We start from the raw sequence: 42,661 nt of genomic DNA, 5'->3' as shown, positions 1-42,661 counted from the left end.
AACCACCGACACGGGGATTTTCAATCCCCTGCTCTACCGACTGAGCTATCGAGGCAACGAGCGCTATTAAATAGGAGAGGCGCGTTCTTGTCAAAATAATTTCGCCTAAAATCGTCTGACTGCTGCTTTTTTGCTTGATTTGTCGCTAATCCGACCACTGTGATTTTTCTTTGACCTGCTTTCATCGTTTTGTGGGTGATAAAATAGTAGTGACATGTCTATTTTTGCTTCCAAAGTAAACTATTAGCTTTTATTTCATTGCGATACAAAATCTTTGGTCGTCAAAATCCTCAATAAATCCCTACTGTTTGTCTTACTTTAAATCCAATTGACTAAAAAACTTCCATTTTTCCCATTATTGCTACACTTACAGAGACATAAATATTTCCGACGTAAGTCAACAGGAATGAGAAGGAATTCTGCGATGGGATTCTCATTGGGAGAACAATTAGACATTACGCAGGTTATGGGTCTTAAAGACCGCCTGCAAGTCGAATTGGAGCAGTCTGAAAACTTGCTAATCGATGGTAGCGAGGTCTCACGCGTTGATGCTCCGGGGCTGCAGCTCCTCTTAACCGCCAAAATCTTGTGCCACAACCAGTCCATTACATGGAAGTGGGAAGGTGCATCGGACGAGTTAATTGGAGCAGCGAAGACATTGGGATTGGTTGAGCCTTTAGGCTTGGTCGATTTTGCTGAATAGTTTTTCACGTAGTTCAATCAGGGTGACAGTATGCGAAAGATACTAGCTGCAGACGATTCTGTTTCAATTCGTCAAATGGTAAGCCACACGCTTAAAGAAGCAGGATACCAAGTGGAAACTGCAAACGATGGCGCTGAAGCACTTTCAAAAGCCAAATCGGGCCAATATGACGTCATTATTTCAGACGTGAATATGCCGAACATGGACGGTCTTGAATTTGTTCGTCAAGTTCGTGCAGTACCGCAATATAAATTCACACCCATTTTGATGCTGACGACTGAAACGTCTGCAGAGAAAAAGAGCATGGGCAAGTCTGCTGGTGCAACAGGTTGGATTGTTAAACCGTTTAATCCCGATACCCTTCTGAAAACGTTGCAACGCGTTATCTAAGTGTTCAAGCAAGGAGATCACTATGGCTTTGGACATGGACCAACTGCGCCGGATTTTCTACGAGGAGTGTCGTGAGAACCTTGAAATCCTTGAGCGAGAATTGCTGTCACTCGATCCTGATGGCGACATCGATCTTGATGTTATTAATACCATTTTTCGGGCAGCTCACTCAATCAAAGGTGGCGGAGCGACCTTTAATCTCAATGAGATTAGCCAGTTTACTCATGTCATGGAGACATTACTCGATGAGGCGAGGGAAGGTAAGCGTCGTCTAGATTCGAGCACTATCGATCTCTTCCTGAAAGGCGGAGACTGTATCAACAGCATGTTGATTGCATACGAAACGAATTCAGATTTCGATCATGTATTGAGAGATGCACTCACCGACGAGCTGAACAAACTACTCGATTCCGGTAGTGCAGATAAGGCATCACCTGTTGTTGCCGATGAGCCAGAGCCTTCTGCAGCCAGCGAATTAGAGGGTGATGGGGACTGGATTGTTCTTTTCACGCCTCACAAAGACATGTTCTTTTCTGGCAACGATCCGGTAAGAATTCTTCGTGAACTATTTGATCTCGGCGTTCATTGTAACGTTGAGTGTTTAACCGACACACTTCCTACGCTCAGTGAGATGGAGCCGGAAATGTGCTACCTCAGTTGGCGTATTACTGTGGAAGGGCACATCGATATCACGCTGGTTGAAGAGATTTTTGAATGGGTCGAAGACGAATGTGATTTAGCCATTTCGCGCACTCAAAAAGAGCCCGATGAAGCGCTGGATGTTATTGCGTCTTCTGCCGAAGCGGGTCCTGTTGCGCCAAAACCTGCAACTGCAGCCAAGCCCGCAGCTAAACAAGCCGCGACTAAATCTGATGCGGTGTCTTCCATTCGGGTTGAGATCGACAAAGTCGATAACTTGATCAACCTCGTGGGTGAATTGGTCATCACGCAATCTATGTTGACGGAACTCAGCCAGAACTTTTCAGAGAGCAAGATTGAGCGTCTGCAAGCGGGGCTTGATCAGCTATTGCAAAACACCAAAGAGTTGCAAGAAAGCGTACTCAATATTCGTATGCTGCCGATCAGCTTTGCATTCAACCGTTTCCCGCGCCTGATCCGCGATTTGTCGGCTCAACTTGGAAAAACGGTGGAACTTGTCATTGAAGGCGAACAAACCGAACTGGATAAAACCGTACTCGAAAGGATCACCGATCCGCTGGTGCATTTGGTCCGTAATGCGGTTGACCACGGTCTTGAACTCCCGGACGTGCGTGCTGATAAAGGGAAATCAGAAACGGGTCGCGTGTCGCTTTATGCCTATCACCAAGGTGGCTCTATTGTCATTGAAGTGCGCGATGACGGTGCTGGACTAAACAAAGAAAGAGTGTGGAAAAAAGCCATCGAAAAAGGGCTTATCCATCAAGATACCTCATTGGACGACTTAACCAATCACCAAGTGTACAACTTGATCTTCGCGCCAGGATTTTCAACGGCAGATGTTGTGTCTGATGTATCAGGCCGAGGCGTCGGGATGGATGTGGTGAAGCGTAACATCGAAGATTTAGGTGGGCATATTGAGGTCGATTCAGAAATTGATGTGGGCAGTGTATTCCGCATTAGTTTGCCGCTGACCTTAGCCATTCTCGATGGGCAACTTGTGAAGCTTGCTGATCAAGTCTTTGTGGTGCCGCTGATCTCAATTATTGAATCAATTCAGATTGAATCTGAACGCGTAAAAGTCGCGACAGGTGGCGTTGAACTCTATCGATTACGAGATGAGAACATTCCGATATTGCGCCTTAAAGAAGAGTTTGGACTCGGAGAATCTGGCGCACTGGACAAGCAACTATTGTGTCTGGTTGAAGCGAGTGGCAACCGCGTTGGTTTGTTGCTCGATGAAATGCTTGGCCAGCAGCAGGTTGTGATTAAGAGCCTTGAGTCTAACTATACCCGTGTGAATGGCGTCTCGGGTGCCACCATTCTTGGTGATGGTTCCGTGTCCCTCATTCTTGATATTCAGGGACTGATGACTGGCTTTTTGAGTCGAGTCGCCGATACAAACAGCCACATAGCGGCGTAGGAGGAGAGCATGACAAATCAAGCTCTGGCGGCCACAGACGTGAATGATGAACCGGTAGATGGTCAAGACCGCCTTAAGGGATCCGATTTCCTCAGTTTCGATTTAGCGCACGAGTTGTATGGGGTCGATATACAGGCAGTGGAAGAGATCCGTGTTTGGGAATCGCCCACCGTGATTCCTCGTTCACCCGAGTTTGTTCTTGGGGTCATTAACTTGCGCGGCATGATCGTGCCCATTATGGATTTACGTGTCCGGTTTAACATCGGTGTTGTTGAGTATTTACCGACAACCGTGGTGCTTATTCTGAAAGCGGGTGAATCCGCAGGCAATCGAATGATGGGTGTTGTGGTGGATGCGGTCTCTGATGTGATTGATCTCGGTGATAAGAGTTTAATTCCGCCCATTGGTGATTCACAAGTGATGCCTTTTGTTAGCGGCTTGCTGAACGTGGATGCCCAAGTGATGAGTCTGCTGGATGTCGATGCCTTACTCAGCATTGAAGGGCTAGTTCACTAAGGAGGCGTTATGTCAGAAGAGGTGATGGAGTACCTGAGTTTCATGATAGATGACGAAGAGTACGGACTTAACATCCTTGATGTGAAAGAGGTCCGTGGCTGGTCTGATATCAGAAAACTGCCCAACAGCGAGAGCTATTTGCTGGGGGTGCTTGAGTTGAGGGGAGAGTACATCCCCATTATCGATCTCAGGCAAAGATTCAATATGCCCCCTTCCGTTTTAAGTAAGACGACGGTGGTGGTGATTGTCCGAAATGCAGAAGGACAGTCTTTGGGAATAATTGTCGATGCAGTCGCTGAGGTATATCAGCTATCGGCGAGTCAAATTAAGGCGGCACCCGGTTTTGTCAAAATTGACGAGCGATTCATTGAAGGAATTGCGTCTGTCAGTGGAAACCACGTGGTGTTAATACAACTTGAACGACTATTTGATTTCGACGTGTTGCATGAAGTAACGCAGCCAGATCTGGTTAGCGAGGATTGACGATTATGTCTTGGTGGAAAAAAGAGGCTGTAACTGAAAACACACAACAAGAGCAGGGATTAAAGGCGCATATTGTATCGGCGCTTGATACCGCTCAGACGGCATTGATGATGGTGGATAGAGACTTTAAGGTCTTCTACGTCAACAAAAAATCAGTGGAATTGCTTAAAAAGCATGAAGATTTATTCCGCTCACAATGGCCCACTTTCCGGGCGGAGAAAGAGTGGATTGAAGGAACATGTATCGACTTGTTCCATAAAAATCCGGCTCATCAAAGGCAGATGCTGTCTAACCCCGCTAACTTGCCACACGAAACGATCATCAAGGTGGGAGATGTGTCACTTCGTCTCGTCGTTGGTGCTGTGATTGATGCGAGTGGCGACTACGTGGGCAACACATTGGAATGGGACGATGTGACAGAAAAGATCCTTGCCGATACCGAGCGAGCCCGCCTTCGCGCAGCGATCGATCAGTCATTGACGGCCATGGTGTTGATCGATCGTGACTTGAGCATCACTTATATCAATGAACAGACCTTGACGTTGTTTAAGAAGCACGAAGGGTCTTTCAAACAAATGTGGCCCGGTTTCACTGCGACCAGCGATTGGTTAATGGGGCGCTGTATTGATGAGTTTCACAAGAACCCAGCGCACCAACGTCAGTTGTTGTCCAGTCCAGGAAATCTGCCGTACAAGACGGATATCAGCGTTGCTGATCTTAAGATTGAGCTTAACGTAGCAGCCATTGTTGATGCCAGCGGCAATTACATCGGGAACAGCCTCGAGTGGCGTGATGTTACTCAACTGCGTGAACGTGAAATCGAAGTAGGGCGTCTCGTGTCTGCTGTTGAAGGTATGACCACCAATATCATGATGGCAGATAAAGAAGGCAACATTACCTATTACAATCCAGCGCTTAAGAAGCTACTGGGTAAGCGCGAAGACGATTTACGCAAGTTTTTCCCTGGGTTTCAGGCCGATAAACTTAACGGGGTGAACATCGATATTTTCCACAAAAACCCCGCGCATCAGCGATCCATTATTAACAATCCAGATCGCTTGCCCCACACCGCTCAGATTCAAGTGGGCGAGTTAGAGTTCACCTTAACGTGTATCGCCATGTATGACTCGGCGGGTAACTACATTGGTCCAGCTCTGCAGTGGGAAGACATCACGGAGCAAATGGCGGGTCAGCGAGATGTTCAGGGGCTGATAAAAGACGCGTCAGAAGGACGTCTTGGTTCTCGTATGGATACCAACAAATACTCTGGCTTTATGGCCAACCTCAGCGAGGGCGTCAATGGCCTGCTCGACAACATGGTCGAGCCGATGAATAACTGTCGCGATGTGATGAGTAAGGTGTCCGAAGGTAATCTTAAGGTCAACATGCCAGAAGATTATAAAGGTGACTTTGCGGCGCTCAGTAATGCGGTGAACACGTCCATTACCAACCTGCGTGACATGGTTGAGAAAATCACGGCATCGTCAGCGCGTGTCGCTTCTGCATCGGGTGAAATCGCAGAAGGTAACAGTGATCTCAGCGAACGAACCGAAGAGCAGGCAGCAAGTCTCGAAGAGACCGCTGCAAGCATGGAAGAAATGACCTCAACGGTGAAACAAAATGCCGAGAGTGCTAATTCAGCCAACCGCTTGTCACAAGATGCGAGCACCAAAGCACAGAAAGGTGGGGAGGTAGTGAAGCAAACCGTCTCAGCCATGGGTGAAATCAACAAAGCCAGTAAGCGTATTTCAGACATCATTAGCGTGATTGATGAAATTGCTTTCCAGACTAATCTTCTTGCACTCAATGCGGCGGTTGAAGCAGCCCGAGCCGGTGAGCAAGGTCGTGGATTTGCCGTGGTTGCAGGTGAGGTTCGTAATCTTGCTCAGCGCAGTGCAGGGGCGGCAAAAGAAATCAAAGATCTTATCAAAGACAGTGTTGAAAAAGTTTCAGAAGGGTCTCGTTTGGTGGATGAGTCGGGCGGGATGTTGAATGAGATTGTTGATGCGGTAGGTGAAGTGTCGACCTTAATTGGCAAGATCAACTCAGCCAGTCAGGAGCAAGCAACTGGCATTGATGAAATATCGAAAGCGATTGTGAAGATGGACGAAATGACGCAGCAAAATGCCGCCTTGGTTGAGGAAGCATCTGCCGCGAGCCAGTCCCTTCGCGATGAGGGGAGTGAACTGCTCAATCTGATTGGTTTCTTCCAAGTCGACAACACGCGTACAGGGCTTAACAACCCCAATGCGGGTCAAATAAAAAGCTTCCAGCAGCCAGCTGCGCAGACACCAGTAATGAGAGCTCCGTCAGCACCGCCACCGATGAAAAAAGTGGCCAACGGGTCAGCGACTTCTGCGGCGTCTTCTGATGATGATTGGGAGGAGTTCTAACGGTGGACGCAATTCAGGCGCTGAGTCAAATTGAAGAGCAGCGTGAGTTTGAGTTCACTGCTGATGACTTCACTTACATTCAGGAATTTATGCTCAGAGAAACGGGGATTTCACTCTCTGAGCGTAAAACCTCAATGGTATATGGAAGGCTTGCGAGGCGGCTTCGTCGTACGGGGATCACTAACTTTCGCGACTATTTCGCCCGTGTTAATAGTGATATGGACGAGAGAATTGCGTTTGTTAATGCGCTAACGACGAACAAAACACAGTTCTTTAGAGAGAAGCATCACTTTGATTTTCTCACTAACACCATGGTGCCAGAATGGCAAAGCCAGAAAAAGCGACGTATTCGTATCTGGTCTGCTGGGTGCTCTACGGGCGAAGAGCCCTACACCATAGCATCAACGCTCGCAGCCAGTGGTCTGCTAACGCCGAGCTATGACTGCAAAATATTGGCGACCGATCTGGATACACAAGTGCTAGAGGTTGGTCGAAATGGCACCTATGGCATCGAAGCGAGCAAGGCGATTCCTGCCGCCATGCTTCATCACGGATTTATCCGTGGTAAAGGCAAAAAGCAGGAATTATTGAAAGTGAAACCGTCAGTTCAGCAAGCGATAACGTTCAAGCAGCTTAACCTAACCGCTGCTTGGCCTCATAAAGGGCCATTGGATGCCATATTTTGTCGTAACGTAATGATCTATTTCGAGAAAGATATGCAGCAACAGCTGATTTATCGCTTCTGGGAAAAACTTGGCAGTGGCGGCATTTTATTCATCGGTCACTCTGAAAGCATCGGGCAAATGGGCAGTCAATTTGAGAACTTGGGTCAAACCATGTTTCGCAAGCCTTAATCGCAGTGACTGCATCTTCGAAATAACAGCGAACTGAGCGTTGTATGCATAAAATCCTGGAGCTTACTGGTTGCCCTATAGGGGCGGGTGCGAGGCGATTTTTCCACCCCGGCAAGCAAATGATGATGGTGAAAATTCAGCCGGGAGAGGTGTATGTTACCTCCGAGCGTGAGCTGATAGCAACGGGGCTCGGTTCCTGTATATCTGCCTGCGTGTGGGACCCATTCATTGAGCTGGGAGGCATGAATCACTTTATGTTGCCATTTGGCGACGCCGACAATATTGAAGGGTGGGACCCCACTCAGTGGCGGTCAAATGCAGCCCGCTATGGTAACTACGCGATGGAGTTGTTGATCAATACCATGATCCAGCAAGGTGCGATTAAAAGTCGTCTGCGCGTGAAGTTATTTGGTGGCGGGATGGTGATGGGTAAGCAAGCAAGTATTGGTGAGAAGAACATTGCGTTCATTCGTAACTATGTACAAAGCGAAGGATTGAATGTGATTGGGGAAGACATGGGAAGTGATTTTCCGCGAAAAGTCGTCTTTGATCCAATGACAGGCAAGGCTTGGGTGAAGAAACTCAGAGGCTACCGCGGTGAAGTCGAAGCGGAAGAAACCAATTATAAACGCCGTCTGGTGTCTGAAGCAAAACGCGACGATGGCGAAAATGCGGAGCTATTTTAATGGGTAAGCGAGTACATAGAGTACTGATCGTTGATGACTCTGCTGTTTTTAGAGCATTGCTTAGTGATGTTATCAATTCAGATCCTCAACTCGAAGTTGTGGGATTGGCAATTGACCCTTTCGAAGCCAGAGAAAAGATTAAAAAACTCAAGCCTGACGTGGTCACATTAGACATTGAAATGCCCAAAATGGATGGGGTTCAGTTCCTACGTAACCTAATGCGTCTCCATCCCATGCCTGTTGTGATGATTTCGACGCTGACACAGCATGGCGCTGAAGCCACGTTAGCGGCACTGGAAATTGGCGCAGTGGATTACTTCCCTAAGCCGACAGAAAATGTCGCGTCAGAAATGAGTAACTACCGACAGCTGGTGGTAGAAAAAGTCAAAATGGCGGCAACGGCAAACATCGCGGGTGCTGTGCACCGAACGCCCTCTGAAATCAGTGTATCTGGTCGTCAGTTGAGTTCTGCATACGACATCATTGCCATCGGTGCATCCACTGGCGGTACGGAAGCTATTCGTAACGTGCTAGAAGCGTTGCCGGACATGATGCCCCCGATTGTGATCACTCAACACATCAAAGCGGTCTTCAGTAAGTCATTCGCTGAGAGGTTGAATCGTGCATCCAAACTTCAGGTAGAAGAATTAGCGTCAGACAGGGCGCCCTTAGTTAATGGCCGTGTTTATGTCGCACCGGGCGATCAGCATTTACAAGTGGTTAAGCGATCTGGGTGTTACTACTGTACACGATGCGACAGCGAGCCTGTTCAACGGCATAAACCTTCGGTTGATGTGATGTTCTCATCTGTTGCTCAAGCCGCAGGGGGACGTTCGCTGTCGGTTCTCTTGACGGGAATGGGACGAGATGGCGCACAAGGTATGTTAGAAATGCGACAAGCAGGCGCGTTAACTGTAGCGCAGGATGAACAAAGCTCGGTGGTGTGGGGTATGCCACGTGCAGCGATTGAAATAGAGGCGGCACAGCAGGTACTTCCGCTGGATAAAATTGCCACGTACTTAGTGGGTAAAGTGTATGGATAGAACAATATCGACATCGTTTATTGCTGTTTTAGCTATTGCGGCCAGTGCTGTACCGCTTTTCCTTCAGCAAACACCGTTGAGCATTACATCGTCAGTCATTGTCATCATTTCTGTCGCTTATTTGTGGCGACAGCAATCTGTAGATAGTCTTTCACAAGAGGATCATGACTCTTCTCAGGACAATAGTTCTGTGTCGTGCGAATCCACCGCTATCTTGCACAAGATACATAGCATTTTGAATATTGAACTGGTGCCGATTCGGGAGCAGTTGGATCGTCAACAGGAAGTTATCGACGACTCGGTTCATAACCTTAACTCGAGTTTCTTTGGTATGGAGAGGGCGGTGAGTGAACAGGCATCCTTGTCTAAGCACATGGTGGGTGAGCTTCTCAATAATACCGATAGTGAATTTAATTTGGCCAAGGTGCTGCCAGAAACAGAACAAGCAATAGATCAGTACATTGCGCTGCTGGTGACGGTGTCAGAGAAAAGTATCACGGCGATTCACTGTATTCACGATATGTCTGCAAAGTTGGATGCAGTGTTTAACCTGCTTGATCAAGTACAGGCGATGTCTGATCAAACTAACTTGTTAGCACTTAATGCAGCAATCGAAGCGGCAAGGGCGGGCGAGCTTGGTAGGGGGTTTGGTGTGGTGGCATCTGAAGTGAGAGATCTCGCCAATCGCACGTCGACACTGAATAGCCAAATTAACAAGGACATCAATCTTGCTCAAGACACAGTGAAGCAAACCAGTAAGATTGTCGGAGAGATTGCGACGCTGGATATGACAACTTCTATTGAGTCTAAAACACGAATTGAAGCGTTATTGAAAGGGGTTCAAGAAGTCAACCGACAGGTCACGATGGAGATTGGCAAGGTAACGGAAAAGGGTGAAACGGTTCGCGGCGAAGTGTCCAAGAGTATTCAAGGGCTTCAGTTTGCTGACATCGTTTCACAGCAAGGGCAGCATGTTCTGAGCAATCTTCATATTTTGGAAGACTTAAATGCACTGATTATTGATAGCTTAGCGGCCAATGAAGTGGATTGGATTGCATTACACAAAGCTGTTGATGAAATCGAAAAAATGGCGGGCTCTGCAGCGAGAGCGCCGGCAAAACAAATGTCTGCTGATGAAGGCGACATAGAACTGTTTTAGGAGACGGTATGGCTATCAGTCGTGAAGAAAGAAATGACGGAAAATCTGTTGTTATCCATGTGAACGGACAGTTTGATTTCAGCGTGGTGCAGGAATTCCGCGATGCGTATCAAGATTGTCAGGGGAAAGAGATCATCGTTGATTTCCGTGGTACGGAATACATAGACAGTGCGGGTCTTGGGATGTTGCTCAATATGCAGACCTTTTTAAACAAAAAAGAAGGGGACATTCGTTTAATCAACACTATGCCTCAAATCAAGCGAGTGCTGGTGATTGCGCGTTTCGAAAAGAAATTCATCATTGAGTAATTTAGATGATTAGCTGTTGTTGAAATCATTAGGGGGATAGCGTGTGAAAGTGCTTATCGTTGAAGATGAAATTTCACTGCAATGTTTCCTAGAGCATGTACTCAAAGACGAATTTGATGAACTGCTCATTGCTGATAACGGTCAGATTGCACTGGATATGCTCGAATCAATGGAAGAGCTGCCCAACATCGTCATCATGGATGTGTTGATGCCAGAGATGGATGGTTTCGAGGCCGCTAAACAGATCCGAATGCGATACAAAAGTGCGTATCTTCCGATTATCTTTTTGACCGGAATTACGGATAACGACGCGTTTAATCGCTGTATGACGCTCGGTGATGACTTCCTAACGAAACCCATCAGCCGCACCACCATTGTGGCGAAAGTCCGCGCTCATTGCCGCAATGTGCGCCTTTATAACGAAGTGGCCATTCAACGCGACAAGCTTAAGCACTTTCAAGCCCACACCCTCTACGAACACACCATGGCAGAAACGATATTCAGTAATCTGATGCAAGGCTGTTATCAGGAAGCTGAAGGGGTGAGTTTTTACACTAGCTCCTACACCAACTTCAATGGTGATGTGGTGTTGGTGACGCCAAGGCCACAAGGCGGAATTTACGCGATGTTGGCGGATGCAACCGGCCATGGTTTGCCTGCTGCCATTTCTTCGATACCCGCAACGAAAGCCTTTTTCGCGATGACTAAGAATGGTTTCGCGTTGGGTGACATTGTCAAAGAAATGAATTCAACCCTGAAAACCTTTCTACCACCAGGCATGCTGGTAGCTGCCAATTTGCTGGAAGTGTCGGCCAATGGTTTAGACATTAACTGGTGGGGAGGCGGTATGCCAGATGGCTACATTATTGATCGTCATGGTGAGATTAAACAGAGGTTGCCTTCAGCGCACATGGCATTGGGCGCGATGGACTCTGATGAGTTTGAAGCCAATCTTGTTGCCCTGACTCTAGAAGAAGGCGATAAGCTGTTCTTCTTCACTGATGGTGTGACTGAAGCGCGAAATGCTGAGGGGCATGAACTGGGTGAAGAAGGGCTAGAAGCCTTGATTTCGACGCCCAGTTCCAATGTGATAGACATGACTCGCGAGCATGTGGCGAAATTCACCAGTGGTGGTGGTGTTGGCGATGATATGTCTATGCTAGAACTGACTGCGCCGATACGCAGCCGTATTGAACAACAGCCGGGCGATCCTGATTATTATGACCGTCGTTCCCCCGCGCAGCTCAATGTGTATTTTGGTGCAAAAGAGCTTCGTAAAGTGAATCTGGTTGGTGAGGTGAGGCGAATGCTCAAGGGAACCCTTGGCAGCAACATTGATTTAGATTTGATGTGCACCGTGTTATCTGAACTGACTAATAACGCGTTGGAGCATGGTTTGCTGAAGTTAGAATCCAGTTTGAAATCCGATGATGATGGTTTTCTGGATTATTACATGGAGCGTCAATCTCGCTTGGAAGCACTGGATGCTTTTGCGTATATGGAAGCGGGTATCTCGTTTAATCCGACCAAGCGTGAACTCAGTTTTTATGTGACCCATAATGGCGAGGGATTTTGGGTCGATGATATCGACAGCACGTTAGAAGAATCACTGGCACGATGTGGACGCGGGATTGCACTGGTCACCGAGCTTTGTGAGTTCTTCACTTATGAAGACGAAGGAAGAACTGCCAGAGGCACGTATAAGCTTGCTTCAGGTATGGAATACAACAGTTAGGGGAGTGGAGTGGCAAAGCCGTTTAATGACACGCTAAAAAGTCCTGCTAATGTGCAGGATTTTTTGTCTGCGCTTTTTGTTAGGCTTGCGACAATCAGTGCAGCGCACTGAAAAAAAGGCGAAAAAAAACCCAGTCCGAAGACTAGGTTTCTTAAAGTGGCTCCCCTTGCAAGACTTAACGGGCCCGCCTAAGGTTGCGACAAATCGCGAAGCGATTAACACATACAAAAAAGGCCTCGTCTTTCGACAAGGCCTTATAATGTGGCTCCCCCTGCAAGACTTGAACTTGCGACATACGGATTAACAGTCCGCCGTTCTACCAACTGAACTAAGGGGGAATTGCTAGTAACCAATTTAGCCGAAGCTGAATCAATAACCATTCTTGCAATATGGTGCCTCGAGGCGGAATCGAACCACCGACACGGGGATTTTCAATCCCCTGCTCTACCGACTGAGCTATCGAGGCTTTGATTAAAGAGTGAATCACTCAATATCAAAATAATGGTGCCGGCTACCGGAGTCGAACTGGTGACCTACTGATTACAAGTCAGTTGCTCTACCAACTGAGCTAAGCCGGCACACAAACCTTGGAAACGTTGCGTACTTAACACCATCTCACTAAATATGGTGCCTCGAGGCGGAATCGAACCACCGACACGGGGATTTTCAATCCCCTGCTCTACCGACTGAGCTATCGAGGCAACGAGGTGCATTAAACGGATTTTGATGGTTTCCGTCAACATCTTTTTGAAAAAAAAACGCCAAATAGGACTGTTTGATGGCTTTTTCATCGTTTTGATTTAAAAGCGCTCTGCTTTTCGGATGTTTACTACGGTTTTACTGCATTGCGCGAAACTCTTTTTGGTAATTAGTCACTTTCTGTAAGTAGCGTCGCGACTCCGAAGATGGGTGTTTATTGGTCAAAGCCCAATAAACTTGGTTCGGTTGCAGTCGATTGAGATCATTCATTGCCCGTTTTCGGTCGGACTTATGGAAGGTTTTGAGCACATTGCCTGCGCCACCATTGTACGCTGAGATCATGCTGTAGTGTTTCGACAGTGGGTCGTTCACGTCTTTCAGGTAACGTGTTTTTAAAATATAGAAATACGCCGCACCGGTATCAATGTTCTTGGCGGGATCAAATAAATATTCAGGAGAAGGCTCACCGCTGCGCTTCTTAACAAGCTTGAATACATCACGCCCGGCTGTTTTCGGCACGACTTGCATCAGACCATAAGCATTGGCCCAGCTGACTGCGTATGGGTTGAAGCTGCTTTCTGTTTTGATGATGGAGTAAATTAACTCTTCAGAGATACCGTAGCGTTTTGCGGCATCACGGATCAGGTCGGCATACTGGTAGCGCCGCTTACTGGAGTGATCAGATACCATAGGGATCTGCACATAAAACACTTTCTGGAAGCGCAGTGATTTGGTTTTAACCTGTTTTTCAATCAGGTAGTCAGCATAGCGGTTAGCGCGCCATTCCCATGCGATCTCTTTGCCGTCCTGATCGAGGATCTGGCCTTGCAAAAATGGACGCCCCTCAAGTTGCACGTCGGCAGCAGAATACAAATCAACTGAAGCTGGATCATTCGGCGTCAGCAAAGTGGTGATGATGGCCTGCTTTAGGTGCTGCGTTGGCTGCGTGGTCGCGACGGTTTCAATGGTGACCAGACCATTGGTGAAATCAACACGGGCACGACTGAGGTAGTTATCCGTGTATTTCACATAATCACTTTTACCGGACACGTAGATTTCGTTTTGTCCCCAACGAACTTCGATATCTCCGGTGAAATTGTTGATCAGCTTGTCTAGGGAGGCGAAGTCTTTCTCAAATTGTCCCGGCAAAGGCGCCAGATTCTTCGCAAAACGGTTAGTCGTACCGTAATCGACCTGGTAAACAGATTCGATCATTTCGCGGCTACAACCAGAAAGAGAAAGAACAATCAGCAATGAAATTAGCAAGCGAAGAGTTTTCATGATGTCCATACATTGAAAAAGCATCCATGATTAGCGTAATCAGGATGCTTTTATTTACAAAGTGTTGAAGCGAAATTGTGAGCTAGCGTCTTACTCGGATGGCGGGGTGTAGCCCTCGATCACAGTATCGTGCCCTTCAAACAGGTATTTCACCATTTCTTCTTCAAGCAGTTTGCGGTGGTCTGCATCCATCATGTTGAGCTTTTTCTCGTTGATCAACATGGTTTGTTTACTTTGCCACTGCGCCCAGGCTTCTTTCGAAATATTGTCAAAAATACGTTTGCCAAGGTCGCCCGGATAAAATTGGAAATCTAATCCCTCTGCGTCTTTTTTCAATCGCTGGCAAAAAACAGTACGGCTCATCATTAAGCTCCAATATTATAATTTTCCGGCATTTGCCGAAGTCTGAAATTCTCTGGTTAGGCTTTCTAGCAACTTCTGCACGGGGGCAGCAAGCCCAACTTTTGCTGGTTGAGATAAGTTATACCAAAGGCCGCCTTTCCCTTCCATGATCCCGTTTTCCCCAATATTTTCGGGTTTACTATGAAGTTTGACGCGAAAAGGGACGATATCAAGGTGAAAATGGCTGAACGTGTGACGAAAAGCGGTGAGTTGCTCAGGCTTGTCAAATTCATTACTCGGTAATTTACCTTGAATGAAATGGGGGGCGTCGCTTTCTTGGGTTTCTGGTAAGCACCATAAGCCTCCCCATAACCCTGTGGGTGGACGCTGCTCGAGCCACACTTGGTCTTCATACTGGAAAAGCACAAAGCAGGTTTCTTTTTCAGGAATGGTCTTTTTCGGCTTTTTACCGGGAAAATCCGCCTGACGGCCAAGGGAATTAGCTTCACAGCTATAATTGACTGGGCAAATTTCACACTTTGGTTTGCTACGGGTACAAATCATCGCGCCCATGTCCATCATGGCTTGATTGTAGCGTTGCACACCCTCTGCAGGAGTATTCTCTTCTGCCAGTATCCAAAGGCGGTTCTCGACAGGCTTTTTACCTGGCCAGCCTTCAACAGCAAAATGGCGCGACAGGGTACGTTTTACATTGCCGTCCAAAATTGGGTGATGTTGACCCAGTGACAGCGAAAGTACTGCGCCGGCGGTTGAGCGGCCAATGCCGGGCAGAGCCAACACTTCGTCAATATGGGTTGGGAATTCGCCCTGGTAGGTCTGAGCAATCTGCTGTGCTGCTTTATGGAGATTGCGCGCCCTTGCGTAGTAGCCAAGGCCTGTCCAAAGGTGAAGTACTTCATCGAGTTCAGCGTCAGCCAGATCGGTGACCGAAGGGAAGCGCGCCATGAAACGCTCGAAATAAGGGATCACGGTGGCGACTTGGGTTTGCTGCAACATGATCTCTGAAAGCCAAACTTTGTAAGGCGTTTTCTCTTGCTGCCATGGCAGGGTTTTACGGCCGTATTTGTCATACCATGTCAAAATGGCATCGGAAAAAGACTGACTCACTATGAATGCTCTTTTGTTATCTTTATGGGTGATAGGTTATCGTCGCGCATTCTATCAATGAATGGCTGGGATTGCTGAAAAAGACAGCGATCTTGACGCGACAGAGAGAAAGATCTCAGTAGGCAGCGCACAAGGCTTGCACCGAGGCGTTATCTTTGGATAATGCGCGATCCGCTTAACTTTTCTTCATTATTGATTGCAGGCAAAAGACCATGACTGAAGTCACCAAAACCGAACTGACCGAAGAAGGTAAAATTCTTCGTAGAATCAGAAGCTTTGTACGTCGAGAAGGACGTCTGACCAAAGGTCAGGAGCAAGCAATGAACGAATGCTGGCCAACCATGGGTATCGACTTCGAAGAAAAGAAGCTGAACTGGGTTGAGGTATTCGGTAATGACAATCCGGTGGTACTTGAAATCGGTTTTGGTATGGGTGCATCGCTGGTTGAAATGGCGAAAAATGCCCCAGAAAAAAACTTCATCGGTATTGAAGTACACAGCCCAGGCGTGGGCGCTTGCCTGATGGCAGCACGTGATGCAGGTATCACTAACTTGCGTGTGATGTGTCATGACGCAGTGGAAGTGTTCGAGCACATGTTGCCTGAACTGAGCCTAGATACCGTTCAACTGTTTTTCCCAGACCCATGGCACAAAACGCGTCACCACAAACGCCGTATCGTGCAGGCTGATTTTGCTCAAATGCTACGTAGCAAGCTGAAAATTGGCGGTATTTTCCATATGGCAACAGATTGGGAAAACTACGCAGAGCATATGGTTGAAGTGATGGACGTAGCGCCAGGGTACAAGAATACCGCAACGGATGGTTCTTACATTCCTCGCCCTGATGAACGTCCACTGACCAAGTTTGAAGCACGTGGCCATCGTCTAGGCCATGGCGTGTGGGATATGAAATACGCACGTAGCGAATAAGACAAAACTCATACCCTTCATGCGACGCTACATTGTAATGTAGCGTCGCATGTTTAAAGCCAACCTTGTGTTGGCTTTTTTTGACCGTTGGAGAACGCCATGAAACCCACCCCACAGCTGTTGAACGACATTCTGGAAGAGGTCCGCCCATTGATTGGGCAAGGACGTGTTGCGGACTATATTCCTGCTTTGAAGGAAGTCTCAGCCAATAAACTCGGGGTGGCGGTGTGCTATAACGACGGCGAAATCATTACGGCAGGTGATGCTGACGAGCCGTTTTCTATTCAGTCTATTTCAAAGGTGTTGAGCCTGACTTTAGCGCTGCAAAATTACAGCCCTGAAGAGATTTGGCAGCGGGTAGGAAAAGAGCCGTCAGGTCAGGCGTTTAATTCGATGATCCAGCTTGAAATGGAACAAGGGATCCCTCGAAATCCCTTCATCAATGCTGGTGCACTGGTGGTCTGTGACATGCTGTATAGCCGCCAATCAGCACCACGTCAGCGGATGCTGGAATTTGTTCGTCAGTTGTCGGGTAACGACCATATTTGTTACGACAAAGTGGTGGCAACATCTGAAATGGATCATAGCGACCGCAATGCGGCTATTGCGTATTTGATGCGTGCTTTTGGCAATTTTGATAACGCGGTGATGCCGGTGTTGGCCAATTATTTTCACTATTGTTCACTGCGCATGAGCTGTGTGGATTTGGCAAAAACGTTTAACTATTTGGCAAACAAAGGACTTCCTTTAGGCGCAGAAAAAACAATTGTCAGCCAGACTCAGAGTAAGCAGGTTAATGCCCTATTGGCGACCTGTGGTCTTTACGATGGTGCGGGTGAGTTTGCTTATCGTGTGGGTATGCCGGGGAAATCGGGTGTTGGCGGCGGGATCGTTGCTATCGTGCCGGGTGAAATGTCCATCACGGTATGGTCGCCAGAGCTTGATCAATCAGGTAACTCGCTGGCAGGAACGGCAGTATTAGAGCTGCTTGCCGAGCGCATCGGACGTTCAATTTTCTAAGACTTGGATGGGTTATTGCGATGGGATGTCGTGGTCGTTTCATCCAGTGACACGGAGAATGATTATGGGTAGTGGAAGTCTGTCTTACGCATTGCGCGTTTCTTGTTTTGTTATGGCATTTTTGCCGTTTTATGTTGCCGCTGAGAACTGTCGTCCTGAACTGCATGGTGACATTGCAATTAAAGCCGACAATGTGTTGATTGAGAGTAATAACAACAAATTTCGCATCGATCCTAAGGGGAATCTTTTTTTTGATGTTCATCGCGTGGCGTTGAGCGAAGCACAACGAGCCTCGTTAACCGAGTACAACAAAACGATACGCAATGATTTGCCATTTATTGGGCGATCGTTGTCTGAGGAGCTACATACGTCCTGGCTGGCTCTCGATGGTGTGCTCTCGGCAGAACTTGGCGAAAGAAGTGCATTACGTGGTGAAGTGGGACAATTTCACCAACACTTGCAAAATCAGGTCAGCACTTCTCTTTATGATCTCGACCGATCTCCTCAGCTCAAGCATCAGGCGTTAACCACGGCTGTGCGTGAACTTGAAGCCAGCGTCCCTCAGTTGATTGCTACGGTTTCCAGCCGAGGTTTGATGGACATAGCGATGTTGAGTGAAGGCAAAAGCAATAAGATGCAGTTCATTTCGCAAAAGATGGCGGCATTACAGAACAAGCTCGCGGACGAAGTGAGGTTGCAACGTGACCGAACCTTAGACGTTCAGCAGGAAGTGTGTCAACGCTTCGCGCAGTGGCAGGTTCAGGAAGCTGAAATCGCCTCGTTGATCCCCGCTCTTTCAAGCTGGAAGACGGTTACTGTACGCAAATAGTCTGTGGGTTGGCGTGAAGCATGTGCTGATCTCTGAGACCTAACATTAAAAAGCGCGGTGAGTTGTCTCACCGCGTTTTTTTGTGTCCGCCGTTCTGTCGGATTAACTATTAACACCAACACCAACACCAGCACCAACACCAACACTAAGGCTGATAGCTAAACTCATAATCCACGCTTTGCCATGCTTCATCGATATGTCGCATGTATTGACGCAGTTCGCTCGCATCAACATGGCGTTTTTTGGCGCGATAATAATAGTCCGCTTCGGCATAGGTTTTATCGAGCAGCACGTCGCCGGGGCCTGAAACTGCTTTTAGCGAGCTATTAAACTCAAAATAGGGGCTGTTGATCGCATGATCTGATGGATCAATGCTCCACGTTTCGGGCAGGCTGAGCGTGATTTTTTGACGAACGGCCCCTTCAGAGCCGAACCGAAATGGCGTTTTACGACGGATAAGATCCGGTTTGGTGAGATAGTCATCGACGATGTCACCCGAGATAACAAACGAGTAGAGATCGTCAGTTTTCGACCAGAGATCTTCAATCACATAGGCTTCATTGACCGTGACTTCGTTGTTGTTCTTGTCGTCCTCGACGCTGAGTGGGCGCAGAAAATCTAACCCACCGAAAAATCCCGCATAGTAATTCGCATACTCTTCGCCTAGCTCTCTTAGCGGCTTGGACTCGAGATAACGACGCCAGCGCTCAGCTTCAAACCCACGATAGATGGTTTTTACCGTGAGGTAACTTGGCTGACTCGCATGGTTCACCACGTAGCGCTGTTCAATGTCTTGTGACACGGGGGCGGCAGGTGGCAACATGGCCACCAAATCGTCCGCACCCGGCTTTAATACCAGTGCGTAACCAAGGCGTGATTGCGCCAGTGTTTCAAGCTGATCACCCTGATGAGTGCGAGTGGCATCAATCCACCAAGATTGGTCTTTGTATTCCATCTGCACAATGACGTGATTAAAGCTGAAAGGCGCAGCAGGCTGCTGTGGCAGTTCATCTCGCCAAAAGGTATCCACTAATGCAGGGTGGGCATTGACGCCCATAGCGCCAAGCAAAGAAATCAGCAGCAAGGCTTTGTCTTTGCAATCACCGTAGCCTTGGGACAGGATTTGGCGCGGTGGGCGTGGTTGGTGAGAGCCGATGCCATTTTCTATGCCTAAGTAGCGAATATTGTTTTGCACAAAGTGAATGGCTGCGACCACTTGCTGATCAAGATCTTCAGGGTGTGTTTGCTTGATCTTGTTCGCTAATGTTTGAACGTCACGATCACTTGGGGATGCTTGATACAAAGGCAGTGCCCAGTTCACCACGTCTTTCCAATTGTTGTAGCTAGAGACATGCAAATACGGGTAGGGGTTGTACCAGCGTGGCTGCTCAGGCTCATCAAAATCATACAAGCCGTTTTGTTCTTGATATCGGTATTCACGCACCGTTTTTTGCGTGGTTTCTGTGAGCGTACCTTTGCCTTTATTGTCCAAATTAGTGACGGTGATAGGGCTGTCTTCCGGGACTAAAATGCGAGCATTGACCAGTGCGACAGTGGATGCCCACCCTGTTTTGACATACCACTCTCGGTTGTCGCCAAACACCGGATTAAAGCCCGTAAGGGTGTAGCTAAAATCAATAATGTCGCCCACCTGTATATCATTGAGCACAATATGCAGCGTTTCATCACCGTTGTAGAGCAAGGAATCTAGGTCGACTTCGCGTTTGAATTGGGCGGTTTTTGCTGTGTTTTTTCGGTCAAAGGTTTGGCCATCACGCACGATTTCCAAGCGGTGAAGTTCCACGCTTTGGTAGCTGGGATCAAAATCGATAGAGATTTGTGAGCCAGATTCCACCCCTTCAATGGAGACGACTTTGCTGGTGTAGCGTTTGTATTCAACAGGGAATTGGGAGACCAGATTAAGCTGTCTATCGACCAGCAGAAACTGCTGATCATAGTGATGGCCAGCGGGATCAAACGCAGGAATGTCGACGATGGGTTTAATCCAACCAGGGAGCGGCGCAAACCGCCCCTTTTGAGCAAGGGCGGTTTGCGGCAATAACATCAACACAAATAGGGCAAACAGATACTTCTTCATCTACAACGCTGTCCTTAGCTTTACCTGAGCCGTTAGCGCCTCAGGGACAAGGCAGCGTTCGTGCTGCCTTTACTCGTTGATGAAGACGGAAAGAAGATCGTTCAGGAACAGGCGGCCTTTGGCAGTCACTTGCCAGTGGGTCTCGGTTTCGCTCAGCAACCCTTGCTCGATGGCTTTTTCAATGGGGGTCGCAACCACATCCAGTGATAAGCCTGTACGTGCAGAGAAGTCTGCTTTTGGACAGGGCTCAACCAAGCGGAATCTGTTCATGAAAAACTCAAACGGCATTTCATCAGCTTCCACTATATGCAATTCGCTGAGGTATTCTTTCTCAGTATCGAGATATCCGCGCGGGTGTTTCACTTTTACTGTGCGCTGTATGGTATTGGTGCCAGAGGTAATTTTGCCATGCGCCCCACAACCAATGCCCAAATAGTCACCAAAACGCCAGTAGTTAAGATTGTGCTGACACTGGTAACCCGGCTTGCTGTAACCCGAGGTCTCGTATTGCACATAACCTGCATCAGTGAGCAGTTGATGGCCTTGCTCGAAGATGTCCCACAGGTCGTCATCGTCAGGCAAAACCGGCGGTTTCGAATAGTACTGAGTATTGGGTTCAATGGTGAGCTGATACCAAGACAGGTGCGGAGGGTCGAGCTCAATCGCTTGCTTGAGATCGCTCAAGGCGCTTTGCAAGGTTTGGTCGGGCAACCCGTGCATCAAATCTAAGTTAAAGCTGTTCAATCCCGCTTCATGAGCCAGTTTGGCCGCACGCTTGGCTTCTTCTGATCCATGAATTCGACCCAAGCGTTCAAGCTTCGCGTTGTCAAAGCTTTGAACGCCCACCGAGATGCGGTTGACGCCAACGCTCTGGTAAGCAATGAACTTGTCAGCTTCCACTGTGCCGGGGTTGGCCTCCATGGTGATCTCAATGCCTTCTTTGAACGGGATCAGTGCGTCGATACCGTTTAAAAGACGTGAGATCTCTTGTGGTGACATCAAGCTCGGTGTACCACCGCCAATGAAGATCGAATGCAGATGACGGCCACTTACGCCATCAAAACGGACTAAGTCTCGTTGCAAATCGTCCAGCAGAGCAGAGATATAATCTTGCTCTGGGATCTCGCCTTTTAGTGTGTGCGAGTTGAAATCGCAGTAGGGGCATTTCTGCACGCACCAAGGGATATGCACGTAAAGACTTAATGGGATTTGAACAGCCATGATGAATTACTTCTTCTCTTGACGCATCGCGGCGAACAGTTTCTTCAGTGCCTGACCGCGGTGCGATATTTGTTTTTTCATTGCAGGCTCAAGGTTCGCCAAGGTGCAATCGTGTTCTTTGACATAGAAAACCGGATCGTAGCCAAAGCCATGTGAACCTGACGCTTCACGTGCGATAGAGCCTTCGAAGACACCATGACACACCAGTGGTGTTGGATCGTTAGCGTGACGCATGTAAACCAGTACGCAATGGAAGCGAGCAGAACGTTGATCATCTGGTGCATCAGCCATGCATTCTAGTAGCTTTTCTAGATTGGCTTGGTCGCCTTTGCCTTCACCCGCATAACGTGCGCTGTATACGCCGGGTGCGCCATTTAAATAATCCACTTCCAAGCCCGAGTCATCAGCAATCGCTGGCAAGCCAGTTTCTTTGGCGGCATGACGTGCTTTGATGATGGCATTTTCGATAAAGGTGGTGCCGGTTTCTTCAGCATCAACCACGGCAAACTCGCTTTGCGCCATGACATCCAGACCAAAATCTTGCAGCAAATCGGCCATTTCTCTTACTTTGCCTGCGTTACCTGTCGCCAGAACCACTTTCATCATTTTCGTCTCCTCTTGGGTGGTCGCCGATAAAAAATGGCGCCACGAATGGGCGCCATAATACCGGATTGCCACGTGGTGTCATCTTTCGATATTAGCAAGACGTACCCACATGTGCTGTTGCTCAGTTTTCGTAAAAGATTTGCTGGAACGTCAGCTTGCCACTGCGATTCCCCTCGGCATTGATATCAATATTGAAGGTGACGTTTTCTTCATTAGCAATGCGAACTTCCGCCAGATAATAAATGGCATTCCCTTCGCGGACTTCACGAAATTCTAAGGGTTTGGTGGTGCCTAGCAAATTACGCGCATTACCGGAAATGTTCGCGGTCAGTGCAGGCTTGCCTGATTGATTCTTATCTAAGATAGCGATGTTGATCAGTGCGTTGGCACTGCTGCGTTTAATGCCATAAGCCTTCGCAACCGCAGGAGGAATAAAGGTGGCGTTGAGCGCAGAGTAGTGCACTTCCAATGACCCCATGTCTTTCGACTGTTCCGCTTGTGATAGCGGCGATATCAGCAGCAACAAGGCGCTGACGATAGAGAGTAACAGAGGTTTCATGACAGAGTTCCTTGTCTGGTGGAGTAAGCGCACGGTGAAGTTAACGGTGCACTTACTGATTTACTGTTTGGAGGAGGGGATCAGATTGCTGATAGCCTCAGGGTAAATGACCGGATTTTTCACCCTTACTTGCTTGTGTCTGCCTAACTCGCCTTTTTCGATCGCGATGTGGCCTTTTGCGACTTTGAATTGTTTGGAGAGAAACTTGGTGAGATGGGCATTGGCTTTGCCATCAACCGGTGGAGCAGTAATGGCGAGTTTGATTTCCTCGCCATGTATCCCCATCCACTGGTCACGGCTTGCTTTAGGCTGGATATACAATCTTAGGATTAAATCCTCGTTATCCAGCCATGCAGTGCGTGTGGTACTCATTAATTATAGTACGAACCACAGGTTGCCAAAGTAAGGGCTGAGCAGGTCACCGATGAAGAAGTTCAAGAACTGCAATACGATAAACAGAACCAGTACACTCAAATCCAAACCGCCCATTGATGGTAGTACGCGACGAATAGGGGCCACTAGAGGCTCAGTCAACTGAACCATAACAAACTCAATCGGGCTTTTACCTTGGCTGACCCAGCTCAGGATTGCTCGCAGGATCAATACCCAAAACAGCAAACCACCCGCGGCTTTCACCAATGCAATCAATCCTATTAGCAGGTAGGAAAAATCAAACGGTGGCATGCCACCTGAAGCGATCATTTGCAGAACAAAAAACTTGGCGACACACAACACGAACGCAAACAGCACCGTGGCAAAATCAAAGTTACCAATTGATGGAACGACTCGGCGTAATGGTGCAACGATAGGTTGCGTCGCTTTAACGACAAACTGACTGAATGGGTTGTAAAAATCTGCGCGTGCCCATTGCAGCCAAACTCGAAGCAACACCACCATAATGTAGAGGTCGAACAGTGTTGAAACGAGGAAGTTCATTGAGTTCATAAATTAGCCCTAAAATAGCGATTCCATTTCTTCAGCACGACGAACAGCGGCTTGCATGGCCTCTGATACAGTCTCTGAAAGTTGGTTGTTATTAAATACACTCAGTGCCTGAGCGGTGGTGCCGCCTTTTGACGTTACCTGTTCTCTTAAGGTTGCCAGTTCAATATTGGGGTTGGCAACCACCATTTTAGCTGCGCCGAGCGCGGATTGCTGTACCAACGCGCGTGCAGTTTGTTTATCAAAGCCTTGGCGCTCAGCTTCTGCCTGCATTGCTTCCATAAACAAGAAGAAATAGGCAGGTGCACTGCCAGCGGCAGCGATAATAGCATTGATGCCAGATTCTTCGCTGACCCAACAAATTTTGCCGACCGCTTGCAGCAGATCTCCAGCAAACTGACGATCAAGTTCTGTTACTGATTCTGGAGCATAAAGCCCACTCATACCTTCTCCAACCAGTGAAGGTGTGTTTGGCATCACACGAACAAGGTTAAGTGGCGCGCTTGCCATGTCTGACAAGCGTGCGACAGAAATCCCTGCGGCAATCGATATAGCCAGTTTCTTGCTCCAATCAATCTCCGTCATGCTCGCCAGCAATTCTTCCATGCCTTGCGGTTTCACACCCAGCACCACGACATCCGCTTGCTTTGCACTGGCAATGGCATCTTCATTGGCGTTGATGCCGAAGCTATCGCGAAAGGCGGCGCTTTTCTCTGGCGTGCGGTTAACCGCTGTCAGCAGTGAGGCGGGGTAGCCCGATTGAATCAAACCCGCAATGATTGAGCGAGCCATGTTGCCCGCGCCGATAAAGGCAATGGTGCGTTGTTCCATCAAATGATTCCTTGTGTCTGGCAAGCGGTGATTGGCTTACCTGATGTATTCATATGGCGAGGATGCTTCACTCGCCACGGTTGCTGTAATCGCGCGCGCCAAAAAGGGCGGTGCCGATACGAACCATGGTGCTGCCCGAGGCAATTGCGGCGTCCATGTCGCCACTCATTCCCATCGAAAGGGTATCAAAGTGTGGGCGCGTCGCTTTCATCTCTTCAAACAATGCCACTAATGGCGCAAAGGCGACCATTTGTGCATCGTGATCACTTTCGGGCTGAGGGATACACATCAGGCCGCGCAGTGTGAGATGAGGAAGTTGGTCGATTTCATCAGCCAGCGCTTTCACTTCTTCAAAACCAGTGCCTGATTTTGACGCTTCGCCGCTGGTATTGATTTGGATAAGTACTTGCATTGGGGGCATGTCATCTGCGCGCTGTTCACTCAATCGCCTTGCAACTTTGCTGCGATCAACGGAATGCACCCAATCGAAATGTTCGGCAATTAGGCGTGTTTTATTGGATTGAATCGGGCCAATAAAATGCCATTCCAAATCAGAATGAAGCGGGCGGAAGTGAAGGATTTTATCCACCCCTTCTTGTACATAGTTTTCGCCAAACTGGCGATGCCCAGCGGCTGTCGCATGTGCGATAGCTTCAATGGGTTTGGTTTTGCTTACCGCCAACAGTTGCACGCCAGCGGCGTCTCTCCCGCATTTTTGTGCGGCATTGTCTATTTGGCGGGTGACCTGCTCTAGGTTTTGTTTGATACTACACATGGCTAATTCTGCGAGGAAACGGATTAATGGATATTACTGAATTATTGGACTTTAGTGTAAAGCATAATGCCTCAGATCTACATCTTTCTGCGGGAGTGCCTCCGATGGTCCGCGTTGATGGTGATGTCCGAAAGCTTAGCCTGCCTGCACTCGAGCACAATGACGTGCACCGCCTCATCTTCGATATTATGAACGACGCCCAGCAACGGGAGTTTGAGCAAAACCTTGAAGTGGATTTCTCGTTTGAACTGGCATCTGTTGGCCGTTTCCGTGTTAATGCATTCCACCAATCACGCGGCTGCGCAGCGGTGTTTCGAAACATCCCATCAAAGATCCCAACGCTAGAGGCCATCAATGCGCCTTCGGTGTTTGAGCAGTTTGTTAACTATCAAAAAGGACTCGTGCTCGTTACTGGGCCAACGGGGTCAGGTAAATCCACGACGTTGGCTGCGATGGTAGATAAGATTAACCGTGAACAACATCGTCATGTGTTGACGATTGAAGACCCGATTGAATTTGTCCATGAGCAAAAAAGTTGCTTGATCAACCAGCGTGAAGTTCACCGAGATACGCATTCATTTAATAACGCGCTTCGTTCCGCATTGCGTGAAGACCCAGATGTCATTTTGGTGGGTGAGTTGCGCGACAGAGAAACCATCAGCCTTGCGTTGACTGCCGCTGAAACGGGTCACTTAGTGTTTGGCACCTTGCACACGTCGAGTGCCGCGAAGACGGTTGACCGGATTATTGATGTGTTTCCTGGTGCGGATAAACCGATGGTGCGATCCATGTTGTCAGAATCGCTACGCGCGGTGGTATCGCAAAAACTGATTAAACAGGTCACTGGCGGGCGAGTGGCTGCCCATGAAGTGATGATTGCGACGCCTGCCATTCGAAATCTGATTCGTGAAGACAAAGTGGCGCAGATGTATTCGATGATCCAGACAGGCTCTGGTATGGGCATGCAAACCATGGAGCAATCACTGCGCAACTTGATGATGCAGGGTGTGATTGATAGCAGCGAAGCCAACAAGGCGTTAGATAGCTCAGGGACAGGTTTTTAACGATGACAGATCAGACGCCCCTTTTTCAATTGCTTGATGCCATGCTCAATCAACGTGCATCAGATTGCTATATCACTGTGGGTGCGCCTTGCATGCTGCGTGTTGATGGCAGCTTAACGCCCAACGGTGAAACGTTAGATCTGAGTGGGGTGAAGGCATTGATATCGCAAGCGATGGATACCGACACACATCGAAAATTCATGGAAGAGCGTGAGGCCAACTTTGCTTTGGTCACCGAATCAGGCCGTTTTCGTGTCAGTGCGTTTTGGCAGCGAGATTTGCCTGGCATGGTGATGCGACGTATTGAAACCAAGATCCCAGAGATCCAAACGCTAGGCTTGCCAGATGTGATTCAGGATTTGTCGATTGCCAAACGTGGGCTGGTATTGATTGTGGGCGCAACGGGGTCGGGGAAATCGACATCTATGGCGGCCATGCTAGGGTTTCGCAATACTCACCGCAGCGGCCATATTCTGACGGTAGAAGATCCGATTGAGTTCATCCATCCGCATAAAAAATGCATTGTGACACAGCGTGAGATAGGTATTGATACCGAGAGTTATGAAGTGGCGCTAAAGAACTCGCTGCGTCAAGCGCCGGACATGATCATGATTGGCGAGATCCGCACGAGAGAGACCATGGAATATGCCATGCAGTTTGCGGAGACGGGTCACTTGTGTATCGCCACCCTTCACGCAAATAACGCCAATCAGGCACTCGAACGTGTATTGCATTTGGTGGCAAAAGAGCGTCGTGAACAATTTTTGTTTGATTTGTCACTTAATCTCAGGGGCATTCTAGCGCAGCAGTTGGTGCCTGATATCAGCGGTATTGGTCGTCATGGCGCGTATGAGTTATTGCTCAATACTTCCCATGTTTCTGATTTGATCCGTCGTGGTGAATTGCACGAGCTTAAAGCGTGTATCAGCAAGGGCGAAACAGCGGGTATGTGCACCTTTGACCAATCACTGTTTACGCTTTATCAGGCAGGAAAAATCTCGAAGGAAGAAGCGTTACATCACGCTGATTCTCGCAATGAACTGAAGCTGATGATGAAAATGGCAGAGCAGTCCTCGAGTTCGCTGTCACTTGCCGATGTCAGTATCGAAGGCTCGTAAGTAAACGAAAAAAAAGCGCCATCAGGCGCTTATTTAACTGTACTGATTTTCAAGCCAGCTTTCGACAATGATAACCGCGGATTGGCAGTCAATGTTTCCCTTGCCCAATGCGCGATACCCGCCGTGTTCAAAAAGTGAAGAACGCGCCTCTGTTGTGGTGAGACGCTCATCATGCAACTCGACATCAACGCCAAAACGCCCCTTTAGGCGATTGGCAAATTTGCGTGCGCGAGGTGTGATGCTTTCTAGTTCACCGCCTTGTAAATCAAGCGGTAAACCCACCACCACTAAATCGGGTTTCCATTCTTTTAAGATCGCTTCAATGGCGTCCCAGCTTGGGATGCCATCTTTTGCTTTCAGCGCCTTAAGCGGTTGAGCGGTGCCAGTAATGGTTTGGCCAATCGCGATGCCAATACTTTTTGTGCCGTAATCAAAGCCCAGCACAGTTTGAATGTTACTCATTGGATGTCTCTTATGCGTGTCCGATATCGGACGAAAGATTGAGCGCACTGATGCCCAATTGCTTGAGTGCTTTTTCCCAACGCTCATTGATTGGGGTATCGAAAATAACGGTAGGGTCAGCTTCAATGGTGAGCCAACTGTTTTCTGCCAGCTCCTGTTCGAGTTGCCCCGCGTCCCAGCCTGAATAACCCAGCGCGACAATAAACTGCTCAGGTTCATCGTTAGTGCCTAAGATGCTCAGAATATCTTTCGATGTGGTCACTGTCAGTGCATCAGACAGTTGAATGCTAGAGCCGAACTCTTGCCTGTTTTTGTGCAGAACAAATCCGCGATCTTCTGATACAGGGCCGCCAAATAAGACAGGCTGATCGAGGCTCACTGGGTGGGTGACATGGATCTCGCGCTCTACCTCGATTTGTTCAAGCATGTTGGCGACCGAGATATCGATGGGCTGGTTAATCACCAGTCCCATTGCACCGTCCTCATTGTGCTCGCACACATAGATAACACTGTGCTTGAAACGGTCATCTAACATACTGGGCATTGCGACAAGGAAATGATTTTTAAAGTTCATGATGCCCTTCCACTGCTGAGATGCGTCGGCGTAAAGCGACTGATATAAAGGTGCTGTGAAATAATGATGCTTAGTTCAGTATGAGCGGTAAGTCAGAGAAAGTCAGCCTCGCGCAGCCGAAACTACGCGAGGTTGTGTGCGGATTATTTTTGTAGACGCGCTTCAATCGCGTCCATCAACTTACCGCTGATATTAATATCAAAGGCCGCTTCAATTTCACGGATACAGGTTGGGCTGGTCACGTTAATTTCAGTCAGCTTGTCACCGATAATATCCAAACCAACAAATACGAGGCCTTTCTCTTTTAGCGTTGGCGCAACGGCGCGTGCGATTGCCCAATCGGTATCGCTCAGAGGACGGGCTTCACCACGACCCCCAGCAGCCAGATTACCGCGGGTTTCGCCTTTGGCGGGAATACGCGCTAGGCAGTATGGCATTGGCTCGCCGTCCACCACCAGAATGCGTTTATCGCCGTTACTGATATCTGGCACAAAGGTTTGCGCCATGCAGTAGGTGTTACCAAGGTTTGTCAGAGTTTCGATGATCACTGACAAGTTTGGATCGCCCTGCTTTACACGGAAAATCGATGAACCACCCATACCATCTAAGGGCTTGAGAATGATGTCGCCGTGTTTTTCATGGAAAGCTTTGATCTGATCAGCACGACGTGTCACCAAAGTGATCGGCGTATGCTCAGGGAACCACGCAGTGAACAGCTTTTCATTGCAGTCACGCAGACTTTGCGGTTTGTTGACGATAAGACAACCTTCCACTTCAGCGCGCTCAAGAATGTAAGTTGCGTAGATGTATTCGGTATCAAAAGGCGGATCTTTGCGCATCAAAACAGCATCAAGATCAGCAAGAGCGATCTCTTGCTCACTTTTCACTTCAAACCAGTTGTCTGGGTTTTCTTCCAGTGTCACGATTTTAGTGCGTGCTAATGCTTTGCCTTGTTCTAGCGACAAGTCGTGCATCTGCATGTAGTGAATTTCCCAGCCACGCTTTTGCGCTTCTAGCATCATGGCAAAGGAAGAATCTTTTTTGATATTGATGGATTCGATTGGATCCATCACTACGCCCAGTTTGATCATGTATTGTCCTTAATTAGCCGAGATCGCCAAAGCGAACCTGTAGGGCGGTGATCGCCGTTAATGCTGCGGTTTCTGTTCGCAACACGCGCGGCCCTAATAAGGTTTCTTCGAAACCAAATTCGCGCGTTTTTTCAATTTCGTCTGCTGACAACCCACCTTCAGGACCTATGAGCAAACGAACGCGCTTGACCGGTTCTGGCAGTGTATTGATTGAGTATTTTGCACGTGGATGCAGGTTGAGTTTCAGCCCGTCAAAGTCTTCAGTCGTCCACTCTTCCAGCGCCATCACGGGCCGAATCTCTGGCACGATGTTACGACCACTTTGTTCACAGGCCGCAATCGCAATTTTTTGCCATTGCTGCAGTTTTTTATCGAAGCGCTCCGCGTTGAGTTTGACACCACAACGTTCTGAGATCAGCGGCGTGATGACATTGACGCCCAGCTCAACAGATTTCTGAATGGTGAATTCCATTTTGTCACCGCGGCTGATCACCTGACCAAGGTGTAAATCCAGAGGCGATTCGATACTGCGTTCAACACGCTCAACCACATCAACAGCGACAGATTTCTTGCTCGTTTCAGCAATGACGGCGGGGAATTCAGCACCACTGCCATCAAACAGCAGGATTTCCTGACCAATTTGCATTCGCAATACGCGTCCAACATGGTTTGCAGCGTCTTCACTAAGAGAGACGCGGCCATTGTCGGGCAGACGTTCAGGATGGAAAATTCTAGGGATACGCATGATGGTCGTTTCGTTGTTAATAATGAGCAGCAGTGTATCACGCTGCTGCCTCACGATTGTAGTGTTGCTCGCCTTCAGCTAGATCAGAGACCTGCTTTCTCGCACGATGCTTTCACGAAAGGATTGTGGTTACCTTGCGCTTTGGCTATTCGACGGTCACGCTCACATTCCCAATCCGTAACAGGGTAGGTTTTATCCCACGCATTCATGAGCTTTTTCTGTGCTGACGCCAAACGAAAATCATACTGTTGATTCATGTATTGGTAGATACGTGCAATGGCGCCACGACTTTGCGCGGGTGGATCGACCGCGCGCTGTTTGAAATCGACCTTCATTTCGCATTGTCCGTAAAATGCGCCTTTGTTTCCGTTCCATTGTGAAAAACGATAGTTAGAGCGGTCGCCGTTCACTTCGCCAATGGCAGGGACCAGATTGTGCAGATCCGCTTCCATTAAACGAAAGGCCATGTCTGTTTTGCCGCAATTCTTGCGTCCGCCGTCTTGCCAGCATTGGCGCTGGTGGCCAAATTGCCAAGCAGGAACGACATGTTCCCATTCAATGCGGCTAGCGCGTTTTAATTGCTTACGCACTTGGTAACCACATTCATCTAATTGCGGCACGCCCTTCTTCCCTTTCCACTCAATGTCACAGCCACAGTAAAAAGAGGTGGGGTAGTCTTGATAGATTTTTTGCGCGATGCGTTTGGCTTTCGAAAAGGATTGTGGATGCTCAGGAGCAGACATCGCCAGTGGTGATATCAACAACGCAGAAAGCAGCAAGAGATACTTTTTCATCATGAAACAAAGTCTTTTTGGAATTAAGTACTTTGATTATTGCAGATGTATGCGAGTTAAATCTCACTAAAATAGTGTTAATTGAATAACTTGTTAATTGAGGAAAAAGTGGCAATTAACGCATTCGCGTTAGGATGCTGAAGGTTTCCACATCAGGGGCTGTTTACAACGACGGCACATGTACTGCACTTGCTGGCGCTGTACCTTGTTGTGACGGCGCACAGATAAAGGGATGACGTCACATTGGCATTGATAAGGAAAGGTTTTGCCTTCCACGGATTTGATGTCAAAGCTATGCGTGGTTTTAGGTTGAACATCAAAGACCTGTGACATAACGGCTTGCCACTCTTTGCCGTGCGGGCGAACACGTCCGAATCGCGCAAAGACAATTAAATGACTGACTTCATGGGGAACCACTTCGTTAATAAATGCTTCTGGGTTTTCGGCCAGTAATACGGGATTGAAGCGAAGCTGCCAGCGTTGAAGCAGCGCCATTCCCGCCGTTTTTCCCCGAATATCAAAACGGATCGCAGGCACCGAAAAATCTGCCTTTAAGGTCTGGCTTGCTTGATAAATGCATTCGCTTACGCGTCGGGTAATACGGTAGTGGAGTTCGTTCATCGCTTTGGCAAAGTTAAGTGGTGACAGCGGCTAGGGTAAAGAGAGGCATGAAAAAAAGGAAGCCGAAGCTTCCATTTTGTTAATCTGTGGTGCTGCGTGGTCGCGATTATTTGATGTTCGCGAAATCGCGTAATGCTGCCACTTTGTCCGTTTTTTCCCATGGGAATTCTTCACGACCGAAGTGACCGTATGCTGCTGTCTTTTTGTAGATAGGTTGCAGCAGGTCAAGCATCTCTTGCAGGCCATATGGGCGCAAGTCGAAGTTTTGGCGAACCGCTTCGATGATGATCTCTTGAGACACTTTTTCTGTGCCGAACGTTTCAACCATGATAGATGTTGGGTCAGCGACACCGATAGCGTAAGACAGTTGGATCTCACAGCGATCAGCCATGCCAGCGGCAACGATATTTTTAGCAACATAACGTGCTGCGTATGCTGCTGAGCGGTCAACCTTCGATGGATCTTTACCAGAGAATGCACCACCGCCGTGACGCGCTGCGCCGCCGTAGGTATCGACGATGATCTTACGACCCGTCAAACCACAGTCACCCATTGGGCCACCGATAACAAAACGACCGGTTGGGTTGATGAAGTATTTGGTGTCTTTGTTCAACCATTCAATCGGTAAAACCGGTTTAATGATTTCTTCCATTACCGCTTCGCGCAAGTATTCAGTTGTGACTGAATCGCAATGCTGAGTCGAAAGAACAACCGCATCAATACCAACAATCTTACCTTGGTCATATTGGAAGGTAACTTGTGATTTCGCGTCTGGACGTAAGAAATCCAGTTTGCCGCTCTTGCGCACTTCCGCTTGCTTTTTGACCAGCAGATGAGAATAGGTAATTGGTGCAGGCATAAGAATAGGGGTTTCGTTGGTTGCGTAACCAAACATGATGCCTTGGTCGCCAGCGCCTTGATCTTTAGGATCTGCTTTATCAACACCTTGGTTGATGTCTGGCGATTGCTTACCAATGGTATTCAATACAGCACAAGAGTCTGCATCAAAGCCCATGTCAGAATGTACATAACCAATCTCACGCACGGTTTCACGTGTGATTTCTTCGATATCAACCCATGCTGACGTTGTTACTTCACCGCCAACCATCACCATGCCAGTTTTGACGTAGGTTTCACACGCCACACGTGCTTTTGGATCCTGCTCCAAAATTGCATCAAGAACGGCATCAGAAATCTGATCTGCAATTTTGTCTGGGTGGCCTTCTGATACAGATTCAGAAGTGAACAGGTGCTTAGCCATAACGTTTTCCCTAATGAGTAAATACCAATTTCAGCAGTGTGTTAAACGTGTGCTGACTGCCGTTGGTATAAAATTGATATCGAATATACGTTTAAAGGTATAGATGCTTTTCCATCTGGACGTCTATTCTACGTCACGAGATTGATAAATCAACCCCACGGTTTGTCCGCCTAAAAGGGAAACGTTTGCGTTGGTCATCCTGTAATTACAAATAGATGCGGCACAAACACGCTAGATAGGCGCAGTTTCCTATAAAATCAGCCATGTAAAACGTTTGCAGAGGAACGGGAGTCTTGCGACAATACGACCCCGCCGACTTCTGCGATCTGGCCATCTACGAATAAAAGTATTACGCCTGATTGCATATAAAACAAAACGTCTATTGATCTCAGGAGCAGACATGTCTTCCCGCAAGGTTTTAGCAAACGCGATTCGTGCACTAAGCATGGACGGTGTACAACAAGCCAACTCTGGTCACCCGGGCGCCCCAATGGGCATGGCTGATATCGCCGAAGTACTGTGGCGCGACCACATGAACCACAACCCGCAAAACCCTGAATGGGCTGATCGCGACCGTTTCATCTTGTCTAACGGTCACGGCTCAATGCTGATTTACTCTCTGCTTCACCTGACGGGTTACGATCTGTCGATTGATGATCTGAAAAACTTCCGCCAACTGCATTCAAAAACCCCAGGTCACCCTGAATACGGTTATGCACCGGGCATTGAAACCACCACTGGCCCACTAGGCCAAGGCATCACCAACGCTGTTGGTATGGCGATGGCAGAGAAATCACTGGCAGCGCAATTCAATCGCGACGGCCATGCCATCGTTGACCACAACACCTTTGTGTTCTTGGGCGACGGTTGCTTGATGGAAGGTATCTCTCATGAAGCATGTTCACTGGCGGGTACGCTAGGTCTTGGTAAGCTGGTTGCGTTCTGGGATGACAACGGTATTTCTATCGATGGTCATGTTGAAGGCTGGTTCACTGACAATACGCCTCAGCGTTTTGAAGCGTACGGCTGGCACGTTATTCCTGCTGTTGATGGTCACGATGCCGATGCAATCAATGCGGCGATTGAAGCAGCAAAAGCAGAAACAGGTCGTCCAACCCTGATCTGTACGAAAACCGTGATTGGCTTTGGTTCACCAAATAAAGCTGGCACCCACGATTGTCACGGCGCACCACTAGGCGCTGACGAAATCGCAGCGACCCGTAAACAGCTGGGTTGGGAGCACGGTCCGTTTGAAATCCCTGCTGACGTTTACGGCGCATGGGATGCCAAAGAAGCTGGCGCGGCGAAAGAGTCTGCGTGGAATGAAAGACTTGCAGCTTATGAAGCGGCATACCCAGAGCTTGCTGCTGAATTCAAACGCCGCGTAAACGGCGAACTGCCAGCAGAATGGGAAGCGAAAGCGAGCCAAATCATCGCTGATTTGCAAGCAAACCCAGCGAACATTGCATCACGTAAAGCGTCTCAAAACGCGCTAGAAGCGTTTGGTGCTATGCTACCAGAATTTATGGGCGGCTCTGCTGACCTTGCGCCTTCAAACTTGACCATGTGGTCGGGTTCGAAAGCCGTGACTGCTGAAGACGCATCCGGTAATTACATTCACTACGGTGTGCGTGAGTTCGGTATGACAGCGATCATCAACGGCATCGCGCTGCACGGTGGTTTTGTACCTTACGGCGCAACCTTCCTGATGTTCATGGAATACGCGCGTAACGCAATGCGTATGGCTGCGCTGATGAAAATTCAGAACATCCAAGTGTATACCCATGACTCGATTGGTCTGGGTGAAGATGGCCCAACACACCAGCCGGTTGAGCAAATCGCCTCACTGCGTCTAACGCCAAACATGAGCACATGGCGTCCATGTGACCAAGTGGAATCTGCGGTCGCTTGGAAACTGGCGATTGAGCGCAAAGACGGTCCAACGTCGCTGATCTTCTCGCGTCAAAACTTGGCACAACAAGATCGCAGCACACAGCAAGTGGCTGACATCGCTAAAGGCGGTTACGTGCTGAAAGATTGTGTGGGTCAGCCAGATCTTATCTTGATTGCAACCGGTTCAGAAGTTGAGCTGGCGGTTGAAGCGGCTGCGCAAATTTCTGCTGAAGGTAAGCAAGTTCGCGTGGTATCTATGCCAGCGACAGACGTTTATGACAAGCAAGATGCGGCATACCGTGAATCAGTACTGCCTTCAGATGTGACCGCTCGTGTTGCAATTGAAGCGGGCATCGCTGACTTCTGGTACAAGTACGTTGGCTTTGATGGTCGTATCATCGGCATGCACTCTTTCGGTGAGTCTGCACCAGCAGGCGAGCTGTTCAAGATGTTCGGCTTTACCGTTGAAAACGTGGTAGAAACGGCGAAAGAGCTGCTTGCATAACTGACGATGTCAGGTGTTCGAACGTCAATATTTAGCCCCGCTTTTGCGGGGCTTTTTCTTTTCGATGTCTGAACGAATCAATCAGAAGTTTTGATGAGAGACCAGTCACATTCTACGTGCGTATTTTACGTGCTTGAGATAGACTGTCCGCCGTATTTCATTCACGACTCAGATGGTCAGGGACATGGCATTACGCGTTGCAATTAATGGATTTGGTCGAATTGGCCGTAGTGTGCTTCGCGCACTTTACGAGAGTGGCCGAAGAGACAAAATTGACATCATCGCTGTCAATGAACTCGCTGAGCCTGATGCGATGGCGCATCTTCTGCAATATGACACCAGTCATGGTCGATTTTTTAAAAAAGTCTCCAATAGCCAGGAGTTTCTTTTTGTCGGCGACGATAAAATTCGCATCCTTCACTTAAGTGACATTAATCTGCTTCCTTGGCGTGATCTAGACATCGACATCGTGCTCGATTGCACGGGTGTTTATGGCAATCGCGAACATGGTCAAGCCCACCTCGATGCTGGTGCGAAAAAAGTATTGTTCTCCCATCCTGGTAGTAATGACTTAGATAACACCATCATTTTTGGTGTGAATGAAGACTCCTTGAAAGCCAGCGATCGCATTGTTTCCAATGGTTCTTGTACCACTAACTGTATCGTGCCTGTGATTAAGGTGCTTGATGAACAGTTTGGTATTGAGTCTGGCACCATCACCACCATTCACTCTTCCATGAATGACCAGCAAGTGATTGATGCTTATCACCCTGATTTGCGACGCACCCGTGCTGCGAGTCAGTCAATTATTCCTGTCGACACCAAATTACATTTGGGAATTGGAAGAATCTTTCCGAAATTTTCTGACAAATTTGAAGCGATTTCGGTTAGAGTTCCAACGATTAACGTCACTGCAATGGATTTAAGCGTCACAGTTAACACGAAAGTGAAAGTTAATGACGTAAATCAATCACTCGAAGAGGCCGCTCGGTGTACATTGAACGGCATTGTAGATTATACCGAGGCACCACTTGTCTCGATAGACTTTAACCATGACCCTCACAGCGCCATTGTCGATGGCTCGCAAACACGAGTAAGTAACCACAATTTGGTGAAGATGCTGGTGTGGTGTGATAACGAGTGGGGATTTGCTAACCGGATGCTTGATACCGCGTTAGCCATGGATGCAATTTCAAGTGGCTCGAAGGCTTGAGTCACGGTTTTTATTTTGTAAAAACCAAAGCAAATTTTTTTATTTTTGCAACTTTAGAGAGAGGACGAAAATGTCTGTAATCAAAATGGCCGATCTGGATCTGGCTGGCAAACGTGTATTTATCCGAGCTGACCTAAACGTACCGGTTAAAGAAGGTAAAGTAACTTCTGATGCACGTATTCTTGCATCTCTGCCAACGATTAAGCTTTGCCTAGAAGCTGGCGCGAAAGTCATGGTTACTTCTCACCTTGGTCGTCCAACTGAAGGTGAGTACGCAGAAGAATTCTCTCTGCAGCCTGTCGTTAACTACTTGAACGACGCGCTTGATTGTGACGTTAAACTAGCAAAAGACTACCTGAACGGCCTAGAGCTGAACGCGGGTGAGCTAGTGGTTCTAGAAAACGTTCGTTTCAACAAAGGCGAGAAGAAAAACGAAGACGAGCTGTCTAAAGCTTACGCTGCACTTTGTGATGTGTTCGTGATGGATGCATTCGGCACTGCGCACCGCGCACAAGCATCGACTTACGGCGTAGGTGTATTCGCTCCTATCGCATGTGCAGGCCCTCTTCTAGCGGCTGAACTTGAAGCACTAGGTAAAGCGATGGACAACCCAGCGCGTCCGTTGGTTGCTATCGTTGGTGGTTCTAAAGTTTCTACCAAACTGACTGTTCTTGAGTCTCTATCTAAAATCGCTGACCAATTGGTTGTTGGCGGTGGTATCGCGAACACCTTCATTGCAGCTGAAGGCCACAACGTGGGCAAATCACTGTACGAAGCGGATTTGCTAGATACAGCTAAAAAGCTAATGAAAGAATGTGCAATTCCAGTTGCAACTGATGTTGCATGTGCGAAAGCATTTGACGAAAACGCAGAAGCTGAAATCAAGAACGTTGCTGACGTTCAAGATGACGACATGATTTTCGACCTAGGTCCTCAATCAACTGCGGCTCTTGCTGAAATCATCAGCAACGCGAAAACCATCCTATGGAATGGCCCTGTTGGCGTATTCGAGTTCAAAAACTTCGAAGCGGGTACGGCGGGTATTTCTAAAGCAATCGCTGAATCTGCAGGCTTCTCTGTAGCAGGTGGTGGTGACACATTGGCAGCTATCGACAAGTTCGGTATCAAAGCTGATGTTTCTTACATCTCGACTGGCGGTGGTGCATTCCTTGAGTTTGTTGAAGGTAAAGTACTTCCAGCTGTTGAAATGCTAGAAGCTCGCGCAAAAGCATAATATAAAAAACGGGGGTTGTTACCCCCGTTTTTTATGCATCTTATCTTGCGACTAATGTCCGGTTTGATGCAGACACCAAACCGAAAAATTAATGTGTTTGGTGAGACGTTTGGGTACAATGCGCAGCGTTGATCGCAAACGTTTGCCGATTTAGCTGAGTTGGTCGGGATATGGCCAGCTTGGTACTGATTCATTCAAAGACTACAGAGTAAATAGGACTATTGTTATGTCTAAGATTTTTGATTTTGTAAAACCTGGCGTTATCTCTGGTGACGACGTACAGAAAGTGTTTGAAATTGCTAAAGAGAATAAATTCGCTCTTCCAGCGGTAAACGTAGTAAACACGGATTCAATCAACGGTGTTCTAGAAGCTGCTTCTAAAGTTAAAGCACCTGTTGTTGTTCAGTTCTCTAACGGTGGCGCAGGCTTCTTCGCTGGTAAAGGCGTTAAGCTAGAAGGCCAAGGTGCACAAATCCTTGGTGCTGTTGCTGGCGCAAAATACGTTCACGCAGTTGCTGCGTCTTACGGTGTTCCCGTTATTCTGCACACTGACCATGCTGCTAAGAAATTGCTGCCATGGATCGACGGTCTGCTTGACGCTGGTGAAGCGCACTTCGCTGAAACGGGCAAGCCACTGTTCTCTTCACACATGATTGACCTGTCTGAAGAATCACTAGAAGAAAACATCGAAATCTGTGCTGCATACCTTGCTCGCATGGAAAAGATGGGCATGACGCTAGAAATCGAACTGGGTTGTACTGGTGGTGAAGAAGACGGCGTAGACAACTCTGATATGGACGCGTCTGAGCTTTACACTTCTCCAGAAGACGTTGCATACGCATACGAGAAACTGAGCGCTATCAGCCCACGTTTCACTATCGCAGCATCTTTTGGTAACGTTCACGGTGTTTACCAAGCGGGTAACGTTGTTCTTACTCCAACTATCCTGCGTGATTCTCAAGCTTACTGTGCTGAGAAATTCGGTATCGCTCCGAACGCATTGAACTTCGTATTCCACGGTGGTTCTGGTTCTTCTGAAGCAGAAATCCAAGAGTCTATCGGTTACGGTGTTATCAAAATGAACATCGATACTGATACTCAGTGGGCAACGTGGGACGGTATCCGTACTTACTCTGCTGATAACTTTGATTACCTACAAGGTCAAATCGGTAACCCAACTGGCGAAGCTGCGCCAAACAAGAAGTACTACGATCCACGCGTATGGCTACGTGCTGGTCAGGCTTCTATGGTTACTCGTCTTGAGAAAGCATTTGCTGACCTGAACGCAATCGACGTTCTGTAATTTAGTTTTTTAAAAAAACAGGTTACAAAAGATCTAGAAACCCGCTAAATTTAGCGGGTTTTTTTATGACTGCATTTCAGTCATACCCTGAACCACCTCACGTGACTGGATGCCATCTGATGGTTTCTCGTCGCGTGAGGTGGTTTTGTTTTTGTACTAGTGAGAGAAACGATGACCGAACAAAATGCCGTACTTGTTGTTGAACAAACAGCACATGAAGCCATGAGTTGGTTGGCTTCGAACCAAGAATTGATGATTCAATATGCCATGAATGTGCTGACAGCACTGACTATCCTGCTTATCGGTAACTGGATAGTGAAGAAAGTCGCCGGATCTGTGGCGGTAGTATTGAAGAAGCGCGAACTGGATCAAACAGTTGTCGATTTTATCGAGAACATGGTGCGTTACGTGATGTTTGCGATTGTGCTGATTGCAGCGCTGGGCCGCTTGGGTGTTCAAACAGCCTCTATCGTCGCTGTAATCGGTGCTGCTGGCTTAGCAATTGGTTTGGCACTACAAGGCTCACTGTCGAACTTTGCGGCGGGTGTGTTGATTGTGACGTTCCGTCCGTTCAAGTCAGGTGATTATGTTGAAGTGGGCGGCGTGGCGGGTTCTGTTGCCTCGATTCAGATTTTCTCGACTGTATTGACGACGCCAGATAACAAGATGGTCGTTGTGCCAAATGGGACGGTTATTTCAAGCCCAATCACCAACTACTCTCGTCATGAGACACGTCGTATTGATTTTATCATTGGTGTTTCTTACAAAGCGGATTTGCAAAAGACGAAAGAAGTACTGACCCGAATTGTTAATGCTGATGAGCGTGTTTTGCAAGATCCTGAGCCAACCATTGGTGTTCACGCGCTGGCTGATTCATCGGTGAACTTTGTGGTTCGCCCTTGGGTTAACACCGCAGATTACTGGGCGACTTACTTTGACTTGATGCAGGCGATCAAAGAAGGTCTCGATAAAGAAGGGATTGAAATTCCATTCCCACAGATGGATGTGCATTATCACGCCGCCATTGTGAATGCGAAAGCGAAGGAAAAAAGCAAACCCGTCGCTGAAATGGCATAAAGACAGCATATTGAAGTTGAGCCCTGCCCTTTGGTAGGGCTTTTTTATGCGTGTCATCCCGAGAAGTCACAAATAGATCAGTGTGAGTGTTTTAAATTTGAGACAGTATTTTTTACTGTTTAAACTGTACACTCTGCTCTGATTTTTCTGGTGCGGATTGATCCGGAAATGAGAGGCTCTTGTTGTCGACTCTCAGGGAAATCGACCAAACTACAAAACAACTATCAAGGGAATCGCAATGGAAAATGCAACTAATGAAGCCTTGAATTGGTTTACTGCAAACCAAGATCTGCTGCTTCAATACGCGGTGAATGTTATATCCGCGCTCGTTATTATCATTATCGGTAATTGGGTCGTTAAAAAGATTGCCGGTACCGTCGCGAAAGTGTTACGCAAGAAAGACCTCGACAATGCTGTTGTTGAATTCGTGCATACCTTTATTCGCTATTTACTATTCGTTATTGTCCTGATTGCAGCGCTGGGTAAATTGGGTGTTCAAACCGCATCTGTGGTTGCTGTTATCGGTGCTGCAGGTCTTGCTGTTGGCTTGGCACTGCAAGGGTCGCTGTCAAACTTTGCTGCGGGCGTATTGATTGTTGCATTCCGTCCGTTTAAATCGGGCGACTACGTTGAAATCGCGGGTGTAGCAGGTTCAGTAGACTCAATCCAAATTTTCTCGACGGTATTGAAAACGCCTGACAACAAAATGATCGTTGTGCCTAACGGTGGCGTTATCTCTAGCCCAATCACCAACTATTCACGTCATGATACCCGTCGTATCGACTTCGTTGTTGGCGTTTCCTATAACGCGGATTTGAAAAAAACCAAAGATGTACTGACACGCGTATTGGCGGCAGAGTCACGTCTTCTTGCTGAGCCTGAGCCAACTATCGGTGTGGTTGAGCTAGCCGATTCATCGGTAAACCTTGTGGTGCGTCCTTGGGTGCGAACTGGTGATTACTGGCCGGTTTACTTCGATTTGCTGCAAGCTATCAAAGAAGCATTGGACGAAGAAGGAATAGAAATTCCTTTCCCTCAAATGGATGTTCATGTGCAAAAAAGCGAAAGCTAATACTTAGCTAAGTGAATAAAGCGCCAATGGCAGTTATGTTGTCATTGGCGTTTTTTTGTTTGGATTGGGCGGTATTCTGGACTGTCGCTGAATCAATGTTTGAGACAAGGGTTGATCGAGTTAAAACAATTGCTTCTTGTGTAGTGATTTTCCTTGCGATTAGGCGAAGGCTTTCCTACCTTGCGTATCTGATGTTGTGCGCTTTTTTAAGTCACCGACAGTTTGCAGCACAAATTTATGAAGGAACCTGATTTATGAGTGATATCCCATCTGAGTTAAAATTCGCGGCATCCCACGAGTGGGTTCGACCTGAAGGCAATGGTGTGTATACCGTAGGCATTTCTGACCATGCTCAGGCAATGCTGGGTGATATGGTCTTCGTTGATTTACCAGAGGTGGGTGACACCGTAAATGCGGGTGATGATTGCGCCGTTGCTGAATCAGTAAAAGCGGCCTCAGATATTTATTCGCCGCTGACGGGCGAAGTTGTCGCGGTCAATGAAGATTTGGAAGGCTCTCCGGAGTACGTCAACACCGACGCTTACGGAGATGGTTGGTTGTTCCAAATTCGTATCACCGACGATTCGGAACTCAATGAGCTTCTTGATGCACAAGCGTATCAAGAAAATCTGGAAGAAGAAGAGTAGTCCAGTTGAAACAATAAAAAAACACCGCGCAATGCGCGGTGTTTTTGATCAAGCGAAGTGTTTGAAGCACTAATTAGCACTGCTCTTTCAAGCGTCGGATCTCAGCATTAATTTCCTTTACGGTACGATAATGCTCAAAATCCGCGTCTGATTGCGCCTGCACCATTCCCTGATGAAAGTCGAAATCTCCGCGGCCATCTATATAAATACGTCCGTTAAACAACCGATAGACGTGTTTGGCGATGAGAGTCGGGAAATAACGATTAAACATCCGCATTCGCAGTTCCTTTTCTTTTTTATTATTGTGCCTCCCGGCACGGCTAGCCAACATCCTTTATTCCAGTGATTCATTCTGGAATTTTGGCGGGCTGCATTAT

The 42,661-nt window shown here is 47.9% G+C and carries 43 protein-coding genes and 4 tRNA genes; 24 read left to right on the top strand and 23 right to left on the bottom strand.

Annotation, left to right across the window (positions count from 1 at the left end; genetic code table 11):
* Nucleotides 1–424 precede the first annotated feature (424 nt).
* The 12 genes from ACED36_RS20690 to ACED36_RS20635 are packed head-to-tail and all read left to right on the top strand — an operon-like array spanning nucleotide 425 to nucleotide 12,350.
* Entirely contained in the window at nucleotides 425–703 is a 279-nt protein-coding gene (locus ACED36_RS20690; protein ID WP_016959641.1) for a lipid asymmetry maintenance protein MlaB, read from the top strand.
* A gap of 30 nt (nucleotides 704–733) precedes the next feature.
* On the top strand, nucleotides 734–1,093 hold the full coding sequence (locus ACED36_RS20685) for a response regulator (protein WP_016959640.1): 360 nt from the start codon (nucleotides 734–736) through the stop codon (nucleotides 1,091–1,093).
* Between the two features lie 22 nt (nucleotides 1,094–1,115).
* The gene (locus ACED36_RS20680) at nucleotides 1,116–3,173 is read left to right on the top strand and encodes a chemotaxis protein CheA (protein WP_371733776.1); all 2,058 of its coding nucleotides are present in this window, start codon (nucleotides 1,116–1,118) and stop codon (nucleotides 3,171–3,173) included.
* Between the two features lie 9 nt (nucleotides 3,174–3,182).
* A complete protein-coding gene (locus ACED36_RS20675) occupies nucleotides 3,183–3,689 on the top strand; it encodes a chemotaxis protein CheW (RefSeq protein WP_016959638.1) in 507 nt (168 codons plus the stop codon).
* A 9-nt stretch (nucleotides 3,690–3,698) separates the two neighbouring features.
* Nucleotides 3,699–4,172, top strand: a complete 474-nt coding sequence (locus ACED36_RS20670; RefSeq protein WP_016959637.1) for a chemotaxis protein CheW — start codon at nucleotides 3,699–3,701, stop codon at nucleotides 4,170–4,172.
* A 5-nt stretch (nucleotides 4,173–4,177) separates the two neighbouring features.
* Complete coding sequence (gene aer2, locus ACED36_RS20665) at nucleotides 4,178–6,565, top strand: aerotaxis transducer Aer2 (RefSeq protein WP_016959636.1); 2,388 nt, start codon at nucleotides 4,178–4,180, stop codon at nucleotides 6,563–6,565.
* Between the two features lie 2 nt (nucleotides 6,566–6,567).
* Nucleotides 6,568–7,419, top strand: coding sequence for a protein-glutamate O-methyltransferase CheR (locus tag ACED36_RS20660; protein WP_016959635.1), 852 nt, complete (start codon nucleotides 6,568–6,570; stop codon nucleotides 7,417–7,419).
* 44 nt (nucleotides 7,420–7,463) lie between these two features.
* A complete protein-coding gene (locus tag ACED36_RS20655) occupies nucleotides 7,464–8,105 on the top strand; it encodes a hypothetical protein (protein WP_016959634.1) in 642 nt (213 codons plus the stop codon).
* Complete coding sequence (locus ACED36_RS20650; RefSeq protein ID WP_016959633.1) at nucleotides 8,105–9,148, top strand: chemotaxis response regulator protein-glutamate methylesterase; 1,044 nt, start codon at nucleotides 8,105–8,107, stop codon at nucleotides 9,146–9,148. The genes ACED36_RS20655 and ACED36_RS20650 overlap by 1 nt, the downstream gene beginning before the upstream one ends.
* Entirely contained in the window at nucleotides 9,141–10,307 is a 1,167-nt protein-coding gene (locus ACED36_RS20645; protein ID WP_016959632.1) for a methyl-accepting chemotaxis protein, read from the top strand. The genes ACED36_RS20650 and ACED36_RS20645 overlap by 8 nt, the downstream gene beginning before the upstream one ends.
* Before the next feature lie 8 nt (nucleotides 10,308–10,315).
* Nucleotides 10,316–10,615 carry an STAS domain-containing protein gene (locus ACED36_RS20640; RefSeq protein WP_016959631.1) on the top strand — a complete coding sequence of 100 codons (300 nt, stop codon included), beginning with the start codon at nucleotides 10,316–10,318 and terminating at the stop codon, nucleotides 10,613–10,615.
* Between the two features lie 43 nt (nucleotides 10,616–10,658).
* Entirely contained in the window at nucleotides 10,659–12,350 is a 1,692-nt protein-coding gene (locus ACED36_RS20635) for a fused response regulator/phosphatase (RefSeq protein ID WP_016959629.1), read from the top strand.
* A gap of 262 nt (nucleotides 12,351–12,612) precedes the next feature.
* Here ACED36_RS20635 and ACED36_RS20630 read toward each other — a convergent pair.
* From ACED36_RS20630 to mutY, 7 genes are all read right to left on the bottom strand, one after another.
* Nucleotides 12,613–12,688 (bottom strand) — tRNA-Asn (locus tag ACED36_RS20630).
* 52 nt (nucleotides 12,689–12,740) lie between these two features.
* Nucleotides 12,741–12,816 (bottom strand) — tRNA-Phe (locus ACED36_RS20625).
* A 36-nt stretch (nucleotides 12,817–12,852) separates the two neighbouring features.
* A tRNA-Thr gene (locus ACED36_RS20620) sits at nucleotides 12,853–12,928 on the bottom strand.
* Between the two features lie 47 nt (nucleotides 12,929–12,975).
* A tRNA-Phe gene (locus tag ACED36_RS20615) sits at nucleotides 12,976–13,051 on the bottom strand.
* Between the two features lie 136 nt (nucleotides 13,052–13,187).
* Nucleotides 13,188–14,330 carry a membrane-bound lytic murein transglycosylase MltC gene (mltC, locus tag ACED36_RS20610; protein ID WP_026024012.1) on the bottom strand — a complete coding sequence of 381 codons (1,143 nt, stop codon included), beginning with the start codon at nucleotides 14,328–14,330 and terminating at the stop codon, nucleotides 13,188–13,190.
* A 90-nt stretch (nucleotides 14,331–14,420) separates the two neighbouring features.
* On the bottom strand, nucleotides 14,421–14,693 hold the full coding sequence (locus ACED36_RS20605) for an oxidative damage protection protein (RefSeq protein WP_016959559.1): 273 nt from the start codon (nucleotides 14,691–14,693) through the stop codon (nucleotides 14,421–14,423).
* A gap of 15 nt (nucleotides 14,694–14,708) precedes the next feature.
* Nucleotides 14,709–15,800, bottom strand: a complete 1,092-nt coding sequence (gene mutY / locus ACED36_RS20600; RefSeq protein WP_016959558.1) for an A/G-specific adenine glycosylase — start codon at nucleotides 15,798–15,800, stop codon at nucleotides 14,709–14,711.
* A gap of 212 nt (nucleotides 15,801–16,012) precedes the next feature.
* Here mutY and trmB point away from each other — a divergent pair, with 212 nt between their 5' ends.
* The 3 genes from trmB (at nucleotide 16,013) to ACED36_RS20585 (ending at nucleotide 18,578) form a co-directional block, all read left to right on the top strand.
* Entirely contained in the window at nucleotides 16,013–16,729 is a 717-nt protein-coding gene (gene trmB / locus ACED36_RS20595; protein ID WP_016959557.1) for a tRNA (guanosine(46)-N7)-methyltransferase TrmB, read from the top strand.
* A 99-nt stretch (nucleotides 16,730–16,828) separates the two neighbouring features.
* Entirely contained in the window at nucleotides 16,829–17,749 is a 921-nt protein-coding gene (glsB, locus tag ACED36_RS20590; protein WP_016959556.1) for a glutaminase B, read from the top strand.
* A gap of 64 nt (nucleotides 17,750–17,813) precedes the next feature.
* Nucleotides 17,814–18,578 (top strand): DUF2884 family protein, encoded by a 765-nt coding sequence (locus ACED36_RS20585; RefSeq protein WP_016959555.1) that lies wholly within the window; start codon nucleotides 17,814–17,816, stop codon nucleotides 18,576–18,578.
* 145 nt (nucleotides 18,579–18,723) lie between these two features.
* On the opposite strand, the gene ACED36_RS20580 is transcribed toward ACED36_RS20585, so the two are convergent.
* The 8 genes from ACED36_RS20580 to ACED36_RS20545 all read right to left on the bottom strand — a co-directional run bounded on the left by ACED36_RS20580 (nucleotide 18,724) and on the right by ACED36_RS20545 (nucleotide 25,610).
* Nucleotides 18,724–20,676: a DUF3857 domain-containing transglutaminase family protein gene (locus ACED36_RS20580; protein ID WP_371733775.1), complete on the bottom strand. Its 1,953-nt coding sequence runs from the start codon at nucleotides 20,674–20,676 to the stop codon at nucleotides 18,724–18,726.
* Between the two features lie 69 nt (nucleotides 20,677–20,745).
* A complete protein-coding gene (gene hemW / locus ACED36_RS20575; protein WP_016959553.1) occupies nucleotides 20,746–21,897 on the bottom strand; it encodes a radical SAM family heme chaperone HemW in 1,152 nt (383 codons plus the stop codon).
* A gap of 6 nt (nucleotides 21,898–21,903) precedes the next feature.
* Nucleotides 21,904–22,503 (bottom strand): XTP/dITP diphosphatase, encoded by a 600-nt coding sequence (locus ACED36_RS20570; protein WP_017004545.1) that lies wholly within the window; start codon nucleotides 22,501–22,503, stop codon nucleotides 21,904–21,906.
* Between the two features lie 121 nt (nucleotides 22,504–22,624).
* Complete coding sequence (locus ACED36_RS20565; protein WP_017004544.1) at nucleotides 22,625–23,062, bottom strand: DUF4426 domain-containing protein; 438 nt, start codon at nucleotides 23,060–23,062, stop codon at nucleotides 22,625–22,627.
* Nucleotides 23,063–23,122: 60 nt separating this feature from the next.
* Nucleotides 23,123–23,434: a DUF167 family protein YggU gene (gene yggU, locus ACED36_RS20560; RefSeq protein ID WP_016959550.1), complete on the bottom strand. Its 312-nt coding sequence runs from the start codon at nucleotides 23,432–23,434 to the stop codon at nucleotides 23,123–23,125.
* Between the two features lie 3 nt (nucleotides 23,435–23,437).
* Nucleotides 23,438–24,007: a YggT family protein gene (locus ACED36_RS20555; protein WP_026024011.1), complete on the bottom strand. Its 570-nt coding sequence runs from the start codon at nucleotides 24,005–24,007 to the stop codon at nucleotides 23,438–23,440.
* Between the two features lie 9 nt (nucleotides 24,008–24,016).
* The gene (gene proC, locus ACED36_RS20550; protein WP_017004542.1) at nucleotides 24,017–24,835 is read right to left on the bottom strand and encodes a pyrroline-5-carboxylate reductase; all 819 of its coding nucleotides are present in this window, start codon (nucleotides 24,833–24,835) and stop codon (nucleotides 24,017–24,019) included.
* 67 nt (nucleotides 24,836–24,902) lie between these two features.
* The gene (locus tag ACED36_RS20545; RefSeq protein ID WP_371733774.1) at nucleotides 24,903–25,610 is read right to left on the bottom strand and encodes a YggS family pyridoxal phosphate-dependent enzyme; all 708 of its coding nucleotides are present in this window, start codon (nucleotides 25,608–25,610) and stop codon (nucleotides 24,903–24,905) included.
* Nucleotides 25,611–25,636: 26 nt separating this feature from the next.
* On the opposite strand from ACED36_RS20545, the gene ACED36_RS20540 reads away from it, so the two are divergent.
* Together ACED36_RS20540 and ACED36_RS20535 are read left to right on the top strand one after the other, a co-directional pair.
* Nucleotides 25,637–26,674 (top strand): type IV pilus twitching motility protein PilT, encoded by a 1,038-nt coding sequence (locus ACED36_RS20540; RefSeq protein ID WP_016959546.1) that lies wholly within the window; start codon nucleotides 25,637–25,639, stop codon nucleotides 26,672–26,674.
* Between the two features lie 2 nt (nucleotides 26,675–26,676).
* Nucleotides 26,677–27,792, top strand: coding sequence for a PilT/PilU family type 4a pilus ATPase (locus tag ACED36_RS20535; RefSeq protein WP_016959545.1), 1,116 nt, complete (start codon nucleotides 26,677–26,679; stop codon nucleotides 27,790–27,792).
* 33 nt (nucleotides 27,793–27,825) lie between these two features.
* Here ACED36_RS20535 and ruvX read toward each other — a convergent pair whose 3' ends face one another.
* The 7 genes from ruvX to metK all read right to left on the bottom strand — a co-directional run bounded on the left by ruvX (nucleotide 27,826) and on the right by metK (nucleotide 33,340).
* Nucleotides 27,826–28,254: a Holliday junction resolvase RuvX gene (gene ruvX / locus ACED36_RS20530; protein ID WP_017004539.1), complete on the bottom strand. Its 429-nt coding sequence runs from the start codon at nucleotides 28,252–28,254 to the stop codon at nucleotides 27,826–27,828.
* A 10-nt stretch (nucleotides 28,255–28,264) separates the two neighbouring features.
* Nucleotides 28,265–28,828, bottom strand: a complete 564-nt coding sequence (locus tag ACED36_RS20525) for a YqgE/AlgH family protein (RefSeq protein ID WP_371733773.1) — start codon at nucleotides 28,826–28,828, stop codon at nucleotides 28,265–28,267.
* A gap of 143 nt (nucleotides 28,829–28,971) precedes the next feature.
* A complete protein-coding gene (gene gshB / locus ACED36_RS20520; RefSeq protein ID WP_017004537.1) occupies nucleotides 28,972–29,919 on the bottom strand; it encodes a glutathione synthase in 948 nt (315 codons plus the stop codon).
* A 13-nt stretch (nucleotides 29,920–29,932) separates the two neighbouring features.
* Entirely contained in the window at nucleotides 29,933–30,664 is a 732-nt protein-coding gene (gene rsmE / locus ACED36_RS20515; protein WP_026024010.1) for a 16S rRNA (uracil(1498)-N(3))-methyltransferase, read from the bottom strand.
* 83 nt (nucleotides 30,665–30,747) lie between these two features.
* Nucleotides 30,748–31,458: an endonuclease gene (locus ACED36_RS20510; protein ID WP_026024009.1), complete on the bottom strand. Its 711-nt coding sequence runs from the start codon at nucleotides 31,456–31,458 to the stop codon at nucleotides 30,748–30,750.
* A gap of 129 nt (nucleotides 31,459–31,587) precedes the next feature.
* The gene (locus ACED36_RS20505) at nucleotides 31,588–32,079 is read right to left on the bottom strand and encodes a SprT family zinc-dependent metalloprotease (RefSeq protein WP_017004536.1); all 492 of its coding nucleotides are present in this window, start codon (nucleotides 32,077–32,079) and stop codon (nucleotides 31,588–31,590) included.
* Between the two features lie 106 nt (nucleotides 32,080–32,185).
* Nucleotides 32,186–33,340, bottom strand: a complete 1,155-nt coding sequence (gene metK / locus ACED36_RS20500) for a methionine adenosyltransferase (RefSeq protein ID WP_016959538.1) — start codon at nucleotides 33,338–33,340, stop codon at nucleotides 32,186–32,188.
* Between the two features lie 400 nt (nucleotides 33,341–33,740).
* On the opposite strand from metK, the gene tkt reads away from it, so the two are divergent.
* The 7 genes from tkt to gcvH all read left to right on the top strand — a co-directional run bounded on the left by tkt (nucleotide 33,741) and on the right by gcvH (nucleotide 42,284).
* Nucleotides 33,741–35,738: a transketolase gene (gene tkt / locus ACED36_RS20495; protein ID WP_371733772.1), complete on the top strand. Its 1,998-nt coding sequence runs from the start codon at nucleotides 33,741–33,743 to the stop codon at nucleotides 35,736–35,738.
* 184 nt (nucleotides 35,739–35,922) lie between these two features.
* Entirely contained in the window at nucleotides 35,923–36,951 is a 1,029-nt protein-coding gene (epd, locus tag ACED36_RS20490) for an erythrose-4-phosphate dehydrogenase (protein ID WP_016960322.1), read from the top strand.
* Nucleotides 36,952–37,021: 70 nt separating this feature from the next.
* Nucleotides 37,022–38,185, top strand: coding sequence for a phosphoglycerate kinase (locus ACED36_RS20485; protein WP_016960321.1), 1,164 nt, complete (start codon nucleotides 37,022–37,024; stop codon nucleotides 38,183–38,185).
* 226 nt (nucleotides 38,186–38,411) lie between these two features.
* The gene (fbaA, locus tag ACED36_RS20480) at nucleotides 38,412–39,488 is read left to right on the top strand and encodes a class II fructose-bisphosphate aldolase (protein WP_016960320.1); all 1,077 of its coding nucleotides are present in this window, start codon (nucleotides 38,412–38,414) and stop codon (nucleotides 39,486–39,488) included.
* A 171-nt stretch (nucleotides 39,489–39,659) separates the two neighbouring features.
* Nucleotides 39,660–40,565 carry a small-conductance mechanosensitive channel MscS gene (gene mscS, locus ACED36_RS20475; protein WP_016960319.1) on the top strand — a complete coding sequence of 302 codons (906 nt, stop codon included), beginning with the start codon at nucleotides 39,660–39,662 and terminating at the stop codon, nucleotides 40,563–40,565.
* 238 nt (nucleotides 40,566–40,803) lie between these two features.
* Nucleotides 40,804–41,637 (top strand): small-conductance mechanosensitive channel MscS, encoded by an 834-nt coding sequence (mscS, locus tag ACED36_RS20470; RefSeq protein WP_016960318.1) that lies wholly within the window; start codon nucleotides 40,804–40,806, stop codon nucleotides 41,635–41,637.
* 254 nt (nucleotides 41,638–41,891) lie between these two features.
* Entirely contained in the window at nucleotides 41,892–42,284 is a 393-nt protein-coding gene (gcvH, locus tag ACED36_RS20465) for a glycine cleavage system protein GcvH (protein WP_016960317.1), read from the top strand.
* Between the two features lie 73 nt (nucleotides 42,285–42,357).
* On the opposite strand, the gene ACED36_RS20460 is transcribed toward gcvH, so the two are convergent.
* Nucleotides 42,358–42,561: a DUF1107 family protein gene (locus tag ACED36_RS20460; RefSeq protein ID WP_026023849.1), complete on the bottom strand. Its 204-nt coding sequence runs from the start codon at nucleotides 42,559–42,561 to the stop codon at nucleotides 42,358–42,360.
* Between the last annotated feature and the right edge of the window lie 100 nt (nucleotides 42,562–42,661).

This window comes from Enterovibrio sp. FF113, from assembly GCF_041439165.1.
Classification (GTDB): Bacteria; Pseudomonadota; Gammaproteobacteria; order Enterobacterales; family Vibrionaceae; genus Enterovibrio; species Enterovibrio norvegicus_A.
The sequence above is the reverse complement of the archived record's forward strand: the minus strand, read 5'-3'. Positions and strand labels throughout refer to the sequence as shown.

Coding starts and splice junctions, on each gene's coding strand:
- mscS (WP_016960318.1), top strand. CDS start 40,804: ATGGAAAATGCAACTAATGAAGCCTTGAATTGGTTTACTGCAAACCAA.
- ACED36_RS20645 (WP_016959632.1), top strand. CDS start 9,141: ATGGATAGAACAATATCGACATCGTTTATTGCTGTTTTAGCTATTGCG.
- rsmE (WP_026024010.1), bottom strand. CDS start 30,664: ATGCGTATCCCTAGAATTTTCCATCCTGAACGTCTGCCCGACAATGGC.
- ACED36_RS20585 (WP_016959555.1), top strand. CDS start 17,814: ATGGGTAGTGGAAGTCTGTCTTACGCATTGCGCGTTTCTTGTTTTGTT.
- yggU (WP_016959550.1), bottom strand. CDS start 23,434: ATGAGTACCACACGCACTGCATGGCTGGATAACGAGGATTTAATCCTA.
- ACED36_RS20640 (WP_016959631.1), top strand. CDS start 10,316: ATGGCTATCAGTCGTGAAGAAAGAAATGACGGAAAATCTGTTGTTATC.
- ACED36_RS20670 (WP_016959637.1), top strand. CDS start 3,699: ATGTCAGAAGAGGTGATGGAGTACCTGAGTTTCATGATAGATGACGAA.
- hemW (WP_016959553.1), bottom strand. CDS start 21,897: ATGGCTGTTCAAATCCCATTAAGTCTTTACGTGCATATCCCTTGGTGC.
- ACED36_RS20555 (WP_026024011.1), bottom strand. CDS start 24,007: ATGAACTCAATGAACTTCCTCGTTTCAACACTGTTCGACCTCTACATT.
- gshB (WP_017004537.1), bottom strand. CDS start 29,919: ATGATCAAACTGGGCGTAGTGATGGATCCAATCGAATCCATCAATATC.
- fbaA (WP_016960320.1), top strand. CDS start 38,412: ATGTCTAAGATTTTTGATTTTGTAAAACCTGGCGTTATCTCTGGTGAC.
- mscS (WP_016960319.1), top strand. CDS start 39,660: ATGACCGAACAAAATGCCGTACTTGTTGTTGAACAAACAGCACATGAA.
- ACED36_RS20510 (WP_026024009.1), bottom strand. CDS start 31,458: ATGAAAAAGTATCTCTTGCTGCTTTCTGCGTTGTTGATATCACCACTG.
- ACED36_RS20580 (WP_371733775.1), bottom strand. CDS start 20,676: ATGAAGAAGTATCTGTTTGCCCTATTTGTGTTGATGTTATTGCCGCAA.
- ACED36_RS20545 (WP_371733774.1), bottom strand. CDS start 25,610: ATGTGTAGTATCAAACAAAACCTAGAGCAGGTCACCCGCCAAATAGAC.
- aer2 (WP_016959636.1), top strand. CDS start 4,178: ATGTCTTGGTGGAAAAAAGAGGCTGTAACTGAAAACACACAACAAGAG.
- glsB (WP_016959556.1), top strand. CDS start 16,829: ATGAAACCCACCCCACAGCTGTTGAACGACATTCTGGAAGAGGTCCGC.
- epd (WP_016960322.1), top strand. CDS start 35,923: ATGGCATTACGCGTTGCAATTAATGGATTTGGTCGAATTGGCCGTAGT.
- ACED36_RS20525 (WP_371733773.1), bottom strand. CDS start 28,828: ATGAACTTTAAAAATCATTTCCTTGTCGCAATGCCCAGTATGTTAGAT.
- proC (WP_017004542.1), bottom strand. CDS start 24,835: ATGGAACAACGCACCATTGCCTTTATCGGCGCGGGCAACATGGCTCGC.
- tkt (WP_371733772.1), top strand. CDS start 33,741: ATGTCTTCCCGCAAGGTTTTAGCAAACGCGATTCGTGCACTAAGCATG.
- mltC (WP_026024012.1), bottom strand. CDS start 14,330: ATGAAAACTCTTCGCTTGCTAATTTCATTGCTGATTGTTCTTTCTCTT.
- metK (WP_016959538.1), bottom strand. CDS start 33,340: ATGGCTAAGCACCTGTTCACTTCTGAATCTGTATCAGAAGGCCACCCA.
- ACED36_RS20675 (WP_016959638.1), top strand. CDS start 3,183: ATGACAAATCAAGCTCTGGCGGCCACAGACGTGAATGATGAACCGGTA.
- ACED36_RS20570 (WP_017004545.1), bottom strand. CDS start 22,503: ATGATGAAAGTGGTTCTGGCGACAGGTAACGCAGGCAAAGTAAGAGAA.
- ACED36_RS20565 (WP_017004544.1), bottom strand. CDS start 23,062: ATGAAACCTCTGTTACTCTCTATCGTCAGCGCCTTGTTGCTGCTGATA.
- ACED36_RS20485 (WP_016960321.1), top strand. CDS start 37,022: ATGTCTGTAATCAAAATGGCCGATCTGGATCTGGCTGGCAAACGTGTA.
- ACED36_RS20685 (WP_016959640.1), top strand. CDS start 734: ATGCGAAAGATACTAGCTGCAGACGATTCTGTTTCAATTCGTCAAATG.
- ACED36_RS20650 (WP_016959633.1), top strand. CDS start 8,105: ATGGGTAAGCGAGTACATAGAGTACTGATCGTTGATGACTCTGCTGTT.
- gcvH (WP_016960317.1), top strand. CDS start 41,892: ATGAGTGATATCCCATCTGAGTTAAAATTCGCGGCATCCCACGAGTGG.
- ACED36_RS20690 (WP_016959641.1), top strand. CDS start 425: ATGGGATTCTCATTGGGAGAACAATTAGACATTACGCAGGTTATGGGT.
- ACED36_RS20540 (WP_016959546.1), top strand. CDS start 25,637: ATGGATATTACTGAATTATTGGACTTTAGTGTAAAGCATAATGCCTCA.
- ruvX (WP_017004539.1), bottom strand. CDS start 28,254: ATGAGTAACATTCAAACTGTGCTGGGCTTTGATTACGGCACAAAAAGT.
- ACED36_RS20535 (WP_016959545.1), top strand. CDS start 26,677: ATGACAGATCAGACGCCCCTTTTTCAATTGCTTGATGCCATGCTCAAT.
- ACED36_RS20655 (WP_016959634.1), top strand. CDS start 7,464: ATGCATAAAATCCTGGAGCTTACTGGTTGCCCTATAGGGGCGGGTGCG.
- ACED36_RS20505 (WP_017004536.1), bottom strand. CDS start 32,079: ATGAACGAACTCCACTACCGTATTACCCGACGCGTAAGCGAATGCATT.
- trmB (WP_016959557.1), top strand. CDS start 16,013: ATGACTGAAGTCACCAAAACCGAACTGACCGAAGAAGGTAAAATTCTT.
- ACED36_RS20605 (WP_016959559.1), bottom strand. CDS start 14,693: ATGAGCCGTACTGTTTTTTGCCAGCGATTGAAAAAAGACGCAGAGGGA.
- ACED36_RS20460 (WP_026023849.1), bottom strand. CDS start 42,561: ATGCGGATGTTTAATCGTTATTTCCCGACTCTCATCGCCAAACACGTC.
- ACED36_RS20680 (WP_371733776.1), top strand. CDS start 1,116: ATGGCTTTGGACATGGACCAACTGCGCCGGATTTTCTACGAGGAGTGT.